This is a genomic window from Kribbella sp. NPDC023855 (genome assembly GCF_040639475.1).
GTDB lineage: Bacteria > Actinomycetota > Actinomycetes > Propionibacteriales > Kribbellaceae > Kribbella.
This window is the reverse complement of the sequence record NZ_JBFAAA010000010.1, coordinates 1-54,493: the sequence shown is the minus strand read 5'-3', so window position 1 is coordinate 54,493 and position 54,493 is coordinate 1. Positions and strand designations below refer to the sequence as shown.

63 protein-coding genes and 1 tRNA gene (1 of these 64 cut by a window edge) are annotated in these 54,493 nt (G+C 67.6%); 32 read left to right on the top strand and 32 right to left on the bottom strand.

What is annotated here, in order from left to right; translation table 11 throughout:
• Both msrA and AB0F51_RS29120 read left to right on the top strand, forming a co-directional pair.
• Positions 1-265, top strand: partial view of a peptide-methionine (S)-S-oxide reductase MsrA gene (gene msrA, locus AB0F51_RS29125; protein WP_360285026.1) — the end only. The gene continues 380 nt to the left of window position 1, outside the view; 265 of the gene's 645 nt are visible here — the last part of the coding sequence; its start codon lies beyond the left edge, outside the window; its stop codon occupies positions 263-265.
• A gap of 45 nt (positions 266-310) precedes the next feature.
• Entirely contained in the window at positions 311-1,207 is an 897-nt protein-coding gene (locus AB0F51_RS29120; RefSeq protein WP_360285024.1) for a restriction endonuclease, read from the top strand.
• A 285-nt stretch (positions 1,208-1,492) separates the two neighbouring features.
• On the opposite strand, the gene AB0F51_RS29115 is transcribed toward AB0F51_RS29120, so the two are convergent.
• The 3 genes from AB0F51_RS29115 to AB0F51_RS29105 form a co-directional block, all read right to left on the bottom strand.
• Positions 1,493-1,900 (bottom strand): hypothetical protein, encoded by a 408-nt coding sequence (locus AB0F51_RS29115; RefSeq protein ID WP_360285022.1) that lies wholly within the window; start codon positions 1,898-1,900, stop codon positions 1,493-1,495.
• A gap of 803 nt (positions 1,901-2,703) precedes the next feature.
• A complete protein-coding gene (locus AB0F51_RS29110) occupies positions 2,704-2,892 on the bottom strand; it encodes a hypothetical protein (protein ID WP_360285020.1) in 189 nt (62 codons plus the stop codon).
• A complete protein-coding gene (locus AB0F51_RS29105; RefSeq protein WP_360285019.1) occupies positions 2,868-3,320 on the bottom strand; it encodes a hypothetical protein in 453 nt (150 codons plus the stop codon). The genes AB0F51_RS29110 and AB0F51_RS29105 overlap by 25 nt, the downstream gene beginning before the upstream one ends.
• Before the next feature lie 870 nt (positions 3,321-4,190).
• Here AB0F51_RS29105 and AB0F51_RS29100 point away from each other — a divergent pair.
• Positions 4,191-4,550: a YciI family protein gene (locus AB0F51_RS29100; protein WP_360285018.1), complete on the top strand. Its 360-nt coding sequence runs from the start codon at positions 4,191-4,193 to the stop codon at positions 4,548-4,550.
• A 72-nt stretch (positions 4,551-4,622) separates the two neighbouring features.
• Here AB0F51_RS29100 and AB0F51_RS29095 read toward each other — a convergent pair whose 3' ends face one another.
• The 3 genes from AB0F51_RS29095 to AB0F51_RS29085 form a co-directional block, all read right to left on the bottom strand.
• The gene (locus AB0F51_RS29095; RefSeq protein WP_360285016.1) at positions 4,623-5,159 is read right to left on the bottom strand and encodes a DinB family protein; all 537 of its coding nucleotides are present in this window, start codon (positions 5,157-5,159) and stop codon (positions 4,623-4,625) included.
• A gap of 61 nt (positions 5,160-5,220) precedes the next feature.
• Positions 5,221-5,349 carry a hypothetical protein gene (locus AB0F51_RS29090; protein WP_360285014.1) on the bottom strand — a complete coding sequence of 43 codons (129 nt, stop codon included), beginning with the start codon at positions 5,347-5,349 and terminating at the stop codon, positions 5,221-5,223.
• Between the two features lie 65 nt (positions 5,350-5,414).
• Entirely contained in the window at positions 5,415-5,732 is a 318-nt protein-coding gene (locus AB0F51_RS29085; protein WP_360285013.1) for a helix-turn-helix transcriptional regulator, read from the bottom strand.
• Between the two features lie 66 nt (positions 5,733-5,798).
• On the opposite strand from AB0F51_RS29085, the gene AB0F51_RS29080 reads away from it, so the two are divergent.
• The 4 genes from AB0F51_RS29080 to AB0F51_RS29065 all read left to right on the top strand — a co-directional run bounded on the left by AB0F51_RS29080 (position 5,799) and on the right by AB0F51_RS29065 (position 9,193).
• A complete protein-coding gene (locus tag AB0F51_RS29080) occupies positions 5,799-6,797 on the top strand; it encodes a zinc-dependent alcohol dehydrogenase family protein (RefSeq protein WP_360285012.1) in 999 nt (332 codons plus the stop codon).
• A gap of 43 nt (positions 6,798-6,840) precedes the next feature.
• The gene (locus tag AB0F51_RS29075; RefSeq protein WP_360285011.1) at positions 6,841-7,695 is read left to right on the top strand and encodes a DinB family protein; all 855 of its coding nucleotides are present in this window, start codon (positions 6,841-6,843) and stop codon (positions 7,693-7,695) included.
• 244 nt (positions 7,696-7,939) lie between these two features.
• Positions 7,940-8,422, top strand: a complete 483-nt coding sequence (locus AB0F51_RS29070; RefSeq protein WP_360285010.1) for a DinB family protein — start codon at positions 7,940-7,942, stop codon at positions 8,420-8,422.
• Between the two features lie 51 nt (positions 8,423-8,473).
• The gene (locus AB0F51_RS29065) at positions 8,474-9,193 is read left to right on the top strand and encodes a nucleotidyltransferase domain-containing protein (RefSeq protein WP_360285008.1); all 720 of its coding nucleotides are present in this window, start codon (positions 8,474-8,476) and stop codon (positions 9,191-9,193) included.
• An 18-nt stretch (positions 9,194-9,211) separates the two neighbouring features.
• Here the strand turns inward: AB0F51_RS29065 and AB0F51_RS29060 are convergent, their stop codons facing one another.
• Positions 9,212-10,723: a phospholipase D-like domain-containing protein gene (locus tag AB0F51_RS29060; protein WP_360285007.1), complete on the bottom strand. Its 1,512-nt coding sequence runs from the start codon at positions 10,721-10,723 to the stop codon at positions 9,212-9,214.
• A 61-nt stretch (positions 10,724-10,784) separates the two neighbouring features.
• Between AB0F51_RS29060 and AB0F51_RS29055 the strand changes: the two genes are divergently transcribed.
• Entirely contained in the window at positions 10,785-11,540 is a 756-nt protein-coding gene (locus tag AB0F51_RS29055) for a hypothetical protein (RefSeq protein WP_360285005.1), read from the top strand.
• Here AB0F51_RS29055 and AB0F51_RS29050 read toward each other — a convergent pair.
• Entirely contained in the window at positions 11,537-12,925 is a 1,389-nt protein-coding gene (locus tag AB0F51_RS29050) for an FAD-binding oxidoreductase (RefSeq protein WP_360285003.1), read from the bottom strand. The two genes, AB0F51_RS29055 and AB0F51_RS29050, sit on opposite strands and share 4 nt — an antisense overlap.
• A gap of 125 nt (positions 12,926-13,050) precedes the next feature.
• Positions 13,051-13,794 carry an SDR family oxidoreductase gene (locus tag AB0F51_RS29045; protein WP_360285002.1) on the bottom strand — a complete coding sequence of 248 codons (744 nt, stop codon included), beginning with the start codon at positions 13,792-13,794 and terminating at the stop codon, positions 13,051-13,053.
• A 77-nt stretch (positions 13,795-13,871) separates the two neighbouring features.
• On the opposite strand from AB0F51_RS29045, the gene AB0F51_RS29040 reads away from it, so the two are divergent.
• The 3 genes from AB0F51_RS29040 to AB0F51_RS29030 all read left to right on the top strand — a co-directional run bounded on the left by AB0F51_RS29040 (position 13,872) and on the right by AB0F51_RS29030 (position 17,336).
• Positions 13,872-14,468 carry a TetR/AcrR family transcriptional regulator gene (locus AB0F51_RS29040; RefSeq protein WP_360285000.1) on the top strand — a complete coding sequence of 199 codons (597 nt, stop codon included), beginning with the start codon at positions 13,872-13,874 and terminating at the stop codon, positions 14,466-14,468.
• 92 nt (positions 14,469-14,560) lie between these two features.
• Entirely contained in the window at positions 14,561-15,829 is a 1,269-nt protein-coding gene (locus AB0F51_RS29035) for a lactate racemase domain-containing protein (RefSeq protein ID WP_360284998.1), read from the top strand.
• A gap of 34 nt (positions 15,830-15,863) precedes the next feature.
• Complete coding sequence (locus AB0F51_RS29030; RefSeq protein ID WP_360284997.1) at positions 15,864-17,336, top strand: NAD(P)/FAD-dependent oxidoreductase; 1,473 nt, start codon at positions 15,864-15,866, stop codon at positions 17,334-17,336.
• Positions 17,337-17,646: 310 nt separating this feature from the next.
• Here AB0F51_RS29030 and AB0F51_RS29025 read toward each other — a convergent pair whose 3' ends face one another.
• Positions 17,647-19,020, bottom strand: coding sequence for a cystathionine beta-synthase (locus AB0F51_RS29025; protein WP_360284996.1), 1,374 nt, complete (start codon positions 19,018-19,020; stop codon positions 17,647-17,649).
• 77 nt (positions 19,021-19,097) lie between these two features.
• Here AB0F51_RS29025 and AB0F51_RS29020 point away from each other — a divergent pair, with 77 nt between their 5' ends.
• Both AB0F51_RS29020 and AB0F51_RS29015 read left to right on the top strand, forming a co-directional pair.
• The gene (locus tag AB0F51_RS29020; RefSeq protein ID WP_360284995.1) at positions 19,098-20,126 is read left to right on the top strand and encodes an SGNH/GDSL hydrolase family protein; all 1,029 of its coding nucleotides are present in this window, start codon (positions 19,098-19,100) and stop codon (positions 20,124-20,126) included.
• 102 nt (positions 20,127-20,228) lie between these two features.
• The gene (locus AB0F51_RS29015; RefSeq protein WP_360284994.1) at positions 20,229-20,459 is read left to right on the top strand and encodes a DUF4287 domain-containing protein; all 231 of its coding nucleotides are present in this window, start codon (positions 20,229-20,231) and stop codon (positions 20,457-20,459) included.
• Positions 20,460-20,785: 326 nt separating this feature from the next.
• On the opposite strand, the gene AB0F51_RS29010 is transcribed toward AB0F51_RS29015, so the two are convergent.
• The gene (locus tag AB0F51_RS29010; protein WP_360284993.1) at positions 20,786-21,625 is read right to left on the bottom strand and encodes a Bax inhibitor-1/YccA family protein; all 840 of its coding nucleotides are present in this window, start codon (positions 21,623-21,625) and stop codon (positions 20,786-20,788) included.
• Positions 21,626-22,235: 610 nt separating this feature from the next.
• Here AB0F51_RS29010 and AB0F51_RS29005 point away from each other — a divergent pair.
• Positions 22,236-22,640 carry a hypothetical protein gene (locus tag AB0F51_RS29005; RefSeq protein WP_360284991.1) on the top strand — a complete coding sequence of 135 codons (405 nt, stop codon included), beginning with the start codon at positions 22,236-22,238 and terminating at the stop codon, positions 22,638-22,640.
• 65 nt (positions 22,641-22,705) lie between these two features.
• Entirely contained in the window at positions 22,706-23,158 is a 453-nt protein-coding gene (locus tag AB0F51_RS29000; protein ID WP_360284990.1) for a DUF4440 domain-containing protein, read from the top strand.
• Here the strand turns inward: AB0F51_RS29000 and AB0F51_RS28995 are convergent.
• From AB0F51_RS28995 to AB0F51_RS28985, 3 genes are read right to left on the bottom strand one after another with little or no spacing between them, the layout of a single operon-like run.
• Positions 23,155-23,448: an antibiotic biosynthesis monooxygenase gene (locus AB0F51_RS28995; RefSeq protein ID WP_360284988.1), complete on the bottom strand. Its 294-nt coding sequence runs from the start codon at positions 23,446-23,448 to the stop codon at positions 23,155-23,157. The two genes, AB0F51_RS29000 and AB0F51_RS28995, sit on opposite strands and share 4 nt — an antisense overlap.
• A 15-nt stretch (positions 23,449-23,463) precedes the next feature.
• Entirely contained in the window at positions 23,464-23,685 is a 222-nt protein-coding gene (locus AB0F51_RS28990) for a hypothetical protein (protein ID WP_360284987.1), read from the bottom strand.
• Position 23,686: 1 nt separating this feature from the next.
• Positions 23,687-24,019, bottom strand: coding sequence for a hypothetical protein (locus tag AB0F51_RS28985; protein WP_360284986.1), 333 nt, complete (start codon positions 24,017-24,019; stop codon positions 23,687-23,689).
• A gap of 77 nt (positions 24,020-24,096) precedes the next feature.
• Here AB0F51_RS28985 and AB0F51_RS28980 point away from each other — a divergent pair, with 77 nt between their 5' ends.
• The 4 genes from AB0F51_RS28980 to AB0F51_RS28965 all read left to right on the top strand — a co-directional run bounded on the left by AB0F51_RS28980 (position 24,097) and on the right by AB0F51_RS28965 (position 26,628).
• Positions 24,097-24,561 (top strand): DUF5946 family protein, encoded by a 465-nt coding sequence (locus tag AB0F51_RS28980; protein WP_360284984.1) that lies wholly within the window; start codon positions 24,097-24,099, stop codon positions 24,559-24,561.
• Between the two features lie 40 nt (positions 24,562-24,601).
• Positions 24,602-25,162: a GNAT family protein gene (locus AB0F51_RS28975; RefSeq protein ID WP_360284982.1), complete on the top strand. Its 561-nt coding sequence runs from the start codon at positions 24,602-24,604 to the stop codon at positions 25,160-25,162.
• 87 nt (positions 25,163-25,249) lie between these two features.
• Positions 25,250-25,768: a SigE family RNA polymerase sigma factor gene (locus tag AB0F51_RS28970; RefSeq protein ID WP_360284980.1), complete on the top strand. Its 519-nt coding sequence runs from the start codon at positions 25,250-25,252 to the stop codon at positions 25,766-25,768.
• A complete protein-coding gene (locus AB0F51_RS28965; protein WP_360284979.1) occupies positions 25,765-26,628 on the top strand; it encodes a hypothetical protein in 864 nt (287 codons plus the stop codon). Before AB0F51_RS28970 ends, AB0F51_RS28965 begins: the two co-directional genes overlap by 4 nt.
• A 9-nt stretch (positions 26,629-26,637) precedes the next feature.
• Here the strand turns inward: AB0F51_RS28965 and AB0F51_RS28960 are convergent.
• Positions 26,638-26,720 (bottom strand) — tRNA-Leu (locus tag AB0F51_RS28960).
• Positions 26,721-26,877: 157 nt separating this feature from the next.
• Between AB0F51_RS28960 and AB0F51_RS28955 the strand changes: the two genes are divergently transcribed.
• Complete coding sequence (locus AB0F51_RS28955; protein WP_360284977.1) at positions 26,878-27,435, top strand: hypothetical protein; 558 nt, start codon at positions 26,878-26,880, stop codon at positions 27,433-27,435.
• 9 nt (positions 27,436-27,444) lie between these two features.
• Here the strand turns inward: AB0F51_RS28955 and AB0F51_RS28950 are convergent, their stop codons facing one another.
• Together AB0F51_RS28950 and AB0F51_RS28945 are read right to left on the bottom strand one after the other, a co-directional pair.
• The gene (locus AB0F51_RS28950; RefSeq protein ID WP_360284975.1) at positions 27,445-27,951 is read right to left on the bottom strand and encodes a peptide deformylase; all 507 of its coding nucleotides are present in this window, start codon (positions 27,949-27,951) and stop codon (positions 27,445-27,447) included.
• A gap of 62 nt (positions 27,952-28,013) precedes the next feature.
• A complete protein-coding gene (locus AB0F51_RS28945; protein ID WP_360284974.1) occupies positions 28,014-28,520 on the bottom strand; it encodes an ACT domain-containing protein in 507 nt (168 codons plus the stop codon).
• A gap of 104 nt (positions 28,521-28,624) precedes the next feature.
• On the opposite strand from AB0F51_RS28945, the gene AB0F51_RS28940 reads away from it, so the two are divergent.
• A complete protein-coding gene (locus tag AB0F51_RS28940) occupies positions 28,625-29,749 on the top strand; it encodes a histidine kinase (protein WP_360284972.1) in 1,125 nt (374 codons plus the stop codon).
• Complete coding sequence (locus tag AB0F51_RS28935; protein WP_360284971.1) at positions 29,746-30,411, top strand: response regulator transcription factor; 666 nt, start codon at positions 29,746-29,748, stop codon at positions 30,409-30,411. The genes AB0F51_RS28940 and AB0F51_RS28935 overlap by 4 nt, the downstream gene beginning before the upstream one ends.
• 74 nt (positions 30,412-30,485) lie before the next feature.
• Here AB0F51_RS28935 and AB0F51_RS28930 read toward each other — a convergent pair whose 3' ends face one another.
• The 3 genes from AB0F51_RS28930 to AB0F51_RS28920 form a co-directional block, all read right to left on the bottom strand.
• The gene (locus AB0F51_RS28930) at positions 30,486-31,793 is read right to left on the bottom strand and encodes an NAD(P)/FAD-dependent oxidoreductase (protein ID WP_360284969.1); all 1,308 of its coding nucleotides are present in this window, start codon (positions 31,791-31,793) and stop codon (positions 30,486-30,488) included.
• Between the two features lie 175 nt (positions 31,794-31,968).
• Entirely contained in the window at positions 31,969-32,799 is an 831-nt protein-coding gene (locus tag AB0F51_RS28925) for a uracil-DNA glycosylase (protein WP_360284967.1), read from the bottom strand.
• A gap of 9 nt (positions 32,800-32,808) precedes the next feature.
• The gene (locus tag AB0F51_RS28920; protein WP_360284966.1) at positions 32,809-33,156 is read right to left on the bottom strand and encodes a helix-turn-helix domain-containing protein; all 348 of its coding nucleotides are present in this window, start codon (positions 33,154-33,156) and stop codon (positions 32,809-32,811) included.
• A 53-nt stretch (positions 33,157-33,209) separates the two neighbouring features.
• Here AB0F51_RS28920 and AB0F51_RS28915 point away from each other — a divergent pair, with 53 nt between their 5' ends.
• Both AB0F51_RS28915 and AB0F51_RS28910 read left to right on the top strand, forming a co-directional pair.
• Positions 33,210-33,665, top strand: coding sequence for a phospholipase (locus AB0F51_RS28915; RefSeq protein WP_360284964.1), 456 nt, complete (start codon positions 33,210-33,212; stop codon positions 33,663-33,665).
• A 42-nt stretch (positions 33,666-33,707) separates the two neighbouring features.
• Entirely contained in the window at positions 33,708-34,463 is a 756-nt protein-coding gene (locus AB0F51_RS28910; RefSeq protein WP_360284962.1) for a class I SAM-dependent methyltransferase, read from the top strand.
• Here AB0F51_RS28910 and AB0F51_RS28905 read toward each other — a convergent pair.
• The 7 genes from AB0F51_RS28905 to AB0F51_RS28875 form a co-directional block, all read right to left on the bottom strand.
• Entirely contained in the window at positions 34,440-35,372 is a 933-nt protein-coding gene (locus AB0F51_RS28905) for a Ppx/GppA phosphatase family protein (protein ID WP_360285355.1), read from the bottom strand. The two genes, AB0F51_RS28910 and AB0F51_RS28905, sit on opposite strands and share 24 nt — an antisense overlap.
• Before the next feature lie 166 nt (positions 35,373-35,538).
• Positions 35,539-36,036 carry a DUF501 domain-containing protein gene (locus AB0F51_RS28900; protein ID WP_360284961.1) on the bottom strand — a complete coding sequence of 166 codons (498 nt, stop codon included), beginning with the start codon at positions 36,034-36,036 and terminating at the stop codon, positions 35,539-35,541.
• The gene (locus AB0F51_RS28895) at positions 36,033-36,470 is read right to left on the bottom strand and encodes a septum formation initiator family protein (protein ID WP_360285353.1); all 438 of its coding nucleotides are present in this window, start codon (positions 36,468-36,470) and stop codon (positions 36,033-36,035) included. Before AB0F51_RS28895 ends, AB0F51_RS28900 begins: the two co-directional genes overlap by 4 nt.
• A gap of 192 nt (positions 36,471-36,662) precedes the next feature.
• The gene (gene eno, locus AB0F51_RS28890; protein ID WP_360284960.1) at positions 36,663-37,943 is read right to left on the bottom strand and encodes a phosphopyruvate hydratase; all 1,281 of its coding nucleotides are present in this window, start codon (positions 37,941-37,943) and stop codon (positions 36,663-36,665) included.
• Positions 37,944-37,980: 37 nt separating this feature from the next.
• A complete protein-coding gene (locus AB0F51_RS28885; protein WP_360284959.1) occupies positions 37,981-38,541 on the bottom strand; it encodes an RNA 2'-phosphotransferase in 561 nt (186 codons plus the stop codon).
• Complete coding sequence (locus AB0F51_RS28880; protein ID WP_360284957.1) at positions 38,538-39,035, bottom strand: LysR family transcriptional regulator substrate-binding protein; 498 nt, start codon at positions 39,033-39,035, stop codon at positions 38,538-38,540. Before AB0F51_RS28880 ends, AB0F51_RS28885 begins: the two co-directional genes overlap by 4 nt.
• A complete protein-coding gene (locus tag AB0F51_RS28875) occupies positions 39,035-39,406 on the bottom strand; it encodes a LysR family transcriptional regulator (protein ID WP_360284956.1) in 372 nt (123 codons plus the stop codon). Before AB0F51_RS28875 ends, AB0F51_RS28880 begins: the two co-directional genes overlap by 1 nt.
• A gap of 70 nt (positions 39,407-39,476) precedes the next feature.
• Here AB0F51_RS28875 and AB0F51_RS28870 point away from each other — a divergent pair, with 70 nt between their 5' ends.
• The gene (locus AB0F51_RS28870; protein ID WP_360284955.1) at positions 39,477-39,980 is read left to right on the top strand and encodes a hypothetical protein; all 504 of its coding nucleotides are present in this window, start codon (positions 39,477-39,479) and stop codon (positions 39,978-39,980) included.
• Here the strand turns inward: AB0F51_RS28870 and AB0F51_RS28865 are convergent.
• From AB0F51_RS28865 to AB0F51_RS28845, 5 genes are read right to left on the bottom strand one after another with little or no spacing between them, the layout of a single operon-like run.
• A complete protein-coding gene (locus AB0F51_RS28865) occupies positions 39,977-40,960 on the bottom strand; it encodes a MazG family protein (RefSeq protein ID WP_360284954.1) in 984 nt (327 codons plus the stop codon). The genes AB0F51_RS28870 and AB0F51_RS28865 overlap by 4 nt on opposite strands.
• A 3-nt stretch (positions 40,961-40,963) precedes the next feature.
• On the bottom strand, positions 40,964-41,629 hold the full coding sequence (locus tag AB0F51_RS28860) for a hypothetical protein (protein WP_360284953.1): 666 nt from the start codon (positions 41,627-41,629) through the stop codon (positions 40,964-40,966).
• 29 nt (positions 41,630-41,658) lie between these two features.
• Positions 41,659-45,285: a transcription-repair coupling factor gene (gene mfd, locus AB0F51_RS28855; RefSeq protein ID WP_360284952.1), complete on the bottom strand. Its 3,627-nt coding sequence runs from the start codon at positions 45,283-45,285 to the stop codon at positions 41,659-41,661.
• A gap of 13 nt (positions 45,286-45,298) precedes the next feature.
• Positions 45,299-45,874 (bottom strand): aminoacyl-tRNA hydrolase, encoded by a 576-nt coding sequence (pth, locus tag AB0F51_RS28850; protein ID WP_360284950.1) that lies wholly within the window; start codon positions 45,872-45,874, stop codon positions 45,299-45,301.
• Between the two features lie 45 nt (positions 45,875-45,919).
• Positions 45,920-46,564, bottom strand: coding sequence for a 50S ribosomal protein L25/general stress protein Ctc (locus AB0F51_RS28845; RefSeq protein WP_360284948.1), 645 nt, complete (start codon positions 46,562-46,564; stop codon positions 45,920-45,922).
• Positions 46,565-46,937: 373 nt separating this feature from the next.
• On the opposite strand from AB0F51_RS28845, the gene AB0F51_RS28840 reads away from it, so the two are divergent.
• The 7 genes from AB0F51_RS28840 to AB0F51_RS28810 are packed head-to-tail and all read left to right on the top strand — an operon-like array spanning position 46,938 to position 54,403.
• Positions 46,938-49,172 (top strand): choice-of-anchor M domain-containing protein, encoded by a 2,235-nt coding sequence (locus AB0F51_RS28840; protein ID WP_360284947.1) that lies wholly within the window; start codon positions 46,938-46,940, stop codon positions 49,170-49,172.
• Positions 49,169-50,716 carry an anchored repeat ABC transporter, substrate-binding protein gene (locus AB0F51_RS28835; RefSeq protein WP_360284946.1) on the top strand — a complete coding sequence of 516 codons (1,548 nt, stop codon included), beginning with the start codon at positions 49,169-49,171 and terminating at the stop codon, positions 50,714-50,716. Before AB0F51_RS28840 ends, AB0F51_RS28835 begins: the two co-directional genes overlap by 4 nt.
• Complete coding sequence (locus AB0F51_RS28830; protein WP_360285351.1) at positions 50,611-51,498, top strand: TIGR03773 family transporter-associated surface protein; 888 nt, start codon at positions 50,611-50,613, stop codon at positions 51,496-51,498. The genes AB0F51_RS28835 and AB0F51_RS28830 overlap by 106 nt, the downstream gene beginning before the upstream one ends.
• Positions 51,495-52,244: an anchored repeat-type ABC transporter ATP-binding subunit gene (locus AB0F51_RS28825; protein ID WP_360284945.1), complete on the top strand. Its 750-nt coding sequence runs from the start codon at positions 51,495-51,497 to the stop codon at positions 52,242-52,244. Before AB0F51_RS28830 ends, AB0F51_RS28825 begins: the two co-directional genes overlap by 4 nt.
• Positions 52,241-53,110 carry an anchored repeat-type ABC transporter permease subunit gene (locus AB0F51_RS28820; RefSeq protein WP_360284943.1) on the top strand — a complete coding sequence of 290 codons (870 nt, stop codon included), beginning with the start codon at positions 52,241-52,243 and terminating at the stop codon, positions 53,108-53,110. Before AB0F51_RS28825 ends, AB0F51_RS28820 begins: the two co-directional genes overlap by 4 nt.
• 10 nt (positions 53,111-53,120) lie before the next feature.
• On the top strand, positions 53,121-53,768 hold the full coding sequence (locus AB0F51_RS28815) for a choice-of-anchor M domain-containing protein (RefSeq protein ID WP_360284942.1): 648 nt from the start codon (positions 53,121-53,123) through the stop codon (positions 53,766-53,768).
• Entirely contained in the window at positions 53,765-54,403 is a 639-nt protein-coding gene (locus tag AB0F51_RS28810; RefSeq protein WP_360284941.1) for a choice-of-anchor M domain-containing protein, read from the top strand. Before AB0F51_RS28815 ends, AB0F51_RS28810 begins: the two co-directional genes overlap by 4 nt.
• The last annotated feature ends 90 nt before the right edge of the window (positions 54,404-54,493 follow it).

The following is a 54,493-nucleotide window of genomic DNA, read 5'->3' as shown; positions in this document are numbered from 1 at the left end:
CATGCGCCAGGGCAACGACCTCGGCTCCCAGTACCGCTCGGCGATCTACTACACCACCGAAGCCCAAAAGGCAGAGGCCGAACGAACCCGCGACCTCTACGCCCCAGTCATCAAGCCCCTGGGCTACGGCGACATCACCACCGAAATCGCCCCCGCCGACACCTTCTACTACGCCGAGGGCTACCACCAGCAGTACCTCCACAAAAACCCCAACGGCTACCGCTGCCACAGCAGCACCGGCGTACCTTTCCCGGCAGACGCCTGATCGGGCCGCACGACGGAGGAGGGAGTGCATGCGCTCCCTCCTCCGTTGACGTACTTCATCAATCCGCAGCCGACCCATACGACCAGAGTAAGTCGTCTAGAAGTGGAGAATCTCCGTCCAATGACGCCGGAGTGGAAGGTCTACCAGGAGCAGGTTGCAAAGTTGTTTGCAGACTTGGGCTTCACGACGACAGTCGACGAAAGGTTGACCGGAGCTCGGGGAAGCCACGAGATTGACGTCGTAGCGAGGACGACCGCGGCCGGCATCGAGCAAGTTTGGGTTATCGAATGCAAACGATGGCACCGAGCAATACCCAAGGAGCGGGTCCTCACACTCCAAACGATCGTCGCCGATGTCGGGGCCGATAGAGGACTGATGTTTTGCGAGAAGGGGTTCCAGGCTGGCGCAATCCGAGCCGCCCGCAATACCAACATCACACTGACCAGCATCGAAGACTTCAGCCGAAACAATGCAGAAGAGATGCAACTCCTGCAGATCCGTGGACTTGAGGAACGTTTAGAGCTTCTGGCGCAGAAATACACAAACCTCTGGGACCTTAAGTCTAGCGAACAGGAGATGGTGTTCAGTCGGTATGCTGGACCATCGGATATTCTTGGGCGAAACGGTCCGATCTCGCTACAAGCTCGCCTGTCCCAGATGAGCGAGGCGATGGAAAGAGCGCGTCACAACCGATGGCCTGCGTGGTATCACCCACTGGACGACGACGGCACATCAGTGATACGCGTGCTGAACCGAGACGCCTTGCTCATGATTGTCGAACCTACGGTCGTCACCTGCGAACGCATTTACGAGCAAATGACCAACACGGAAATTCCTATGGTCGATTGGCGCGAACTGCAACCACCAGAACTGATCGAGCTACTGAACGCAATACGTGGGACAACTAAGGCAGATTCGCGAAAGCCAGCGAGTCGTAGCTAGGCTCAGCGATCACTCGACGCCATTACGGCCGCACCACTGGACTACGCGAGCTGAGCAATCGAACCTTCGACGCCAGACCAGTTCCAATAGATCTGGGCCGAACGGGAGCGCAGCAGCCCGCCGCCCCTCGGCAGCATCAATTCCCGCACCGACTCGGCCCATCGACTGTTCGGCCAGCAGCGTCGCGGGCCCGGCGCAGTGAGAGGTCACGGCCCCTCGGATCATGCCGAGTCTTTGCCTGGCTCATCCTTCGATCGACGGCTTCTGTATTTGGCCTGGATCGGTTCAGAAGGGTCGGAACCTGGGAAACATCTGCACAAGCCGGCGCTCAGAAGTTCGGATTGCGCTGAATATCGGGTTCTCAAGTCGAATCACGGTGATCGAAGACACATCCTGCCACGCCATAATGAAACCCTCGTTCACGATTTGGGCATCGGTAATAGCCCGCGTCTCACCGGTCTGGTTCAACCGAATGGTGAGCTCCGTGATCTGCTTAGTATTGATACGCACCAGACGAACATGAATCGGTGCATACCATCCCGGATATGGGTTCTGAGGCTGAAGCAGGTCGCCCTCAAGGCCCCATACATCACCATTCGACTCGTTCACGATGGCGACTCGCCCCGTGGCGTTCCAGTAGTCCTGCACGGACGGTCCTGGATCGGGTTTGCCGAAGACAGCGTGGGCGTTCACGTACGCCCCTTGGCGTGCTAGGTCATAAAACGTCGCCACTGCTGGCCACAAATCCGCCATAGCGTTCACTTCCCCCCAGGCTCAGGTCAGACGCCTGCGCTCTGCGAACGAGGTTACGCCTGAATGGCTCGGCGAGGGAGCCCGAGGGCCACCGTATTTACATAAGGTTCCCAACGGCTACAGGTGCCACAGCAACACCGGTGCGCAGTTCCCGACAGACAAGCTCTAAGCGAGAACAAGCGCCCGGCCAGGACCCCGGTCGGGCGCTTACCAGTCGGGCGTGAACTCAGACCTGCCGAGTGGTGCGGCTGTCGAAGAGCGCAAGCCGCCGCCGTCTTCGCGACTACAGCACCCACCAGTCTGGCTATGGTCCCAACGGACGACGTGAGTCTGCGGATGCTCATCTTCTGCACAGACATCCCCGAAGACCGAGCCCTGATCCCCGCTGCCGTAGCCTCGACCGCAACCTCGTAGCACTAAAGGAGACCACTAAAGTTCTCATCCGCAGGTCAGCTGAATCTCATCTTCAGCTTGTTGTGATCACCGACCTGGACGCCATTGCTTCGGTCAACAATAACCGAGTACTTGTACTTGCCGACCGCCCTTCCCTGTTGGACCGCATCGATCGGCGCGTCCTGACAGACATACGAACTTGCTTTTCTGCGAGTTGTGGCTGCCGATCTGTAGGCCCTTACAGTCCTCGATGACGATTGCCCCGTCGAGAGCCAACAAGGTCGGCGCGAGATCGTCCGATTCGACCCGGTCTGTCGCTCGGAAATCGATGAGGCGTGTTTCAGCGGAAGTTATCGGCCGACGGTGAAAATGCGCTCAGCGTGCTGGCGTGCGGCCTGGAAGGAATCGGGATCGGCAGCGATGACCGCGGCCATCGCCTCCTTGACCGCGGGTCTCTTCAGCAACTCGGCGAGGTCCACCTGGGGCTGGTCGATCCGGTAAAAGTAGGTGCTGATCAGCCGGTTGTGATCGCCGACCATGACGCCCCAGCGGCGGATGACGGCGAGATAGGCCGCATCATGACTGCGCCGTCCTGATATCTCGAGATCAGCGGGCGTCGCTCGGGCCGCTCGCCGAGTGCGAATGGCTGCGGCGTGAAATCTGCGAACCAAGCTGCGCTTCGGTCCCTGTCGCCCGGCTCTCCGTCAGCGTGCCAAAGCAAGGGGCCGCCATCGGCCTGGTCGGCGATCGAGGTGATCCGGCCGTCTTCGTCGACCAGGAAGAACAAATCCGCGACTTCTTGTCCGCCGGACGCTGACGATTCTTCGTCAGCGTAGTCGTCCTGGCGGTCGTCGTGTGGACGCATCGGCACCGGTCCCCCGGCGACTCGGATCAGTTGGTGTTCGCCCCAGTCGCCCAACAAGTCACCAAAGCTGTTTCTTACCCGCCGTCGCCCATGGATAACCATCTGAAAGCTGCTGCATCGCGATCGGCGAGTCGGGCCCAGCTCGCTCGACGCGCTCGGCTTCTATAACCAGGTCAGTGCTGCTACCACCAGCAAATACCTCCACAAAACCCCAACGGCTACCGCTGCCACCGCAACACCGGCGTACCTTTCCCCAGCTAGGTCCGTCGCTCCACCCGTACTCGCAACCCGGGCCGGAGCGTTGCACCCACCCGAACCCATCGGCAGCCCGCCGCGATGCGGATCCAACCCGCATCGCGGTGGGGAGCCGGCGTCTCGCACCCACCCGTACTCATATCCCGGGCCGGAGCGTCGCACCCACCCGAACCCATCGGCAGCCCGCCGCGATGCGGATCCAACCCCAGCATCGCGTGCGGGCCGGCGTCTCGCACCCACCCGTACTCGCATCTCGTGTTGATGCATCGCACCCACCCGAACCCATTGGCGGGCCCACGCAATGCGGATCCAACCCCGCATCGCGGTCCGGGCCGGTGTCTCGCACCCACCCGTACTCGCAAACCGGGCCGGAATTCGCCTGCCTGGATTGAGCGACGGACACCGGCCTACCTCTGCGTGCGCTGGGTCGTCGCCCCATCGGAAGTCAGATCCCGCTGCACGCAACACATCACCTCAGGCGGCGGGGGTTTGTGTGCCGAGCGACAGGAGGTAGTGCTCGATTGCGGGCTGCCGGCCTGGTTCGTGAGCGTGTGGAGCCGTGGTCGTGCGGACTACCTCCTGTCATTCGGGACACCTAGGCGCGCACCAAGCCGTTGAGTCGTCTGCACGCCTCATGGTGCGGAAACTTGTGGGCGTGTCGGAATCTGGGTGGGGTGTTCGTTGCAGGGGTGAGTGGCGGCCGGAGGAAGGGTTGAGATGCCGAAGTATTTGATCTCGTTTGAGAAGGGGGCGATGGATCACATCCCCGCGGAGGACTTCCCTGAGGTGGGCAGGGTTAGTCATGCGGTGGTGCAGGAGGCCAAGGATGCTGGGGTGTTTGTCTTCACTGGCGGGTTGCTCTACGAAAACGATGATGTGGAGCATGCCGTGGTCGGCACGGACGGGCTCGTGACGGACGGGCCGTATCCGGAGAGCAAGGAGGTCATCGGTGGGGTGATGATCGTTGACGTGCCCACTCGGGAGGATGCGTTGGAGTGGGCCGCCAAGATTGCGGCTGCCTGCCGGTGTGCGCAGGACGTCCGCAAGTTCATGCACGACCCCGACGAGACCGACTGAAATCGCGCAACGCGCAGTACCGGCCCCAACGACAGAACCCGGCCAGGGGATGCCGGCCGGGTTCAGGGGCGGTCAGCCCATGGATTTTTGGCGGTCTATGGATTCTCGGATGATGTCGGCGTGGCCGGCGTGTTGGGCGGTTTCGGCGGTGATGTGGAGGAAGACGCGGCGTACTGACCAGAAGACGCCCGGGGGTTGCCAGGGGGCGGCCGGGAGTTCGTAGGTGGTGTCGAGGTCGAGGGTGCGGACGAGGTCGTCGGTGGCGGCCGCGACCTTCTCGTACTCCGCCAGTACGCCGGCCAGCGTCTCGCCCTCGGTGAGGCGGAACTGGTTCTCCCACTCGGCGATCCGCTCCGGGGTGAACTCGATCTCCTCGGGCACCTCCTGGCCGCCGCCCGCCTGGGCGAACTCGGCCCAGTTCCGCTCGACCGCGGTGACGTGCTTGATCAGCCCACCGATCGTCAACGCGCTGACGGTACTGCGCGTGTTCGCCTGCTCGTCGGAGAGCCCTTCCGCGGTGTACCGCAGGAAGTAGCGGTGCTTCCCGAGGAAGTCCAGGATGTCGGCCCGCTCACCAGTCACGTTCTGCTGCTCAGTCGCTGTCGTCATGCTCCGACCCTAGAAGCAGTAGCGGACAACTACTGACCTCTACTGAATCCGATTGCAGGTACTACGGGCCGGCCCAGACGAGTCGCTCGGCAAAGGCGCCTCGGGCGACTGCCTTGTCGCGGCGGACCCGATCCAACCCGGGTTGATCAGTCCCCAGCTCGGCGGCCAACGCGTAGACGACCTCGAGCACATCGGCGAGCTCCCCGATCGCCTCATCAGGCCCAGCCGTCAGAAACTCATCGAATCCCGCGGCAGTTAGTGGGTTGCTGGTTGGGGGGTGGTGATGGCGGTGAGGAGGCCGGGGAAGGCTTGGTCGAGGTCTTCTCGGCGGAGGGTGTTGAGGCGGGAGGTGCCTACGTAGTACTGGCGGATCAGGCCCGCCTCGCGGAGGACCTTGAAGTGGTGGGTCGCCGTGGACTTGTGCACGGACAGGTCGAAGTCGCCGCACTTGATGTCGTGGCCGGCGGCATCGAGTTGCTGGACGATGCTGCGGCGGACCGGGTCGACGAGTGCCTCCAGGACCTGCTGGAGGTCGAACTCGGACAGCTCGGGGTGGTGCGACGTACGGCCCATGCATCCCATAGTACGACGGCCATCATAGTTTGACAGCCGTCATATTTCTGGGGTTCAGTGGAGCGCATGGCGATCACCGTGCGGTTTCAGGAAACAGGCGGGCCCGACGTACTACGACTCGACGACGTCGAGCCCGGCCAGCCAGGTCCGGGCGAGGTCCTCCTCAGGGTCGACGCCATCGGGCTCAACCGGGCCGACATCCTCTTCCGCAGCGGGCAGTACATCGAGCCGGTCAAGCAGTTCCCGGCCGGCCTGGGCAGCGAGTCGGCCGGCGTGATCGAGGCACTCGGCCCCGGCGTCACCGGTTTTGCGGTCGGGCAACCAGTCAGCGTCATCCCGAACTTCTCGCAGAACGACTACCCCCAGTACTCCGAAGGCGCGCTCGCGCCGGTGACCGCGTTGCTCCCCCGCCCCGAATCGGTCGATGCCGTGTCGGGTGCGGCGGTCTGGATGCCTTACCTCACGGCGTACGGCGCGATGGTCGAGGTCGGCCACGTGCGGGCGGGCGATGTGGTCGTGATCAACGCGGCGTCGAGCAGCGTCGGCCTGGCGGCGATCCACACCGCGAACCGACTGGGCGCGACACCCGTCGCCGTCACTCGGACCAGCGCCAAGAGCCAGCGGATGATCGACGAGGGTGCTGCCGAGGTGATCGTTTCGGACGAAGAAGACGTGGCGGGCCGCATCCTGGCGCTCACGAGCGGGCGCGGCGCGGAGTACGTGTTGGATGCGGTGGCCGGGCCGGGCGTGGTGGACCTGGCGCGCGCCGTCGCTGCCGACGGGACGCTCTTCCTGTGGGGTGCGGCGAGCGGGCAGCCGACGCCGTACCCGGGATTCGAGCTCGGGATGCCGGCGCTCAATCTGCGCACCTACACGGTCCACGAGATCAGCCGTGAGCCTGAGCGGCTCCGGCGGGCGGTCGCGTTTGTCAGCGCGGGGCTGCGATCGGGCGAGTTCCGGCCCGTCGTCGATCGGACCTTCCCGCTGGCGGACATCGCCGAGGCCCACCGGCACCTCGAGGCCAACACGCATGTGGGCAAGATCGTGGTCACCGTTTCGCACTGATTCCGCAAGCGAAATGTCCGGGTGCTGTTCTACCGTGCTGGGTATGACGGACAACCCGGGTGTGTTCGAAGAGGTCACGCTGCGGGAGGCCAGGTTCCGCTCGGCCGAGCTGCCAGGAGCACAGTTCGAGCGAGTGGACCTGAGCGGCGCAGTACTGCGGAACGTCGACCTGAGCGATGCGGTACTGCACAGCGTCGATCTGGGCCGGGCCCTGCTCCGCGCGGTCAACCTGCACGGCGCCGAACTGCGCGGCGTGGAACTGACGGATGTGCGGATCACCGGCGAGGTCCAGAACGTCACCATCAACGGGGTCGACGTCGCGCCCTTGGTTGAGGCGGAACTCGACCGTCGTGATCCCGACCGGGTCAAGATGCGCCCGGCCGACCCGGCCGGCTTCCGGGAAGCCTGGGATCTGCTGGAGCGGCGCTGGGACGAGACGGTCGAGCGGGCCAGAGCGCTGCCGCCGGAGCTCCTGCACGAGAGCGTGAACGGCGAGTGGTCCTTCATCGAGACGCTGCGGCACCTCGCCTTCGCCACCGACTCCTGGGTACGCCGCGCGATCCTGGGCGACCCGTCCCCGTGGCATCCACTCGACCTGCCGTGGGACGAGATGCCGGACATGCCCGGCGTACCGCGAGACCGCGCCGCCCGCCCGTCCCTGGACGAGGCGCTTGCCCTGCGCAAGGACCGGATGGCGACCGTACGCCGGTACGTCGACCACCTCACCGACGACCAACTGGCCGGCAACACCACTCCCGTCACCGGAGCATCAGGCTGGCCCCACCCCATCAGCTACCCAATCCACGACTGCCTCTCAATAGTCCTCAACGAGGAATACCAACACCGCCAGTACGCCGAACGCGACCTCACCGCCCTTGAGAAACTCCACACGCCCTAGCCGGGTCGACGGGATCGGCGGGCTCCGGGTCGGCAGACACCGTGGCGGTGGGCTCGGCGAGTTTCGGGGCGGGCTCCGGGCGGCGGGGTCGGCGCGCTTCGGGTTGGCCGTCTGAGGTGGGCGCATTGCGGTGACAGGTGGGTACCGGGGGCTCACCGGACGGGCTTGGGGGCGGTTGGGTGCGAGTGGGTTGTCGGTGGGGTGGAGGAGAATGCGGGGTATGGGGATGGATGCCGTGGATCGGATGTTGGTTTCGTTTCTGGATGCGCAGCGCGAGCGGGTGTTCGAGGTGGTGGCGGGGCTCGACGACAAGCAGCTTGCGACCGCGGTGCTGCCGTCCGGCTGGACAATGCTTGGGATGATCGAGCACCTCGCGGGCGCTGAGCGGCACTGGTTTCAGGAGGTCGCGCTCGGGTCTGCCGGGCCGCTCCCGTGGCCGAAAGACCCGGACGAGAAGGAGGACGACGCGTTCACCAGCCCGCGTTCGGCCGAGACCGTCTTCGCGTTCTACCGCGACCAGATCGCCCGCGCGGACGCAGTACTGGAAACTCTGCCGCTGTCCACCGTCCCCGTCGGTGACCACGGCCAGGGTGACACCGCGCAGATCACCGACCTGCGGTTCATCGTCCTGCACATGATCGAGGAGACCGCCCGCCATCTCGGCCACCTGGACGCCGCCCGCGAACTCATCGACGGCCGCACCGAGCTAGGCCAAGACCCGCTCTGAGCACCCTGAAGTCATTGGAGATCCACCACCCCACTCAGCGAGACTGAGCGGATGCTCGACGAAGCCGTAGACCTCGCCCGCCAATTGGTCAAGGAGCGCTACCCGCAGGCACGCGCCGCCTGGCTGGGCGGGAGCGTCGTCCGCGGCACCGCCACCAAAACCTCCGACCTCGACATCACCGTGCTCCTCCCCGGCCCACCAGCACCCCTGCGCGAATCACTCCAGTACGGCGCGTGGCCGGTCGAACTCTTCGTCCACACCGAAGCCTCGCTGACCAGGTACTGCGAGAAGGACCGCCAACGCCGCCAGCCCTCGCTGATGCGGCTGATCGGCGAGACCATCATCCTGCTGGACACCGACGGCTCTGGCGCGCAATGGCAGGAGAGCGGCAAGGCCCAGCTCCAAGCCGGCCCACCACCCCTGACTGACACCGAGCTCCAGCTGCTGAGGTACAAGATCACCGACCTCGTCGAAGACCTGATCGGTGCCGACAGCAACGACGTGAGAACCGCGGTCGCCTCGATCCTCTGGCAGGAAGCAGCCACCCTCCTACTCACCGGCTCCCGCCACTGGACCGGCACAGGCAAAGGCCTCCTGCGCGAGCTCACGGCGTACGACGCAGAGCGCGCCACCGACTACGCAACCGCCCTCCCCGCCGCGATGCGCGCAGCCGCAAACGGCAACCCGGAAGCACTGACAGCAACGGTCGACGCCATCCTCGACCCCCACGGCGGCCGCCTCTTCGCCGGCTTCCACCTCTCAGGCAACTAACCGGAGTCGGCGGGGATCTCAGAAGTCGTTGCGGCGACGGAGCTTTCGGGGCCGGCCGTCTGGGTCGTGGACGTGGTTGTACAGCGGCCGCGCCCACAGCTTCGTCCACCGTCCGAGCGGCGCGGGATCATGGGCCCGAATCTGGCCCGGTGGACGCGGCCCGGTCCGCCCAGAGGCGTGCCAGGCATCCAGCGCGGCCGCGACCGACTTCCATTGCTCGAACCCCTCGACCGGGTCGAGCACCGGCTCGCCACCCAGGTGCTCCGACCAAAGCTCCGAGCGCACCGATCGCGCGAGCCCTTCGCCGACCACCGCACAGGTCAGTTCGCTGTCGTTCGTCCAGGACCGCCGGTTGAAGTTGTCCGACCCACAGGTGAACCACTCGTCATCGACCACGCACACCTTCGCGTGCACGTAGATCGGCGTACTCTCGGCGTTCTCCAAGTCGTAGACCCCGACCCGGTCCGGCGCCGCCGAGCGCAAAGTCTCCAGTGCCTCCAGCCGCCCGTACCACTCGGGCGGTCCGCTGATCCGTCCGCCGGCATCCGGATACCGCGGGACCACCGCGATCACCCGCAACTCCGGCGACCGCTCCAGCGCCTCACGAATGCCGTCGGCAACCACCGCCGACCACAGGTACTGATCCTCGCAATAGATCAGCCGCTGCGCCCGCCCGAACGCCTTCCGATAAGCGCGCGCCACGCTGTACTCCCCCTTCGGCGCAAAGCGAAAAGGCGGATGCTTGTGTCCGTACGTCCGCAGCAGCTGTACTGCGTGCTCTCCCGCCTCCGGAGGATCCGGAAACCTCTCCGGCAGCTTGGACGGGTGGCGCGGCATCCTCTCCTTCCGCTGCACGACCATCCGGTACGGCGTCCGCCGGTCGAGGGGATGCGGATCGTCCCAGCGCTCGACGAAGGTGAGCAGGACGTCCCCGACCACCGGCCCGCGCAGTTCCAGCATCGCGTCGTGCCACGGCGTCCGCGGACCGTACTTCGGGTCCATCGGCGCCTGCTGCGGATCGCCCAGGTGCCGCCGGTCGTCCCGCCGCTGGTGACACAGATCGATCCCGCCCACGAACGCGACGTCCGACGCCGCGTCCCCCTTGTGCCGGATGACGAACAGCTTCTGGTGGTGTGAGGCCAGCCGGCGGACCCGCTGATCGAGCAGTACCTCAGCACCGGCCTCGTTGAGCTCGGTCCCGAGCCGCTGGTTCTCCTGCGCGCTGAACTGCAGATGGTCCGAGTGCGACCGCCAGAGCAACCCGCGGACCTCGACCCCTTTGCGCACCAGCTCGCAGAGCAGATCGCCGATCGCCGGCCCGTCCTCGGTCAGCCGCTCGTCGGCGTCTCCGCGCCAATCGGTGAAGTAGACGCGATCGCCGCGCGAGAGCCCGCGCAGTTCGTCGTACAGGCGCTGGAAGTAGACGGCTCCGTGGACCAGCAGGCGGACCGAGTTGCCGGTCGACCAGGCGCGGTCGAGTTCGGTCGCCGGATTGCCTCGCTCGGCGGCGGTCAGGAACCAGTCATTCACCGGCACCCGGTACCCGCCCGGACCGATCCCGAACTGATGAGAGGGTTGAGGCGTGGATCTGGTGAGGCGTAGGGCCGGCAGCGTGTTCCTGCTCGGATTGCTGTCGATGCTGGGGTGGAGTCTGGCGGTGTCGGCCTCGATGCCGAGCTGGTTCGATCCGGACCGCGATTGCATGGAGGCGTTCCCGCTGGCCGAGGGCGATGGGCTGCGGATTTCCACGCAGTGGCTGCCTCCGGACGCGGTGTGCGACTACGGCACTGAGGTGCACCAGTTCATCTCACCCACCCGCTCAACGGTCCTGACGATCATCTTCGTCCTCACCGCCGCCTTCACCGCCTTCGGCCTGTACTGCGTACTCCGGCGGCTGGCCGAGCCGCCAGGCATCCTGCGTTCGGCGGAAGCCGTCAACCTCCGCACCCGCCGGCTCTGGCATCTCGGGATCGGCGGCGGGCTCACCTTCCTGGCCCTCGGCCTGTACGCCGGCGCCAACGTGTTCGCCGCGATCCTCGGCGGACCGCCGGGCGCGGTGGTCATGGCCGCCACAATGGTCGCCGGCCTGGCTGCTCTCGCGACGAAGGTTGACCGCGGCAACGGTCCGCTGCCCGGCACCGCCCGCGACTCACGCCGCCGCGGCACCGTCGCCGGCCTCGTCACGTACGCCGTGGTCTTCGTGGTGAGCGTTGCCTCCGGCAAGTTCCCGTTCTACCAGCTCTGGATCGCGCCGCTCGGAGTCGCCGCGTACCTGATCGTGGTCGGACTCCAGTGGTCGCGCCTGAGCCGGACCACCGCCACTGCAACCGCTGACCTGGTGTCCTAGGCCGGCAAGATGTTGTGGTTCAGGTGGAAGACGTTGCCGGGATCGTACTCGGCCTTCACCCGCGCCAGCCGGTCGTAGTTCTCCTGGCCGAACCCGGCGACCACCCGGCCATGCCCTTCGTTGCCGATGAAGTTCAGGTAGACCGCACCGGTCGACCATGGCTTCAGGTCCGCGCACACGTTCCGCGTCCACTCGATCGCGCGCTCGTCGTCGGCCGCATCCGTCCAGAGCCCGAACGGATGCACCACCCAGGCGGCCTTCCGATGCGGCAACGGCCACTTGTCCGCATCCCGCGCCACTGCCCCGCCCCAAGGAATCAGCGCCTGCTGTGACGGCGACGGGTGCGGCCGATCCGCGTCACGGTCGCAGAACGCCTTGATCGCCTCGTCCGGCAGCTCGGCCAGGTGTTCGGCCGACCAGTAGTTCCGCAGGCCCGGCGGGTCGTCCAGCGCCGACTGAATCTCGACGTACGGCAGTTCGGCAACCATCACGCCTTCCGGTCCCAGCTCGAACATCGGCGCGAACAACGCCCGCGCCTCGTCCTCCGGCCCGGCATGGACAGCAGCCGCCGCGATCAGCCGCTCACCCTGCAGATGCAACGGCACGAAGGGCTCCGGCGGTCCGGTCAGGAAGAGCACGCCACCGGCGAGTTCCTCCGGCGCACCGGCCTCGAACAGGTCGCGATACCGGCGGATCACCTCAGGCCCCGCGTCGGCCGGCCACAACAGCATCATCAGGGTCGTGGACGTCAGCGGCCGCAGCTTGAAGGTCAGCGCCGTCGCGACCCCGAAGTTGCCACCCCCGCCGTGCAACGCCCAGAACAGCTCGGTGTTCTTGGTCTCGTCGGCGATCACAAGCTGCCCGTCCGCGGTGACCAGCTCCACCGAGACCAGGCTGTCGCAGGAGAGGCCGAACATGCGTTCCAGCCACCCCGATCCGCCCCCGAGCGTCAGCCCGGCGACCCCGGTGGTCGAGACCCGCCCGCCGGTCGTCGCCAGCCAGTACTGCTGACAGGCTCCGTCGACGTCTGCCCAGGTGGCGCCACCGGCCACCCGGGCGAGCTTGGCTTCCGGATCGATCTGGACCGACCGCATCTTGCGCAGGTCGATGACCAAACCGCCTTCCGTCACCGATGTCCCGGCAACGCTGTGACCGCCGCCGCGTACCGCGATCTCGAGCTCCGAGGAAACGGCGTACCGGACGGCCGCCGCGACATCGGCCGCCGACTCGCACTGCGCGATCACGCCGGGCCGCTTGTCGATCATGGCATTGAACACCGACCGGGCTTCGTCGTACGGCGGATCGCCCGGCCGTAGTACGACTCCCCCGAACCCATCCGGCCGCCCCCGGTGAGCTCCTCCTGCACGCGCAACCGTGTCGGACATGGGAACTCCCCCTCGCTCAACTGTTCCCCAGTGACACGCCGATCGTGCTCCCCACTGGCGAACGGGTCAACGGCTCATCGCTTTACGGGCCGCTAATCCCTCGCCTACCAACGGTTTCCGGTTGACTACAGCTGGGAGCCGCCGGTCGCGTCGACGTACTGGCCGCTCACCCAGCGAGCGTCGTCAGAGGCAACAAACGCGACCACGTCGGCGACGTCGGCCGGCTGACCGACCCGGTTGAAGGTCGAGTACGCCGCTGCCGCCGTGGCCGCGGCCGGATCGGCCAGCCACCCGTTCATCTCGGTCTCGATGATGCCTGGGGCAACAGTGTTGACAGTGATCCCGCGCGGCCCGAGCTCCTTGGCCAGGGCAAGCGTCAGGGTGTTCAGCGCGCCCTTGGTCATCGAGTACGCCGTGTCGGCGGGGAACGCGATCCTGGTCACGCCGGACCCGATGTTGATGATCCGGCCACCGTCGCGCAACCGCGACAGGCCCTGCTGGATCAGGAAGAACGGCGCCTTGGCGTTCACCGCGAACAACTCGTCGAACCACTCGGGCGTGACGTCCGCGAGCGGCTGATGCTTCCCGATTCCCGCGTTGTTCACCAGGATGTCGAGCCCGTCAGCCTGCTCATCGAACGCGGCCCATAGGTTCCGCGCCGCATCCTCAGCCGCCAGATCCGCCCGTACCGCGAACGCTTCGCCGCCGGCCGCCTCGATGTCGGCGATCGTCTGTTTCGCCGCGACCTCATTGCTCCCGTAGTGGACAGCCACGCGGGCGCCGTCAGCAGCCAGCCGGAGCGAGATCGCCCGGCCGATCCCCCGGCTGCCGCCGGTCACCAGCGCCGTCTTTCCCTGCAGCTTCGTCATCGTCGAATCCTTTCTCTAGCGATCACTACAGAAAGAACGGTAACATGATTTGTAGCGAGCGCTATAGAATGTTTCGCATGACAGCGCAACGCGGCCGGCCGCGCTCCTTCGACCGCCAGGCGGCGCTCGAGCAGGCGGCCCTGACCTTCTGGGAGCACGGGTACGAGGCGACCTCGATCAGTGACCTGACCGCGGCACTGGGGATCGGCGCGCCCAGCCTGTACGCGGCGTTCGGCGACAAGCGACAGCTCTTCCAGGAGGCGGTCGCGAGTTACCAGCAGACCCATGGCTCGTTCACCGCGAAGGCGCTGGCGGAGGAACCGACCGCCCGGGCGGCGATCACGCGCATGCTGCTCGAAGCGGCCGCGGAGTACACGTCACCGGATCACCCCCGCGGCTGCCTGGTGATCAGCGCCGCCCAGAACTGCTCAGCAGCCTCCGCCGACGTCGAAGAGTCCCTCCGCGCCATCCGCAATGCCAATGTGGCGGCCCTGGAGTCCCGCATCCAGTCCGACATCGACGCAGGCATCCTGCCGTCAACCGCCGACGCCCGCACCCTCGCCCTTTTCACCGCCGCCACGATCCAGGGCATGTCCCACCAGTCCCGCGACGGCGCAACCCAGGCAGACCTGACCGCCATCGCCACCGCAGCCCTCAAAGCCTGGCCCACCTGACACCCCGCCGCCCGCAGACCCGGCCCGCCTGACCACCCCGCCTTCCCTCCCTGCGTCGAGGTCGGGCAATCGCTTTCCGCTAGGCTTCGAGAATGGACGTGATGGATCTGCGGACGGCCGCCGTGCTCGGCGGCGCCGGCGAGGTGCTCTCGGGCGGTGAGGTCACCGCATTCATCGGCGAGCAACTGGCCGGCGCCGGGCTCGACGGGCGGAGCGTCTGCGTCATCGTTCCCGACGCCACCCGCAGCTGCCCTCTCCCCCTCCTGCTCGGTGCCGTCCACAGCGCGCTGGCCGGCAAGGTCTCCCGAATGACCGTGCTCGTTGCCCTAGGCACCCATGCCGAGATGTCGCCGGCCGAACTGACCGCCCATCTCGGCGGCGCCTACGACGACCTCACCGTCCTCAACCACGAATGGTGGAAGGAAGAGACCTTCGTCGACCTCGGCACCATCAGCGCGTCCAGGGTCGCCGAGATCTCCGGCGGGCTTCTCCACGAGGCCGTCCCGGTCCGCCTCAATCGTGCGGTCGTCGAGCACGACGTCGCCCTCGTCGTCGGACCGGTCTTCCCGCACGAGGTGGTCGGCTTCTCCGGCGGCAACAAGTACTTCTTCCCAGGCGTCGCCGGCCAGGAGGTGATCGACCTGTCCCACTGGCTGGGCGCGCTGATCACCAGCGCCGGCATCATCGGTACGCCGGGCGTCACCCCCGTCCGCGCGCTGATCGACGAGGCCGCCGCACTCATCCCGGCCGAGAAGCTCGCCCTCAGCGTCGTCGCCCAGTCCGGCACGGACGCCTTGCACGCCGTGGCTTTCGGCGACACCGCCTCGTCCTGGCAAGCAGCGGCTGTCGTCTCCGCGCAGACCCACGTCCACTACCTCGACAAGCCGGTACGCCGAGTCGTGTCGCTGATGCCAACGCGGTACCAAGACATCTGGACAGCGGCCAAAGGCTTCTACAAGGTCGAGCCGATCGTCGCCGACGGCGGTGAGGTCATCCTCTACGCGCCGCACATCACCCAACTGGCCGCGATGCACCCGGAGATCGAGCAGATCGGGTACCACTGCCGCGACTACTTCCTCGGCCAGTGGGACAGGTTCCGTTCGATGCACTGGGGTGTGCTCGCCCACTCGACCCACCTCCGCGGCGCCGGGACCTGGGACCCGGTCGAGGGCGAGCGATGCCGCGTCGACGTCACGCTGGCGACGGGCATCCCGGAAGACGCCGTCCGCGGCGCCCAACTCGGGTACCTGGATCCGGCGGGGTTCGACCTGGCGCAGTACGAGAGTGATCCGGACACCCTCGTCATCCCGAACGCCGGGGAGATCCTGCATCGGCTGAAACTCGATCCGGAAGAGCACTGACACCGGACCTGACTGGCCGGTAACCTTCGCTGCTATGGGTGCTGAGGAAGAGGCTGGGTACGAGGTCGCGATCGTCGGGTCCGGGTTCGCGGGCCTGTGCATGGGGATCAAACTCCGCCAGGCCGGCTGCGAGAACTTCGTCATCCTGGAGAAGGCCGACCGGCTCGGCGGCACCTGGCGGGACAACACCTATCCGGGCTGCGCCTGCGACATCCCGTCGTACCTGTACTCCTTCTCGTTCGAGCAGAACCCGCGCTGGACCAGGATGTTCGCGCCCTGGGACGAGATCCTCGCCTACCTGGAACACTGCGCCACGAAGTACGGGATCGCCGACAAGATCCGGTACGGCGCCGACGTCACCGAGGCGGCCTTCGACGAGGCGACCGGGCAGTGGACGGTCACGCTCAACGACTCCGAGACGCTCGAGACGCAGGCGCTGGTGGCGGGCGTGGGCAACCTGCACAAGCCGAAGTACCCCGACATCGCCGGGCTCGATTCCTTTGCCGGCAAGGCATTTCACTCGTCGCAATGGGACCACGAGCGCGACCTGACCGGACGCCGGGTGGCGGTGATCGGGACGGGTGCCTCGGCGATCCAGTTCGTCCCGCCGGTGGCCGAGCAGGCCGCTCAGGTGGACGTGTACCAGCGGACGGCGCCATGGATCACACCGAAGCCGGACCGCGCGATCGGCCCGCGTGAACGCGCACTGCACGCGCGGTTCCCGGCCGGGCAGCGGGCGATCCGCGACATCATCTTCTGGGGGCTGGAGGCGCGCGGGCTCGGGTTCGCCGCCAACCCGAAGCTGATGAAAGGCCTTGAGCTGCAGGCCAAACGCCACCTCCGCAAGCAGGTCACCGACCCGATACTCCGGGCCAAGCTGACGCCGGACTACCAGATCGGTTGCAAGCGGATCCTCATTTCGAACAACTACTATCCGGCCTTGATGCGCGACAACGTCGACCTCGTCACGACCGGGATCAGCCGCGTCACGCCGACCGGTGTGGTCACCGACGACGGGGTCGAGCGGGAGTGCGACACGATCGTGCTCGGCACCGGGTTCGAGGTGTCCGGCAACCTGACCCGGATCGGCATCCTCGGGCGCGAGGGGATCGACCTGGCCGATACCTGGAAGCAGAACGGCATCGGCGCGCACCTGGGCATCACGGTGGCCGGCTACCCGAACCTGTTCCTGCTGGTCGGCCCGAACACCGCCCTCGGGCACTCCTCGATGGTGTTCATGATCGAGGCGCAGGTGCGCTACGTGATGCAGGCACTCGATCTGCTCCGGCGACGAGGCGCGTCGTCGGTCGAAGTACGGGAAGAAGTGCAGGAGCGGTTCGTCACCGAGGTCCAGAGCGAACTCGACGACACCGTCTGGCAGGCGGGCTGCAACAGCTGGTACCTCGACCCCCAGGGCCGCAACTCCACCATCTGGCCCAACTTCACCATCTCCTACTGGAACCAAACCCGCCACCTCAACCCCGCCGACTACGTCCTCACCCACTAGCCGGTGCTCAGGGTCACCCCGGAGTACTGAAGTCGGAGCCACTCAGGGTCGGACTACGACTATGGGTGGAGAAGAAGACTGGCCCTTGGACCGACGTTTTGCCACCCCGGGCGACGGATCCTTGGAATATGAACCTCCTACAGATCCTCAGCACACTCGTCATCGTCGGCGGTGTCGTGATCACCGCCCTGATCGCCATCATCCCGACCGTCGTGGACCGCTGACCCAGACCCACACTCAGCAGCCCTTTAATTGCTCACGGCAAAAACGTGCCCACCGCTGTGGATCGGTGAGCACGGCCTCTGAACAATCAGCCGACGGACAGGTGGCCGAGTAGGTCTTGCCGGGTGAGGACGCCTACCGGCTTGCCGTCGTCGAGGACCATCAGGGCGTCGCGGCCTTCCAGCATTTCGACCGCCTTCGTGACCGACTCGCCCGCGCCGAGTGACGGCAGGGCCGGGTCCATGTGCAGCTCGACGATGTCGGCGAGCCGCGCCTTGCCGGAGTACAGGGCGTCCATCAGCGTCCGCTCCGACACCGATCCGGCCACCTCGGCCGCCATCACCGGCGGTTCCGCGCGCACAACGGGCATCTGCGATACGCCGTACTCGCGCAGGATCTCGACCGCCTCGGCGATCGTCTCGTGCGGGTGCGTGTGCACCAGCGGCGGCAGGCTGCCGTCCTTGCGCGCGAGCACCTCGCCCAGCGTCGCGCCCTGCCGCTCGTGCGCCAGGAACCCGTACTGCGCCAGCCACTCGTCGTTGAACACCTTGGTCAGGTAGCCGCGCCCGCCGTCCGGGAGCAGTACGACGATCACGGCCTCCGGGTCGTCCAGCTCGTGCGCCAGCCGGATCGCCGCCGCAGCCGCCATCCCGGCGGAACCGCCGACCAGCATCGCCTCTTCGCGGGCCAGCCGTCGCGTCACCGCGAACGAGTCCGCGTCGGAGACCTCGATGATCCGGTCGGCGATCGTCCGGTCGTAGGTTTCCGGCCAGAAGTCCTCTCCGACGCCCTCGACCAGGTACGGCCGGCCGCTGCCGCCGGAGTACACCGATCCGACCGGGTCCGCGCCGATGATCTGGACGCGACCGCCGGAGACCTCCTTGAGGTACTTACCGGTGCCGCTGATCGTGCCGCCGGTCCCGACCCCCGCGACGAAGTGGGTGATCTTGCCCTCGGTCTGCTCCCAGAGCTCGGGGCCGGTCGACTCGTAGTGCGAGATCGGGTTGTTCACGTTCGCGTACTGGTTCGGCTTCCAGGCGCCCTCGATCTCGCGGACCAGCCGGTCGGAGACGTTGTAGTACGAGTTCGGGTGCTCCGGCGCGACCGCGGTCGGGCAGACCACGACCTCCGCGCCGTACGCCTTGAGCACGTTGCGCTTGTCCTCGCTGACCTTGTCCGGGCAGACGAAGACACACTTGTACCCCTTGGCCTGGGCAACCATCGCCAGCCCGACGCCGGTGTTGCCGGAGGTCGGCTCGACGATCGTGCCACCCGGCTTGAGCTCGCCGGAGGCCTCGGCCGCCTCGACCATCCGGACGGCGATCCGGTCCTTCACGGACCCGCCCGGGTTGAAGTACTCGACCTTCGCGAGCACCAGCGGCTTGGCGCCGTCAGTGGTCTTCGAAAGCCGCACGAGCGGCGTGTTGCCGACCAGGTCCAGGAGTGAGTTCACGTAGCGCACGTATCTCACTGTATGGGACGGGCGCGTCTGAGCCGAATTTCGCTTGCTTCGGGTTCACAGCATGTAATCCTTGGGGTATGACAAAAGCCCGGGCCGCGAAGAAACTGGCCCAGGCCGCAGCCTTCGGTGGCGGGGGACTCGGACTCATCGGGGCGACGCTGTACGGCGTACTGACCGCGGAAGCGCGGTACGCGAAGCGCGTCATCGGTCCGATGAAGGCTCACCCGACCAAGGGCGATGGCCTGTACGGCCGCTACCCAGGTCATCCGATCACGCTCGCGATGATCGGCGACTCCAGCGCCGCCGGATACGGAACCTCCTCACCCGACGAGACCCCCGGCGTCCTGCTCGCCTGCGGTCTCGCCGAGCTGGCGAAGCGCCCGGTCCGGCTGGTCGACGTCTCCCGCACCGGCGCCAAGTCGGTCGACCTGGCCGGTCAGGTCGACAACGCGCTGTTGGCCGGCCCGCACGTGGCCGCGATCCTGATCGGCGTCAACGACGTGAAGGCCCAGGTGCCGCCGTCCACCTCGGTCCGGCTCCTCGACGCCGCCGTACGACGGCTCCGCGCCGCGAACTGCGAGGTCGTGGTCGGCACCTGCCCGGACCTCGGCGTCGTCCGGCCGATCATGCCGCCGCTGCGGCAGGTGGCCCGCTCGTGGAGCCAGCGCCTGGCCGCGGCCCAGACGATCAGCGTGGTCGAGGCCGGCGGCCGGACGGTGTCGATGGGCTCCCTGCTCAGCGAGGCCTTCCGGACCAACCCGTCGATGTGGGGCGAGGACAACTTCCACCCCTCCGTCACCGGGTACGCCGCAGCCGCGGCCGCGCTGCTGCCCTCAGTGGCCGCCGCGATGGGGATCGGCCCGGAATCGTTCGTCCACCCGGAACCGTTTCGGGGCGAGGCGGTGCTGCCGATCGCGGAGGCCGCAGTACAGGCCGCACGCACTGCCGGTACCGAGGTCGCGGCCGCTCAGGTCGCCGGCCACGAGCGCGGTCCGCGGGGCCGTTGGGCGCAGCTGCGGCATCGCCGCCGGCACCCGAATCCCGAGGTCGAGCGCGTCGAGGAGCCGACGGATTCCACGCCGGACGCCGTACCTGTTGGCAAATAGCGCGTCCGCTGAGCGTTGACTTTCATCAAGAGGGTCTTGTCTGTGGCGTTTTCCTGAGGCACAGTCGATAGCAACGCGATACCCCGATGACGGGAGGCGAAGATGGGCTTGAACCACTCCGAGGAGACGCACCAACGCCTGGTGGAGAAGGTGCCCCGGTGCACCGGACGTGAGATGGATGAGTGGTTCAAACTGATGAACGACGGACCGTCGTTCCTGCGCTTCGACGACAGGGTGAGATGGCTTTCCAGCGAGTACGCCCTCGCTCACGGGCACGCCACAGCCATCGTCCACGAATACGACCTGGTCAAGGCGCAAAGGCGAATGGGCTGACGAGCCGAACAGGAGACTGACTTCTCGCGAAGACCTGCCCTTTCAGGTGGAGGGGCAGGTCTTCGCCGTTCCTGCAGTGTTTGTACGACGAACGCCCATGCCCCCGCCGCCGCTCGCTCCTCCGTCGCTCCCAGCTCTGGGCGCTCCCACCCACCCTTCTGCAACTACCGCTCCTCCGTCGCGCGGGTGCCCGGGCGCGCCTCGTCTCCTACCGAAGGATGCGCGGGGAACTCGACGAGCTTTTCGGGAACGACGAAGGCCCGGCTCCTCCACCTGAAGGGGCCGGGCCTTTGTCAGTTGGCTAGCTTGCTGTTGCTAGGTGCTGGTCAGTCGCCGCCGCGCAGGATTGCGAGGATGCGGAGCAGGTTCCAGTACAGCCAGACCAGGGTGACGGTCAGGCCGAAGGCGGCGCGCCAGGCCTCGTTCTGCGGGGCTCCGGCGCGGACACCCTGCTCGATCATGTCGAAGTCGAGGATCAGGTTGAAGACCGCCAGTCCGGCACCCAGCGCGGCGAACAGCAGACCCATCGGGCCGAAGCCGCCGATACCGGAGTTGTAGCCGAGCAGGCTGGCGATGAAGTTGATCAGGATCACGCCGGCGAAGCCCATCGTGGCGATGATGACCATCTTGGTGAACTTCGGCGTCACCTTGATCGCGAAGTACTTGTACGTCGCCAGCGTGATCGCCGCCGTCACCATCGTGGCCAGGATCGCCTGGACGACCAGGTCGAAGCCACCGAACCGTTCGGCGATGAACTTGCTGCCGATTCCGAGGAACACGCCCTCGGCGGCGGCGTACACCATCACCAGTGCCGGGTTGATCTTGCGCGAGAACGACAGCACCATCGCGATCGCGAACGCCAGCAACGCACCGGCCAGGAACACCGGCGTGACCAGGCGGTCCGGGACCATCTGCCACGCGACCGCCGCGGCCACGATCACGACACCCAGCGTGATGCTGGTCTTGACGATGACGTCGTCCAACGTCATGGGGCGGCTGCCGGCCGGCGCGCCCTGGTACTGCTGGGGCGGAATACCGGGCCCGCCGTACTGGCCGGGCTGACCGTAAGGACCCGGCTGACCGTACGGAGCGGCCCCGGGATAAGCCTGGCCTTGGCCAGGCGCAAATGCACTCGACCGGTTCAGGACCGGGTTACTGCTCTGCATGTCATCCTCCTGATGACCCACTGTCGACCCGCTGTGGGTCGCAAAGCGATACTACGGGCCCACCCTTAACAACGCCTGAGGAACAAACCCTGTTCCCCGGCTAAAACCTCACTCCAGCAAAACCGGTTGCAAAACCCAACCGCTCAGCGGCCCCGCTTCCCGGTCACGGACCACGCTGAGGTAACGCCGACGCGGCCCGGGCCGATACGTTCAGTGAGGGTCGGCAGTACGGGGGCGATCCCAGCTATGTGCGGGGATGGGGATGTTCGAGGTGTATCGGTTACTCGTTGGACGCAGTACTCGACTGGCGCCCGTCCTCCTCCTGGCTGCGGCGACAGGATGTGTGGTCAACAATCCGGCAGTTCAGCCGCCACCCGCGTCTGCACCTACGCCGTCCGCAACCTCCCAGGGCACGACCGCCGGACCAACGCCAGTTCCACCCGTCGGCAGTCAGCCAACCAAGACGGCAAAGAAGCCTCCGCTGTCCGGTCCCGGGATCTACACGTTCAATTTTCAAGGCGCGCGTGGGACTGTCCAGGTGCCCACACCTCGAACCGATACACGCCTGGAACCGTACGGCGACTATCGACGGCTGGCCGGAGCTCCCGTCGTGACCTACTTGATCGCGACGGTCGACAACCAATCGGACGACACGATCAACATGTACAAGGTCGTTGTCGTCACCAACGACGGTCGCCAGATTGAAGCAACCTCCGTGAGCGACTACGTCGACAGGTGGCGTGAAGCCTTTGCGGGTGAAGGTGGCGACAGCGCGAAGTACCTCCGCGGGATCGAACTGTCCAACAAGAGCCAGTTCTACTTGCTGCCTGGCGCGAAGGGCACCGCGATCCTCGCGACAGGTGACCCCATACCCAGCGTCAGCGGGTCTTCGTCTACCCGGCGGGGATGTTCAGCCGTGTGGAAGCGCATCGAACCCGTTAGCTTGATGTTTCCAGTGATGTCCGCCGTCAGCGGCTCCGACAATGTCGGGGTGGGCCCTAGCCTGAGCAAGTGAGTTCTGATCTGGTGCGGCCTGTGGAGCGGGGTTCGGCCGGCGAATAGGACCTCTACGATCGGCGCATGACCGCTACGGACTACAGCGATACCAGTGCCGACCGCGCCGAGCTTGAAGGGATGGTGGAGGCGTTCTTCGGCGCTTTCACCTCCGGGGCGGGTTGCGGCGAGCGGCTCGGCGTACTGCGGGAGTTGTTTCTCCCGGAAGCCGTGATCGTGCGGACCTGTGGCGGCGAGCCGGCGGTCTATGGGGTTGAGGAGTTCATCGCTCCGCGTCAGGTGTTGCTGGAAGGCGGCACGCTGGTCGGGTTCCGCGAATGGGCGGTGGCCGGGCGGACCGAGATCTTCGGCGACATTGCGCACTGGTGGGGCAGCTACGCCAAGGAGGGTGTGCAGAACGGCGTTGCCTTCACGGGTCGCGGAATGAAGACGATGCAGTTCATCCGCAGTACCGACGGCTGGCGCATCTCCGCAGCAGCCTGGGACGACGAACGCCCCGGCCTGACGATCGACGCCTAGTCGAACGGCCCTCTGCTGTTGGACACGTCGTGCTTGAGCACCTGAACATCCACCATCTCGATCCGCTCCGCCGGCGCCGGCGCGATCGCCCGGAAAGCGTCCAGGGAGTCGTGCGAATCCCAATACTCAAAGATATTCACGCGTCCCGGCTCCACGGAATCCGGCGACACCGACAACTCCAGACAGCCGGGATATTCCCGCCCCCGCTCGACAATCTCCCGATGCGCCGCCACAAACCGGTCCCGCACCGCCGGATCGACGTACACCTTGCCTGCCACAATCACGTTCACGCTTGACTCCTTCCGTCACCCCGTACGACGAACCGCCCGGCGTCTCACGGACAGGCTCGAGCGAAACGACGAGCTTCTCACCAGCCTTCGCAGTACGGGTGGCCACTCGAGGCTGGTCAACGTGGTGTCGTGCAGATACACCGGTACGCCGTCGGCGGTCCGGAACTCGTAGAGGCCCGTCCCGCCGCTCGCGACATCGTGCCGGGGATCGTCCGTGACGCCGAGGATCTCGGTCATCTCAGTCGGTCTTGAGGTTCTTGCGACGGGCCAGCCAATCGCGCAGCGCGTAGACGCCGGTGACGATCAGAACGGTCCAGATGTAGGCGTTGGTGAGCATGCGCTCCCAGAACGAACGATCCCCCGCCGAATCCGCGTCGACGATCCGCCAGATGAGCCAGCCGACCCCGTTGCCCACGCCGAAAAGGCCCACCTGGACGAGCCAGAGCCGCCAGCCCCACCCTTCCTCCGAGTAGAAGGAGTTGATATCGAACAGCTGACGGAAAATCCCCACCCGGCCTGTCTGCGCATCGACAGTCGGCTCCTCAGACTGCTGCGGCTGTATCCCCTCCATCCCGCCAGTTTGACAGCCCAGAGGTCCGCTCGTCCCGCGATCCGGTCTGTACGCCTCGTCGCTTACAGTCCCCTGTCATGCAAACCTGCGAATGCGGCGCCGCAGAGGGCTCGCTCGGTCTGTGCATCGACTACTACCATGCGATTCTGGCCGAGGAGCAAGGCGATCCCGAGATGTATCGGCTGCACGCACCGGTTGTCTGTACGTATTTCCTGCAACACCCCGATCGCGCAGCCGGCAAGTACTTGGACGGCCAGTTCCGGCAACTGCAACTACTTCTGGATCGCGGCCTTGACGCACTGTTGAAGGTTGCCTCGCACCAAGTCGCGCGTAACCGAGCGGGTTCCGGCTACAACCCGGCACCGCTCGCGCCCTATCGGCCGTTGCCGCTCAGTGGTCGTCCAACCGGGTTCCGCTCTGGCTTCCCGGACCTCCCCTGTCCAGGCGGCAGCTTCGTGACCAACGGCCACGCGGCGTACGAAGGACTGATCCTGGCGCTGGCCGGCGACACGGTCGCAGCCTGGCTCGAAGTCAGCGACTGATCAACCGGGTCAGATCGCCCCATCTCTATAGGGTGCACAGGTGAATCTCGCGCGTCCGCTGACGACCGAAGTACTGCTCAGGCCGCTCGAACTCAGCGACGCCACCGCGTTCTGTGCAGCGCAGTGGCGCAGCCGCGAGCAACTCGCACCGTGGGAACCGCGCCGCCCACGGGAGTGGTACGAACCGGACTTCCAGACAGCACGCTTCGAGGAGCTTCTCTGCCGGGAGAACACCGTCCCCTGGGTCCTCGTAGCCGGCGACCGCCTGATCGGAACCGCAACCTTGTCGAACATCGTCGGCGGAGCCCTACGCAGCGGCGACCTCGGCTACTGGATCGAGGTCTCGGAAGTAGGCCGCGGCCTAGCCTCGGCGGCCGTCGCAACCGTCTGCGAGATCGCCGACGCCGACCTCCTACTGCACCGAATCGCAGCCAGCACCAACGCCGAGAACACCGCATCCCAACGCGTCCTCACCAAGAACAACTTCGAGCAGTACGGCCTGGCCCGCAACTACCTTCACATCAACAACGCCTGGCGAGACAGCAAGCTCTACCACCGAATCCTCAACAACCGCGCCCCCGGCGAACCACCAGCCCAGTGATCAGGCTCATTGATGCCCCCGGGCATGCAACCCGGTGGGAGAGGCAGTCGTCCTTACGATCGTCAATCCACACGACGAAGGACATAGATGACGAGCCGAAAGCAGCGTGACCAGGAGTTTTCAGACTTCGTCCTGGCTCGGCGGTCGCGGTTGATGGGGGCCGCCTACCTGCTCTGCGGTGATCGGCATGCCGCCGAGGATCTGGTGCAGACGGCGCTCGCCAAGTTGTACGTGGCTTGGCCGAAAATCCACACGAGTGGAGCCGAGGACGCCTACGTCCGCAAGATCTTGGTGCGCACGAACATCGACGCGAGCCGGCGGATGTGGCGGCGTGAGCTGAGCTCGGACGTCGTACCCGACCAGGTGGTGGCCGGGCCTGATCTGGACGGACGGGACGAACTGATCAGCGCGCTGGCGGGGTTGGGCCCGCGACAGCGCCGGATCGTGGTGCTGCGGTTCTGTCTCGACCTCAGCATCGAAGAGGTCGCGGCGGACCTGAAGGTCAGCACCGGCACGGTGAAGAGCCAGACCGCGCGGGCCCTCGATCACCTACGGCGCCGCCTGACCGACCTCCGACTCGACGAACTGACCAAGGAGCGAGCATGAACGAGCAGGACCTGCGGGACCGGATGACCGACACCATCAGCGCTGATCTCGACCAGTTCGTCGATCCCGAGCCGGACCTGGCGCGAGGCCGCAGGCGGCTTCGGCGGCAGCGGGCATTGAGCGGAATCGCTGCAGCCGCGGCTGTCGCGGCGGTGGCAGCCGCGGGCGTCCAGTATCTGCCCACCTCCGCCGGCCAGGATGCAGCGCCGCCTGCGGCTCAGGAACAGACAGACCCAGCCGCCGTTCGAGCGAAGAGTGCCGCACACCTGACCGCCGTACTGCGTAAGCACGTCGACACCAAGGGCGCATACACCGTCGGCAGACCACAGCATGTGATCGTCGGTACGGCGGACTCCAGCAAGCCTGGCGGAATCGGTGAACTGACCGTCACGCAGAACTGGAGGCAGGGAGGCGGTGTCGGCCTGCTGTGGGTATCGGTGGCTCACAAGGAGGACGCGCTGGACCTGACGAAGTGGTGCGGCCCTGGGTTCACCAAGGACCTGATGAGGTTCAGCTGCTATGAGGTGCTCGCGCCCAACGGTCGCTCGATCGTCGGAGGCGAGGCGCAGCCGGTGAAGTCCTCGAAGGGGAAGGCCTATCCGCTCGCGGGATCGCAGGAACCGCTCGACAACCCCACCCACCGTGAACGGATGATTCGCCTGCTCTGGCACGGCACCGACGGCGGGATATTCGTGCGTCACGAACGACCGGACGGACAAGTGGTCATCGTCGCCCTGCTGCGAGTGAAGTCGCTCCACCGGGTGGCAGACGGACTCCCCAAGGGAGTCGCACTACCGGACGTAACACAGGAGGAGCTGGCCGCCGCAGCAACAGACTCGGCAATGTCCCTGCCGAAGTAGGGACCTCTGTGCCCGGGACGGGATTCGAACCCGTATGCCTGTTAAGGCCGCGAGGTTTAAGCTCGCTGCGTCTGCCGTTCCGCCACCCGGGCGTGGGACCAGAGGAGCACCTTACAAGTAGATGCTGGCCACGGACACAGGGTAAGCAGGTCGAGTGCCGCGGGTATGTCCGGACAGGCGATTGAGGTGGGCCGGCCTCGTACGACGATCGTGCGGGCGGGCGGAGGCGGACCCCTATAGTCCTGTCGCATGACTTCGCCGGCGCGCTCGTACGGTTTGACCGGCAGGCGACCGGTCGCGGTCGAGATCGCGTTCTGGATCGCGGTCGTGGTGCCGCTGCTGGCGACAGTGCTCAACGTGGCCGCCTTCGTGGTCGTGAAGAGAGCTGTGGACGACGTGTTCGGCACGACGGGCGGGGACGCTCAGGCGTCGATGGTCGAACTCCGTGACAAGGTGAACGGGCCCCTGCTCGGCTTGTTCATCTTCTCTACGGTCCGAGACCTGCTCCTGAGCGGCCTCTGGATCCTGCTCGGCCTCAAGATGCGCAGCGGCCGGCACTGGGCGCGGATCACGCTGACGGTGTTCGCCTCCCTGTGGGCCCTGTCCAGCCTCGTCGCGCTGACCCGGGGCGACACCCACGGCTTCACGACCGCGGACGTACCCCCATTCTTCGAGTTCCCGAGTTCGTACTTCGTACTGGACTACGCGCGAAGCTCCCTGGATCTGCTCGCGATGGCGGCATTCATCTCGCTGGTCTTCCTGAGGCGGTCCAACCGGTATTTCACGGCCCTGCGCCCACCTGCCTGAGGCGGGTGCCTACAGGTAGACCTTTCGGGGGTAGATGGCGTGGGCGCCTGCCACGCGGTCCAGGAAGAGGGCGCCGGCGCAGTGGTCGATTTCGTGCTGGATGGCGCGGGCTTCGAAGGCATCAGTGGTCAGGGTGACCTCGTCCGTCGTGCCGGGCAACGCCCCCGTCACCGTCAACCGGGTCGCGCGCTTCACGTCCCCGGTGAGGTCCGGCACGGACATGCAACCCTCGCGGGCCTTCTCCTGGCGCGTCGCCTCCACGATGACGGCGTTGCACAACACGAAGACGCCGTGGCAGGTGCGGGTCTTCGGGTGGCCGGTCACGTCTAAAGCGAACATCTGGGCCGCCACCCCCACCTGAGGCGCCGCCAGCCCCACGCACCCCGGCGACACCCGCATCGTCGCCACCAGATCCGCCGCCAGTGCGACCATCACCGGGTCCAGCGGGTCCACCGCAGCGCCCTCGGTGGCAAGCACAGGATGAGGCGCTCGGACCACCTCCAGGACGTCGCCCACCAGGCCCAGCTGCGCTGGACTCCAGCTGGCGAGGGTTTGGTTGGGGTGCGCGGCCGGTGAGCTCACAGATCGTCGCTCTCGGCCGGGCGCAGGGTGACGCCGACACCGAGTTCGTCGGCGGTGATCTCCAGAGCGCGCTGCAGCATGCCCAGCTCGGCCGTCGCCGGGATCTCCACCTCGGCCGTCAGCACGTACAGGGAGCCGCTCAGCCGGGTCGTCTGGTCGGTGATCGTGCCGCCGACGCTGGCGATCATCCGGGTCACCGCGGAGACGATGCCGGGCCGGTCGGCGCCGTGCACGCTCAGCAGGTACGGCGCGCCGATGGGCGCGTGGGCGTGTTCGGGACCGATCTCGCGGACGGTGATGACCAGTTCTCCGCGTAGCGGCTCGAGCGCCTCGCGGACCTCGGCCAGCGGGCCGGTGCAGACGATCATCATCGCGAAATGGCCGCGGAGCAGCGTCATCGTGGAGTCTTCGAGGTTGACGCCGGTCTGCGCCAGCGCCTCGGTGACGTCGGCGATGATGCCCGGGCGATCCGGGCCGATGACGGTGACTGCGAGCTGACTCATGGGCGAAAACCTACCCGGACCAAAGTCTCGACCCGCCACGACTTCGGTATCCGGACAGCGCCAACCGGCCCCGGAGGCGCCGAAGTCTGGTTATCTTCGACCTCATGGTCGGTTCCGAAGGGCCTCGACGCAGCGCCCGGGACTGGGCGGTCGACAGCCTCAGCTTCCTCGTCGGCGTCTTCGGCGGCTTCGTCCTGTACGACGACGGCAAGTCCGACCCGATCGCGAGCTGGTTGCTCGCGCTCGACTTCTGGGCCGGGATGGCGCTGTGCCTGACGCTCTGGTTCCGGCGCCGGTGGCCGGTGCAACTGGCGCTGGTCGGGGCGCTCCTGGGGACGTTCTCGGACACCGCCGGGATCGCCACCCTGCTGCTGATCCTCACGGTGGCCATCTACCGGCCGTTCCGGACCACCCTGGCAATTTTCTTCGTCAACGCGATCAGCCTGGCTATCTACATCGAGGTCCGGGAGAAGACCGACTCACCGCAGACGGTAGCCATCTGGGTGTTCCTCATCTACGCGACTCTCGCGGGCTGGGGGCTGTACCTCCGCTCCCGCCGGCAACTCCTGCAGACCCTCCGCGACCGCGCCGACCGGGCCGAGGCGGTGGCCCGCTTGCAGGCGCAGCAGGCCCAGATGAGGGCCCGTGAGGAGATCGCCCGCGAGATGCACGACGTACTCGGGCACCGGCTCTCCCTGCTCAGCGTCCACGCGGGTGCCCTGGCCTACCGCCCGGACGCGACATCGCAGGAGGTCGCCGGCGCCGCGGAGACCATCCGGGCCAGCGCACACCAAGCCCTCCAGGACCTCCGCGAGGTGATCGGCGTACTCCGCGCGCCGGTCGGTGAACTCCCCCAGCCGACGTTCGCGGATCTGCCCGTTCTGGTCGAGGATTCCCGCCAGGCCGGCGTACCGGTCGAGCTGACTTTCGATGCCCCAGGCAACCCTCCCGACCATGTCGGGCGGACGGCGTACCGGATCGTCCAGGAAGGTCTGACCAATGCACTCAAGCACGCTCCGGGCCAGGCGGTGCGGATCCAGGTGATCGGTGCACCAGGCAACGGACTGACCGTCGAAGTGACGAATCCCGCGCCCAGCAAGCGATTCGGCGACGGTCAGGGTCTGCTCGGCCTGACCGAGCGCGCGCAGCTGGTCGACGGCCGGCTCGAACACGGCCGGACCCCCGACGGCGAGTTCCGCCTCGCCGCCTGGTTACCGTGGCCGGCATGACCATTCGGGTGTTGATCGTGGACGACGATCCGTTGCTGCGGGCCGGGCTGCAGCTGATGCTCGGTGGTGCGCCCGACATCCGGGTGGTCGGCGAGGCGGGCGACGGCAGCGGCGTACAGAGCCTGATCGACAGGCTGTCCCCCGATGTCGTGCTGATGGACATCCGGATGCCCGGGATGGACGGCCTGACCGCCACCGAGGCGGTACGCCGGCGGCCCAAAGCGCCCGAGGTCGTCATCCTGACCACCTTCGACGCCGACGAGCACGTACTCCGCGCGCTCCGCGCGGGCGCCGCGGGCTTCATCCTCAAGGACACCCCACCGGCGGAGATCGTCGAGTCGGTACGCCGCGTCGCCAGCGGCCAGCCGGTGTTGTCGCCGGTCGTCACCAAACGGCTGATCAACCGGGTCGCCGCCTCCGGCCAGGACCAGCGCAAACTCAAGGCCGTCAACCGCCTCAAGGACCTGAACGACCGCGAACGCGACATTGCCGTGGCCGTCGGCGAGGGCAAGTCGAACGCCGAGATCAGCGCGACGCTCTACCTCAGCATCCCGACGGTGAAGACACACGTCTCCCGCATCCTGACCAAGCTGGACCTGAACAACCGCGTCCAGATCGCCCTGCTCGTCCACGACGCCGGCCTCCTCGACGAGAGCCGCTGATGGGAGACGACACGCGCTGATGGGAGCAGCCCCCGACTGAGGGGCCGCTCCCATCGACTACCGAGCAGAGAGCTCTAGCTGCCGGTGGCCCTGCGGAACTCGTCGTTCGGGGTCTGCAGGCTGCCCAGGCTGGTGACCTCGCGGCGGAAGAACAGCGCGAGGGTCCAGTCCAGGATGACCCGGGCCTTGCGGTTGAAGGTGGGGACACGGGACACGTGGTACGTCCGGTGCAGGAACCAGGCCGGCCAGCCCTTGACCTTCACGCCGTACAGCTGCGCGACGCCCTTGTGCAGGCCGAGGCTCGCCACCGAGCCGACGTACTTGTGCTTGTAGTCCTGCGGCTGCTGACCGTCGACCACGCGGAGGATGTTCGCCGCGAGGCGGCCGGCCTGCCGTACTGCGTGCTGCGCGTTCGGTGCGCAGTACACGCCGGGCTCCGCCGTCAGGTCCGGTACGGCGGCGTTGTCGCCGGCGGACCAGGCGTCGTCGACACCCTCGATCCGCAGGTTGGCCAGGCACTTGACCCGGCCTCGCTCGTCCAGCGGGAAGCCGGTCGCGGCGAGCGCCGGGTTGGCCTTCACACCGGCTGTCCAGACGATCGTGTCGGAGTCGAACTCCTCCCCGTCGCTGAGCACGACGTGGCCCTTCTCGCAGGACTCCAGCCGGGTCTCCAGCTTGATGTCCATGTTGCGCTTGCGCAGCTGCTCGACGGTGTACTGGCCGAGCTCCGGGCCGACCTCGGGCAGGATCCGGTTGGTCGCCTCGACGAGCACCCAGCGCATGTCCTCGGGCTTGATGTTGTCGTAGTACCGGGTGGCGTAGCGGGCCATGTCCTCGAGCTCGGCGAACGCCTCGATGCCTGCGTATCCGCCACCGACGAAGACGAAGGTGAGCGCGGACTTGCGCAGCGCCGGGTCGGGCTGCGAGGACGCGACGTCGAGCCGGTCCAGCACCTTGTTGCGCAGCGCGATCGCTTCCTCGACGTTCTTGAACCCGGTGGCCTCCTCGGCCAGCCCCGGGATCGGCAGCGTCCGGGCGATCGAGCCGATCGCGATCACGACCTGGTCGTAGGCGAGCTCGTAGTCCGGGCCCTCCTCGGGCATCACCTTGGCGACCTTGCGGTCGTGGTCGATCCCGGTCACCCGGCCGGTGACCACCCGGCAGCCCTTGAGGGTCTTGCGCAGCGGCACCACGACGTGCCGCGGCTCCACCGAACCGGCCGCCGCTTCGGGCAGGAACGGCTGGTAGGTCATCACCGAGCGGGGGTCGACCACGGTGACCCGGATCTTGCCCCGGCGGGCGGCCTTACGCAGGCCGTAGGCGGTGTACATCCCGACGTAACCGCCTCCGACGACGAGGATGTGCGGTACCTGGGCTGCCATTGCTTCACTCTCCCTGAGTGGTGCTCCAACTTCATGTCCGCTTCAGCATAACGCGCTCGTGAAAACTTTCACAAACCCTCTGCCGAGTGATCTCAACCACCGGAAGTCCCTCGTTCGGGGGACCAACGTCCCCTATCCTGCGTCCTGCCCCGTACCCAGTCCTAGCGATAACCCATTACAGAGCGGCGATGGTTTTGGCTCGGGTCAGGACGGCGTCGAGCATGGCTTCGGTGAGTTTGCCGGTGAAGGTGTTCTGCTGGCTGGGGTGGAAGCAGCCCAGGACGGTGACTTCGCCGTACGGGCCCGGTACGGCGTACTCGACCGCGTGGCCGAAGGTGGGGCGAGGTCGCGGGACCTGGCCGCCGACCGCCTGCAGCGCGTTGAGCAGGACGTCGAAGCCGAATTTGCCGAGGCAGACGATCGCCCGGGTGGACGGCAGGACCAGCTTCAGCTCGGCGTGGAACCAAGGTGCGCAGGTGTCGCGCTCCAGCGGTGTCGGCTTGTTGGCGGGTGGGGCGCAGCGGACCGCGGCCATCATCCGGGCGCCGAGGAGGTGGAGGCCGTCGCCGGCGTGCTCGCTGGTCGGCTGAGACGCCAGGCCGACCCGATAGAGCGACGCGAACAGCCAGTCGCCCGAGCGGTCGCCGGTGAAGACGCGACCGGTCCGGTTGCCGCCGTTCGCGGCCGGCGCGAGGCCTGCGATCAGCACGCGAGGCTCGGCCGCACCCCACCCTGCGATCGGTCGACCCCAGTAAGGCTGGTCGGCAAAGGACTTTCGCTTGCTCAAGGCAACGTCTTCACGCCACTCGACCAACCGCGGACAGGCGCGGCAAACGGACACTCGCGCGTCGATCTCCGCGAGGTCGTCGGCCTGCGCGAGCTCGACGACTTCCCCCGCATCGTGAGCCACCGGCGTACTGCGCGCCGCCGGATCCTCCGGCCAGCCCGTGCCCGGCGGCACCGGACTTTCGTACAGCTCCCCGGTCAGCGGATGCGGCAATCGCATGCCCGCAGTCTACGGCCGGCTGTCGTACCGCAAGCGGGCTTCATCGACCTCGCCGAGGTGGCGGTCCGACCACGCGTTCAAGGCCTGGAAGACGGGCGACAAAGTGCGGCCGAGCTCAGTCGTCTCGTACTCGACCCGCGGCGGCATCTCGGAGTAGTAGGTCCGCTCGATCAGTCCGTCCCGCTCGAGCTGACGCAGCCGCTGCGTCAGCACCTTCGGACTGACCGCCGGCAACTGCTGCTGAAGCTCCGTGAACCGCATTCGTCCTTCATAGGTCAGCACCCACAGCACATGCGCCGTCCAGCGCCCGAAGACCAGGTCGACAACCGGCGCGATCGGGCAGGGATCCTCGGTCATCACGTTACTTTCTGCTTGGTAACTGCTTTCTCAACGATAGTAACGTGAATTCCATGAATCTGACTTCGCGCTCCGGACCGCCACCCAGGACAGGACCGGCGATACCGCACCAGCAGCTGGACCAGATCTCGCCCGTCGAGCTGCAGGAAGAACTCTGGTCCCGGATGACGACTCTGGCCGGCACCACGACCGGGCCGAGCGGCATCTCCTTCCCCGACACCCGCGCGCTGCATCTACGCCAGGATCTCGCCCGGCCGAGCAGCGAGGCGTTCCTGATCGGCACCGAGTTCGCCCACCTGCACGGACCGGCTGACGGCAGCCTGCACGCCTGCCTCCCGTACGACGTTGCCGCCGAGGTGATCGGGCACGGGTGGGGCGAGCTCCACCCGATGGCGCGGGACGGCCTCAGACCGCCGACTCTGGTCATGCTGTTCGGCCCCCGCGACGCCACCGAACTGGAGACCATCTGGCAACTCGTCCAGCTCAGCCACACCTTCGCGACCCAGTAATTGACTGGTCACCTCCTGGCCCAGGCGGGAAGGATGTCGTGGATGGACGCTGAGGTGGCAGCCAATCGGGTGGCGTGGGAGACCGCGTCGCGGAAGCACGTGGACGAGTACGACGAGCTTCTGGCGGAGGCCGGGCAGCTGGAGTCGTTGCGGCCGTGGGAGTTGGAGTTGCTCGGGCCGTCGCTCGCTGAGGCGCCGATGGTGGTGCATCTGCAGAGTGGGCACGGGCTCGACGACGTCGACCTGCTCGCTAAGGGCGCGCGGAAGGTGGTCGGGGTCGACTACAGCTCGACGGCGGCCACGGCGGCCCAGCGGAGGGCCCGTGAGCTGGGGGTCGGAGTCCAGTACGTCGTGGCGGAGGTGCCGACCGTGCCGCTTCGGGACGGGTGCGCGGACCTGGTCTACACGGGCAAAGGCGCGCTCATCTGGATGCGGGATATCCAGGCCTGGGCCACGGAGGTCGCGAGGCTCCTCAAGCCGGCCGGCCGGCTCTACGTGTACGAGGCGCACCCGGCCGTTCCGTTGTGGTCCTGGGACGAGGACAGCCCAAGGATCCGGGCTGACCGCAGCTACTTCGCGAAGTCGCACGTCAACGACAGCTTCCCGGCGAACGGCGCTCAGGAGTGGCAGTGGTCGCTGGGCGACATCGTCACCGCGTGCGTCCGAGCAGGCCTCGAGATCGAAGCGCTGGAAGAGTACGCCGAACCGTTCTGGCGGCCGTCCGACGGACACCGGGCAGCCGCCTGGGAGGGCCGACTACCCAACAGCTTCTCGCTACTCGCCCGCCGCAAGGGCTAGCGCTACCCCGTCGAGGATGTCGTGCTCCGAGACCAGTACTTCGTCGTACGCCAGCCCGTCGGCGACCCGGTCATGCAACCGCTGCAGAATCAGCGCGCCGGCTCCGATCACGTCCACCCGCCCAGGATGAATAGCCGGTACTACGGAACGCTCGGCGCGAGTCGACCCCATCAACCACGAAGTCGTGTCCAGCAAGAGTGGCGCCGGTATCCGGGCATGGTGAATGACACCGGGGTCGTACTCGGTCAGTTGAAGCGCGACCGCGGCCACCGTCGTCACCGTCCCGGCCACCCCGATCAAACACCGCACCTCCGACAACGGCACCGTGGTCGCCTCGAGTAACGCGTCCACGTCCTTCGTCGCGGCCCGCATCTCCTCGATCGACGCCGGATCCGAGTGCAGATGCCGCTCGGTCATCCGCACCGACCCCATGTCGAGCGACTCGGCAGCCAGTACTCCGCCGGCGTCGCCGAGCACCAGCTCGGTCGACCCGCCGCCGATGTCGGCGACCAGATACGGACCGGGCACCTCGAGCGCGGCCAGCCCGCTCGTCGCACCGCGGAAGCTCAGCGACGCCTCCTCGGCACCCGAGATGATGTCCGGCTCGACCCCGAGCCGCTCGGACACACCCGCGAAGAACTCGTCCCGGTTGCTCACGTCTCGCGCGGCCGACGTCGCAACGAACCTCAACCGCTCCACACCGGCCGCCCGCACGATCCCGGCGTACTCCGCACAGGCCTCGAAGGTGCGTGCCAGCGCTTCGGGAGCGAACGCCCCGGTCGAGTCGACACCCTGCCCCAACCGGACGATCCGCATCTGCCGATCGACCTCGGTCAGCACCCCATCGGCATAGTCCGCAATCAGCAGCCGGATCGAGTTGGTCCCACAATCGACCGCAGCCACCCGCACCGACGCGACAGACTCAACCCCACCCCCGAGCGCATACCCCTCAGCGCCCACGCCAGACACAGCGATGTCAGGCGTGCCACCGTCCTCGCCGCGGACCTCAGCGTCTGGGTGGCCGGACGCTGCGATGTCTGGCTTGCCAGCGTCGTGAGGGTGGGCGTCGGGGGTGTTAGACACAGGGTCCTCGCCGACCCCAGTCGGGCAGCATCGCCAAGGCCTCGTCGCCCAGCGGGTTCACGCCGGGACCTGCGGCCAGCGAGTGACCGACCAGGACATGCAGGCACTTCACCCGCGTCGGCATCCCGCCGGCGCTGATGCCCTCAACCTCCGGTACGTCGCCCAGCGCCTTGCGCCGGCGCAGATAGTCCTCGTGCGCGGCGCGATAGCGGGCAGCGAGGTCCTCGTCCTCGCCCAGCCGCTCCGTCATCTCCTTCATCACGCCCTCCGCCTCGAGCCGGCCGATCGCCGAGGCGAGTCGCGGGCAGGTGACGTAGTACGTGGTGGGGAACGGGGTGCCGTCGGGCAGCCGGGGTTCGGTTTCGGCGACGTCGGGCAGGCCGCAGCTGCAGCGGTGCGCGATCGAGCGGATCCCGCGGGCCGGGCGGCCGAGCTGCTCGCTGACGGCCGTGGCGTCCTTGGACGCCCCGGTCTCGGGGGTGACGCTCACCTGCTGCCCTTCGGTGGTGCGGTCAGAACTGGTTTGGGGGTCGGCTTCGGAGTGGCCGGTTTCACCGGCTCCGGCGGCTTGCCCGCGCCTTCGACGCTCCCCCACAGCTTGGTGTACCAGGTCGGCTTCTCCGGGTCGTCGGCCTGCGGATCGGCCGGTCCGGCCGGCTCGGGCGGGGCGCCGATCGGCTTGCCGTCCGCGCCGATCACCCGGTAGCCGATCTCGCCCGGCATCACCCAGCCGAGCCGTTGCCGCGCCTGCGCCTTGACGTAGGCGTCGTCGTTCCAGCGCTGGACCTCGTCGCCCAGCTGGTCGACCCGCTTCTCCCGGTCGCGGATCTCCTGCTGCAGCGCGCTGATCTGCTGGTGCTGGTCGAACCAGACCCGCAGGCTCTGCGCGTACGAGACGATCAGCGCACCGAGCACGAGCAGCACGACGGCTGCCCGGCCGGTGAGGTTGCGAGAGCCCCGGGTCCGGGGTGGCCGGGCCGGGGCACTCGTCGTCCGGCGTTTCGGCTGGTTGCCGTCCCGGCGGGCAGGTGGGCGTGACGGAGTACGACTCGTCGGTCGCGAGCCTGGGCGCGCACCTGGATCCCGGCGGGAGGACATCTCAGCAGCTTACGTCGGTCAGCCCTTGAAACGAGGGAAGGCCGAGCGGCCGGCGTACCGGGCCGCGTCGTCGAGCTCCTCCTCGATCCGGAGCAGCTGGTTGTACTTCGCGGTGCGGTCGGACCGGGCCGGTGCGCCGGACTTGATCTGGCCGCAGTTGGTCGCCACCGCGAGGTCGGCGATCGTGGTGTCCTCGGTCTCGCCGGAGCGGTGGCTCATCATGCAGGTGAAGCCGCTGCGGTGGGCCAGGTCCACGGCGTCCAGCGTCTCGGTCAGCGAGCCGATCTGGTTCACCTTGACCAGCAGCGAGTTCGCCGCCTTCTCGGTGATACCGCGCTGCAGCCGCTCGACGTTGGTGACGAACAGGTCGTCGCCGACGATCTGGATCTTGTCGCCGAGCTGGGAGCTGAGGCTGATCCAGCCGGCCCAGTCCTCCTCGTTCAGCGGGTCCTCGATCGACACGATCGGGTACGACGCGACCAGATCGGTGTAGTACGCGATCATCTCGTCGGCCGACTTCTTGCCACCCTCGAAGGCGTACACGCCGTCGGTGTGGAACTCGCTCGCGGCCACGTCCATGGCCAGCGCGATGTCCTTGCCCGGCTGCAGGCCGGCCCGCTCGATCGCGACCAGGATCAGGTCCAGCGCGTCGCGGTTGCTCGGCAGGTTCGGCGCGAAGCCGCCCTCGTCGCCGAGGCCGGTGGACAGGCCCTTCTCCTTCAGCACGGCCTTCAGCGCGTGGTAGACGCCGGCGCCCTGCATGACGGCCTCGGAGTAGGTCGCCGCACCGATCGGGGCGATCATGAACTCCTGCACGTCGACGTTGCTGTCCGCGTGCGAACCGCCGTTGAGGATGTTCATCATCGGCACCGGGAGCACGTGCGCGTTCGGGCCGCCGACGTAGCGGTACAGGTCCAGACCGGCGCTCTCGGCAGCGGCCTTGGCGACCGCCAGGCTGACGCCGAGGATGGCGTTCGCGCCCAGCTTGGACTTGTTCGGCGTACCGTCCAGGTCGAGCATGGCCTGGTCGATCAGCCGCTGCTCGTGGACGTCGTAGCCGACGATCTCCTTGTCGATGTCCTCCAGAATGGCCGTGACGGCCTTCTGGACACCCTTGCCGCCGTACCGGGACTTGTCCCCGTCACGCAGCTCGACGGCCTCGAACTGGCCGGTGGAAGCGCCCGACGGCACTGCCGCCCGGGCTACGGTGTCGTCGTCGAGGAGAACCTCGACCTCGACAGTGGGGTTACCGCGCGAGTCAAGAATCTCGCGGGCGCCGACGGCCTCGATGGTGGCCACATCTACTCCCTTGTTCACACCTGATGTCACCCCGAGCCTAGCGGCCAGACCAGCCACCCCAGTGGACCGCGTCCGCCTTCAGGACTTGGGAGATCGCCACGGCAGGCACCGAGCGGACCAGGAGAACGCCGTTGGGGGCTTCGAAAACGGGCTGTCCGAGTCGCGCCGGGTCGATGCCGAGGAGCACCTCGACCCTGGATCGCCTGCCTACAGGGCTGTTCTGGGTTGGTGCGAGGTGTACGTGGGTGCGGCGGCCGGGGTGCAGGCCGGCGGCCAGGATGAAGTCGAGGGCTGCCAGGTTGGTGCCGTGCCACAGGAGTTCGGTGGGGGTTACCTGTTGCCAGCTGTTCTCCAAAGCTTCACGGGTGACTGGCATTCCTTCGACGGAATGGCCTTGGCAGGCTCGGATCCGGTCGCCGTCCACCTGCAGGCGCGCCTTGTCGTTGTGCTCGACGGCGGCCGCGAGCGCAGTACGGTCCATTTGCAGGAGTTCGCAGACGTCTTCGATCAGGGCCCAGCCGTCGGCGGTCATCGCGAGGCCGCGCACGCCCGCGGTGTGTCTGAGCAGCCGGGACAGCTGCCGGCTCGCCTGGCTCACGAGACGTAGCGTGTCAGCAAGGTCCGCAGCGTGTCGAGACGGTCGTCGGCCGGGCGGTTGCGACGGGTGACCAGGTAGTAACGGATCTGCGGGAGGTCCTTGATCGGGATCGTGCGCACCGCGGCCGGAGTACGGACGAAGCCGTTGACCACCGCGGGCGCGATGCCCATCCGGACGAAGTGGACCAGGAGAACCCAACCTTCGGCCTCCACCGCGACGGACCAGTCGACGCCAGCGTCCAGCAGGCTGCGCTCGAGCTGCTGTCGATGCGGACGGGTCTTCGGCGGTACGACGAGCGCCTCGCCCTGGAGATCCTTCAACCGCACCGTACGCCGGTCCGCCAGCCGGTGATCAGGGCGAACCGCGAGCACCTGCGGGTACTGCGTCAGCAACTCGCAGTCGAGATCCTCCGGCGGAATCGTGAGGGCGGTGACGCCGACATCAGCCGTGCCGTCCCGTACTGCGGCGAGCGTGGCGTCCGAGTCGGTCGTCATCAGGCGCAGCCCGAGCTTGCGGCCGAGGTACCGCCGGAGGACATCGCCGATGACGTAGGGTACGCCCCGGAGCCGGCCGCGAGGACGAGCGGCCTGGGCGGCAGGACGTCGAGCGAGTCGAGGAACGCGGCGGCGCGCGACCTGGTGTCGTTGGCGAAAGCAGCAAGCTGGTCGCCGGTTGCGGTGAGCAACAGGTTGCGGCCCTGCTTCTCGTACAGCTGCTTGCCCAGCGTCTGCTCGAGCTTGCGGATCCTGGCATGCAACGCGGGCTGGCTGACGTGCAGCTCGCCGGCCGCGTGGGTGAAGTTGCGGTGCTTGGCGAAGACCGCGAACGCCTCCAGGTCCTCGGCGACCAGGCGATCCAGAATCATCACTTCAAACTATAGCTCTCAGGTCGCTTAATAGTTCTGTCGACATAGTCCGCGGCGGCACGATCGTGACATGAACAGATTGGGAATCGACATCGGCCGGGTGATCATCGACAGCCCGCCGGGCCAGGACACTGCCTTCTTCGGTGCCGACGAGGCCGCCGTACTACGCACTCCCGGCGTACCGGGCGCTTTCGAGGCGATCACCCGCTTGGTGGAACTCTTCGACGGCCAGGCCTGGCTCGTCTCCAAGTGCGGCCCACGAATCCAGCAACGCTCACTGAACTGGCTACGCCATCACGACTTCTTCCAGCGGACCGGCATCCCCGAAGCCAACGTCCGCTTCTGCCTCCGCCGCCCCGACAAGGCAATCCACTGCGCGGAGCTAGCCATCACCCACTTCATCGACGACAAACCCGACGTCCACCAAGCCCTGACCGGCCTGGTCCCCCACCGCTACCTCTTCGGCCCCCAACGCCCAATACCAACCACCCTGACCCACACCCCCGACTGGCCCTCCGCAGAAGCAGCCATCACCGCCGACCTCAGACTTCCGACGACGGGTCGCGCGGGCTAGCTGGATTCGGTGGTGCGGATTTGGGTGGCGAGGTGGTGGGTGGTGGTGCGGAGGGCTTGTTCGGGGTCTACGCCTAGGGCGCGGGCCTGGCGGACCAGGTCCAGGAGGGCGGTGCCGATGCGGGTGGCGTCGTCGGTTGCTTCTACCGCTGGGAGGTCGGCGGGGAGGACCTTGGCGGCTCGTCCCAGGACCTTGTCGGCCAGGGCCAGGGCTGGGAGGGCGAGCGGGATGCCTTCCAGGACTGAGGTGCGTTGCTTTTCGGTGGCCTTGATGGATTCCCAGTTGGCCTCGACCGCGGCCGCGTCGGCCACGGTGACGTCGGCGAAGACGTGCGGGTGGCGGCGGATCAGCTTCTCGACCAGGTCGCCGGCCACGTCGTCGATGGAGAAGCCGTCGTCGTCGGGGTCGATCTCCTCCGCGATACGGGAGTGGAAGATGGCCTGGAAGAGCAGATCGCCGAGCTCCTCGCGCAGGTGTACGTAGTCGCCCGAGTCGATCGCCTCGAGCGTCTCGTAGGTCTCCTCCAGCAGGTACTTCGCCAGGCTCTCGTGCGTCTGCTCCTGGTCCCACGGGCAGACCCGCCGGAGCCGGTCCATCACCCGGACCAGGTCGATCAGGCGAGCCCCCGGTACGTCGTACGAGCCGTGCACGATCTCGACCTCGTACTCCGGTCGCGGATCGCGGCTGAGCTCGTCGGCGATCACCCGCAACAACGCGGGCTCGCCGTCCTCACCGACCAGCCAGGCGACGTCCGAACCCTCCGACGCCGCACTCGTCAGCCAGGCCCACTGCTCGTCGACGGAGCCGACGATCTGCTGCAGGACCAGTCCGGACCCGATCAGCGCCTGGACGTCGGGCCGCTCCGGCCCGGCCGAGGCGCCGATCTGGTCGGCGTCGGTGAAGACCTGCCAGCCGGCCCGGGTCAGCAACCCGGGCGCGACCCGTGGACTGGTGAGGACGACCTTGATCGAGCCCGGCAAGGATCAGCCCTGCGGCTCGGCCGGCGGCTGCTCGGGCTGCTGTTGCTGCTGCTGCGGGTCAGGCTTCTGCGCCGCCTTGGACTGCTCGGACAGGTTCGACAGCGAGCCCGAACCCTCCTTGAGTTGCGTGCCGTCCCAGCTGCCGTAGCGCGGGGCGATGTCGACCTTGATGCTCTTCGCCGCCTCCTCGACCATCCGGGCACCCGCGGCGCTCTGCTGCTGCGCGTTGGGGTCGGTGACCACGCCGCTGCCGCCGGCGAGCTTGATCTGGCCGACCACCGCCCGTGCCGCCGCCCGGAGGAAGTCGGTGGTGACCGGGTTCGCCGCGAACTTCGGGTAGAGCGACTGGTCCACGACGACCTTCATGGCCGGCGCGATCTCGGCGTCGCTGACCTTGATCGAGCGCTGGTCCAGCACCTGGGCGGCCAGTTCGTTGCTGATCAGGATCTTCAGCACGGCCGCCGGGGCGATCTGCTGCTCGTTGCCGAGCGCGCTCTGGATCGCGGTGGTGCTCTTGTCCAGGTCGCCGACGCTGATCTCCTTGTCGCCGATCCTCGCCGCCGCGCCCGGGTAGGTGCCCGCCGCGCAACCGCCGAGCAGCAGGACCGAGGCCAGCGCCAGGCCACCTACCCGCAGCTTGGCCGCCCGAAGCCGTCGCGAAGTGCTCACCGAATCTCCTCGCATCTTCCAGTTCTTGGTCATACCGACGCGCCGACCGGTTCGGCGATCACGTCGTCGATCAGTCTGGTGCACCACTGCAGCAGCTCCTGGTCACGAAGCGGCTGACCGGCGACCGGCCGGGTGGCAGGTCTCGGCACCAGGATCGTACGCAGTTGCGGCTTGACCAGACTCTTCGGGTACAGCCTGTTGAGCCGCAGTACCTTCGAATCGGGCAGCTCGACCGGTCCGAACCTGATCAGATTGCCTTGCAGAGTGACGTCGTGCAGCCCGGCCCGGCGGGCGTGGTTGCGGAACTTCGCCACCTCGATCAGGTTCAGCACCGGCTGCGGGATGTCGCCGTACCGGTCGTGCAGTTCCTCGACCAGCTCCGCGATGCCGTCCTCGTCCCGTACTGCTGCCAGCCGCTGGTACATCTCCAGCCGCAGGCGCTGCGACGGCACGTAGTCGTGCGGCAGGTGCGCGTCGATCGGCAGCTCGATCTTGACCTCGGGCTCGTCGGCCTGGGTGTCGCCCCGGTACTCCGCGACCGCCTCGCCGACCAGCCGGACGTACAGATCGAACCCGACATCCGCGATGTGCCCGGACTGCTCGCCGCCGAGCAGGTTGCCGGCGCCGCGGATCTCGAGGTCCTTCATCGCGACCTGCATACCGGCGCCCAGGTCGGCGTGCTGCGCGATGGTGGCCAGCCGGTCGTGCGCCGTCTCGGTCAGCGGCTTCTCCGGCGGGAAGAAGAAGTACGCGTAGGCCCGCTCCCGGCCGCGGCCGACCCGGCCCCGCAGCTGGTGCAGCTGGGACAGGCCGAGCAGGTCGGCACGCTCGACGATCAGCGTGTTCGCGTTCGAGATGTCGATCCCGGACTCGACGATCGTCGTACAGACGATGACGTCGGACTCCTTCTCCCAGAAGCCCTGGATGACCTGCTCGAGCTGGTGCTCCGGCATCTGCCCGTGGGCGACGCTGACCCGGGCTTCCGGCACCAGCTGGCGGATCCGGGCGGCCGCCTTCTCGATCGTGTTCACCCGGTTGTGGACGAAGAAGACCTGACCCTCGCGAAGCAGCTCGCGCCGGATCGCGGCGGTCACCTGACCTTCTTCGTAGGCACCGACGAAGGTCAGTACCGGGTGCCGCTCCTCCGGCGGAGTCGCGATCGTGGACATCTCGCGGATGCCGGTGATCGACATCTCCAGCGTGCGCGGGATCGGCGTCGCGGACATCGTCAGCACGTCGACCGCGGTCCGGAGCTGCTTGAGCTGCTCCTTGTGCTCGACCCCGAAGCGCTGCTCCTCGTCCACCACGACCAGGCCGAGATCCTTGAACTGGACCTCCCCGCCGAGCAGGCGGTGCGTCCCGATCACCACGTCCACCGAGCCGTCGGCCAGCCCGTCGAGAGTCGCCTTGGACTCCTTGTCGGTCTGGAACCGCGACAACGGCGCGACGTTCACCGGAAACGCGGCGTACCGCTCGGCGAAGGTCGCGTAGTGCTGCTGGACCAGCAGCGTGGTCGGAACCAGTACTGCGACCTGCTTGCCGTCCTGCACCGCCTTGAACGCGGCACGGACCGCGATCTCCGTCTTGCCGTAGCCGACGTCACCGCAGACGATCCGGTCCATCGGGGTGACGCGTTCCATGTCGGCCTTGACGTCGTCGATGGTGGCCAGCTGGTCGGGCGTCTCCACGAACGGGAACGCGTCCTCCAGCTCACGCTGCCACGGGGTGTCCTTGGCGAAGGCGTGTCCCTTGGTCGCTTGGCGCGCGGCGTACAGCTTGATCAGCTCGCCGGCGATCTGGCGGACCGCCTTGCGGGCGCGGCCCTTGCGCTTGGCCCAGTCGCCGCCGCCCATCTTGTCCAGCGTGGGCTGCTCGCCGCCGACGTACCGGGTGACCTGGTCGAGCTGGTCGGTCGGCACGTACAGCCGGTCGCCCGGCTGGCCGCGTTTGCTCGGCGCGAACTCGATGACGATGTACTCGCGGGTGGCCTTCTGCGCACCCGTGCCGACGGTGCGTTGCAGCATCTCGGCGTACCGGCCGACACCGTGCTGTTCGTGCACGACATAGTCGCCGGGCGCGAGCTCCAGCGGGTCGACCGTCTTCTTGCGCCGGCTCGGCATCCGTTGCTGGGAACGCCGTTCGGCCGCCGAACGCTGACCGGCAAGGTCGTTCTCGGTCAGTACCGCGAACTTGATGCCTTCGGCAATGAAGCCGCGTTCGAGCTGGCCCTGCGAGATCTGCACAACACCCGTCGGCGGGATCTCGTCGATGCTGTCGACGATTCGCGCGGGCAGTTCGGCCTCGGAGAACACCTCAGCCAGGCGTTGCGCCGGACCGTGTCCCTCGGTGACGCAGACGACGCGCCAGCCATCACGCAGCCAGCCGCGCACATCCTCGACGGCAGCAGCCGTCTCGCCGCGGTACGGGTCGACCTCGTTGACCGCGATCGCGCGGCTGCGGACCGCGCCGGCATCGGTGTCGATGTCGACAGAGATGCGCTCGCCCATCGAGTCGCGCAGGTCGGTCGGCGCGTCGGTCGGGGCCGCCGCGAACGGCGACATGCTCCACCAGGCAAGGCCCTTGCTCAATGCGTGCGCCCGGACGTCGGCCAGCGAGATGTACGCCGCCGCGCCCAGGTCGATCGGCGCCTGGCCACCACCGGCAGCGGCCGCCCAGGACGCCTCCAGGAACTCCTGGCTGGTGGCGACCAGATCGTGCGCACGGGCCCGGACCCGCTCGGGGTCGCTGACGACGACGTGGGTGCCGGCCGGCATCAGGTCGACCAGCAACTCCATGTGGTCGACCAGGACGGGCGCGAGCGACTCCATCCCCTCGACCGCATGCCCCTCGGCAAGCTTCTCGAACAGCTCGGACAGCTCCGGGTGTTCCTTGGCCAGTACTGCGGCCCGCGAGCGCACCTCGTCGGTGAGCAGCAGTTCGCGGCAGGGCGGGGCCCACAGGCCGTGCTGGGCGATCTCGAGCGACCGCTGGTCGGCGACCGCGAAGTACCGGATCTCCTCCACGTCGTCACCGAAGAAGTCCACCCGCAGCGGGTGTTCCTCGGTCGGCGGGAAGACGTCGATGATGCCGCCGCGGACCGCGAACTCGCCGCGTCGCTCGACCAGATCGACCCGGTGGTACGCCGCCGCGGAGAGCCGCTCGGTGACGTCCTCGAGCTCGACGGAGTCGCCGACGTGCAACTGGACCGGCCGGAGATCGGCCAGCCCGGCGACCTGCGGCTGCAGCACGGACCGGACCGGCGCGACCAGGATCTTGATCGGCCCGGTCGTCTCGTCCGACGGGTCGGGGTGCGCGAGCCTGCGCAGTACTGCGAGCCGGCGGCCGACCGTGTCGGACCGGGGCGACAGGCGCTCGTGCGGGAGGGTCTCCCAGGCCGGGTAGTAGGCGACCGTGCCGGGCTCGACCAGGCACTGCAGCGCCTCGGTGAGCTCCTCGGCCTCGCGGAAGGTCGCGGTCACGGCGAGGACGGGACGGTCCGCGCCACGGGCAGCGGCGAGGGCAGCCATCAGGACCGGGCGGACCGGCCCGGGAGCGCTCAGGTCGAGGGTCGTGACGCCGTCCGTGCGGGCGTCACGCACCGCCTCGGCCACCACCGGATCGGTGATCAGGGTGTCGACCAGACCGGCCAGTTTCACGAGTTGTCCATCACTACGAGTTATACCGTCCTTGGGTCACTTCTAGGCCATCCGTCAGCAGGGACTCGACGGCGTCGGCGGTCCGGTCGACCGCGAACGGGAGATCCTTGCGTTCGGCTGAGGAGAACTCGTTCAGCACGAAGTCGGCGGGGTTCTGCCGGCCGGGCGGACGACCCACCCCGAACCGGACCCGATAGTAGTCGCCGGTACCGACAGACTTCCGGATCGACTTGAGTCCGTTGTGGCCGTTGTCGCCGCCGCCGAACTTGGCCCGGAGGACGCCGAAGTCGATGTCCAGCTCGTCGTGCAGCACGACCAGGTTGGCCGGCTCCACCTTGAAGAACTTCAGCAGCCCGGAGACCGGGCCGCCCGACTCGTTCATGTACGACCGGGGCTTGGCCAGGATCGTCCGGATACCGCTGATCCTGGTCTCGACCACTTCGGCCTTGGCCTGCTTGTGCTGCTTGAAGGTGCCGCCGGCCCGGGAAGCCAGCTCGTCGGCCACCATCTGGCCGACGTTGTGCCGGGTCTTGGCATAGGAAGGGCCGGGATTCCCCAGCCCGACGACCAACCACACGTCGTCCGCCACGGATCCCGGCCCTCCTGTCGAAACTCTGTGCCTTGCGGCCCGCTACTAGGAGCCGGCGGCGACCGTCTCGTTCGAGGCGGCCTCCGGCTCGTCGCGCTCGATGCCGGCCTCGGCCTCGGCTTCGGCCATCTCGGCCTCGGCCTGCGCGGCGGTCTGGGCCGCGGTGACGTTCACGATCAGGGTGTCCGGCTCGACGGCCAGCGTCGTACCGGCCGGCAGCTGCAGGTCGGACGCGTGGATCTGCGCGCCGGCCTCGAGGCCCTCGACGGAGACGGTGACGCCGTCCGGAATGTGGGTCGCCTCGGCCTCGACCAGGACGGTGGCGTTCTCCAGCACGACCAGGGTCTCGGAGACGGCCTCGCCCTCGATGTGCACGGCGATGTCGACCTGGACCTTCTCGCCACGCTTCACGATCACCAGGTCGACGTGCTCGATGGTGTTCTTGATCGGGTCACGCTGGACCTGCTTGGGCAGCGCGAGCAGGCTGTCGGAGCCCTCGACCTCGATCAGCAGCAGCGCGTTGGCGGTCTTCAGCGCCAGCATCGTGTCGTGACCGGGCAGGGTGATGTGCACCGGGTCCGTGCCGTGACCGTAGAGAACGGCGGGCACCTTGTGGTCCCGGCGGATACGGCGGGCAGCACCCTTGCCGAACTCCGTGCGCGACTCGGCTTGGATCTTGACCTCGGCCACGAGATGAACTCCTCAAGTGCGTTGCGGTGATGTGTTGTCAGGTGGTCCTGCAGAGCTGCTGGCCTCAGCGGGCACGTCTTGACTCCGGAAGGCGTCAGGCAACGAACCACCGCGTCGATCACGGAGCCGCGCCCGACAGTTCACGGGTGAGCGTGACTGCGTCCGGGGGGCGTCCCTCGCCGAGGCAACCAAAACAGTCTACCCACGTGTTCGCCCAGACGAGAAATCCGCTGCGGGGGTGATTTTCGCGGTCCGGGCCGGCGGCGACTTTCGGGCGGGGTGGAGCGGAGTTTCGATCGGGCTTACTGAAAATGGTTGTCAAGTCAGATACAGTCCTGCTGCTCGCTGCCAACCGAACCCTGGGGGGACCCCGGTGACCGCCGCTCACCAACGCTTCAGCCCTGCCCTGCCTACTTCCAGCCCGCCCGACAGCACCCGGCGCCGTTCCGTTCTGCGGAGCTCGGCCGCCGCTGGGTTCGCGTTGGCGTTGGCACTGGCCGTGGCGTTCCTGCCGTTGCGCTCGTACGCCGAAGCGCCGCCCGAGGTGCTGCAGGCGGTCCACACCGACGTCCTGCACACGACGTACGACGGCACGGCGCTGCGACTCAACACGCGGATCGGACTGGGTGACTACCGCGAGGCGGACCCGGCCGGGCTGATCTTCAACCTGGAGGACAAGGCGTCGGCCCGGGTGGAACTCCCCGACCTGCCGGCCTTCGCGTTCCTCGGCAAGCCGGGCGACTCGGTGTGGATCGCACCGGAGGCGCAGGACCCCGAGCTGATCTGGCCGGGCTGGGACACCGAGACGATCGCCCCCGGCGTACTGGCCGATGACGCGGTCGACCTGACGCTGGTGTCGGCCACCGGACCTGGCAACGTCGAAGTCTTCTTCAACTACAGCGAGTTCACTGGCGTGGCGCAGAGAGTGTTCAGCTCGGCCGACCCCACGCTCCGCGTCTACCGCCAGCAGGTCGGCAGCCACGTCCACGCCAACTGGTCGTTCTCCCAGCTGGGCACCTACACCCTCACCTTCCAGGCAACCGCCACCACCACAACCGGCACCCCACTCAGTTCAGGTCCGATCAACTACACCTTCGTAGTAGGCCCCTACACCCCACCAACCACCACCCCGCCCACCAGCACTCCTCCGGCGACCCCGCCCACCAGCACTCCCCCAACCACCCCACCCGTGACCCCGCCGACAGGCACCACCCCACCGACAACGCCCCCACCCACCACACCCCCAACGACGCCGCCGCCGCCGACCACCCCGACTCCCCCACCCACCAGCCCGACCACCCCGCCGGGGCCGACGCCGACCACCCCGCCGACGCCAACCACAACCCCGTCACCAACGCCCACGCCAACCCACCCGCCGACCTCGCCCACCGCTCCTTCTGGCGGGCAATCGGATGACAACTCAAGCGATACCCCGCCAAATACCAACCCGACCAGCACGCCCTCGGGCAACCTCCCACCCTGCATCACCACCCCACCGCCGGCCCCCACCACGACCGCCCCCAGCGGCACCACCTCCACCAGCACCCCGAACCAACCCGGCGGCACCACGTCTTCTCCCGGCGGCACCACCTCCCCCGGCACAACCCCCAGCACCACCACCCCGCCCAACCCACCAGGCACCGACCCAACCCGAGTAACCCTCTCCAACGGCCACGCCGACTACGCAGTACGCCTAGAAGCCGGCAAGCTGACCTCCCGGGTCAAGGACGGCACCAAGCCCGGCACCCCGGTCTGGCGCGATCCCTCCAAGGTGACCATTCGCCTGACCGCCGCAGCCGCCACCCGAGCACCGGGCGGAGCGTTCGCGTTCCTGGGTCCGGAAGGGTCGCCGCTCTGGCAGATCCCGCAGACGCAGAAGGCCGGCGTCATCTGGCTCGGCTGGAACACCGAGGAGCTCACCCCCGGCCAGCTCACGGCCGGCGTGGAATGGCGTCTCGACCGAGTAACCGGACCAGGCAACTTCGCCGTCTTCGAGTTCGACTCGTTCGGCCGCCCGAAGATCATCTTCAACAGCGGTGACGGCCTGCCCGACACCTACCGGATCCCGCTGGGCACGCACGCCCACGGCAACTGGTCCTTCACCAAACCAGGCACCTACCAGGCGACCTTCACCCACACCGCAACCCTCACCACCGGAGCCACCTCCACCACCACCTCAACCCTCACCTTCGTAGTAACCACCACCTCCAACGCCCCCGGCGGCGCCGCCTACCCCGCCGTAGCGAGTGGAGCGACCTCAACCGGCGGCGCCGGAGCGGGGCGTGGCGCCGCGTACGCAGCGGTCGACGCAAGTGCACGCAGTGCTGGCTCGGCGGTCCGGGCACCTGCCGCTGTCGCCTTCGGCGGTGGAGGTGCGCAGAGCGCACGCATGCCTGCCGCGGATGCTGGTGCGCAGGGCGCACGCATGGTCTCCACAGCTGCTGGTGCGGAGGGTGTGGTCGCCGGTGGTGGGCCTCGGCCTGGGGTGGATTGTCGGTTGGCTTCTACTGGGGGTGAGATCGGGGCCGGGTGGGTTGCCGGTGGGACTGCGTTGGTACTGATCGGTGTTGTCGTGCTGGTTGCGACCCGCCGCCGGAGTGACGCGTGAGGCGCGGCAGGCGGGTGACCGCCGCGGCGCTGGCGTTCGTAGTACTGGCTGCCAGTGGGTGTTCCGGAGTTGCTGCCGGTAGCGGCGGGAAGCTCAACGTCGTCGCGACCACCGAGATCCTGGCCGATCTCGCCCAGCGCGTGGGTGGCGACCGAGTGGAGGCGTCGTCGCTGGTACCGGCCGGCGGTGACCCGCATTCCTACGAGCCAACGCCAGCGGATGCCAAGCGGGTCGCCAAGGCCGACGTCACCTTCACCAACCATCTCCTGCTGGAACCGCAGTCGCTGATCAAGACGATCGACGCGAACGCCCCCAAGGACTCCCCCAACGTCTCGCTCGCCGAGGCGGCCGAGTCGTACGGCGCCCACGTGATCCCACTCGTCGAGGACATCGGCCTGGACGTGCTCTGGCTCGGCCTGCGTGTCCGCGGCACCGGCAAAGCGCGCGGCGCCACCCGTACGTCGTCCGTCCAGCTCACCGCCACCAAGGTCGTCGGCCCCGGCAAACTCGTCGCCTACCTGACCGAGTCGCTCGGCCAGCCCGACGTGTACTTCGACTCCGACGGCGCGGCGGAGAGCATGACGCTGCCACCCGCCGCGCACACCCACCTCAACTGGGCCTTCACCAAACCCGGCGTCTACCACCTCACCCTCGAGGGCAAGCTCGACGTCGGCGACGGCAAACCCCCGCAACCGCTGGGCAGCGGCACCTTCACCTTCGCCGTCGGAGTCGAACCACACCAGGTCCGGCCGGCCGACGGCGGCCCGGCGACCGTCCTGGACGACGGCCACACCGACCTCACCGTCGATCTCGACTCCGGCCAGGTCTACGCGTACTCCGATGCGAAGCAGCCAGGCGAAGCTCAAACCGTCGTACCAGCGGCGCGAGTCGTCATCGACGTCCCGGGCAAGGCGCTCGAGACCGTGCCGGACGATCCGCGATTCGCCTTCCTCGGCAAGGCGGGAGCGCAGATCCACCAACTCCCGCAGGCGGTGCTCGGCAAGCACGTGCACGGCGAGATCGACCCGCACCTGTGGGAAGACGTCGCGAACGTGAAGGCGTACGTGCAATTGATGCGGGACACGTTGGTCAAAGTCGATCCGGAGGGCGCTGACACCTACCGAAGCAACAGCGACGCGTATCTGCGGGAGCTCGACGACCTCGACTCCTACGTCCGGACCCAGTTGGCGAAGATCCCGGCGGCCCGGCGGCAGTTGATCACCACGCACGACGCGTTCGGGTACCTGGCGTCGGCGTACGGGATGAAGGTGGCCGGGTTCGTCGTACCGAATCCGGCGCAGGAGCCGAGTGTCGACCAGGTCCGCAAGCTGTCCGAGACCATCCGCAACCTCAAGGTGCCCGCCGTCTTCATCGAGCCGAACCTGGCGCAGCGCGCGTCCGTGCTGACCCAGGTTGCCCACGACAACGGTGTCCGCGTCTGCTCGATCTACGGCGACTCGTTCGACGAGAAGGCCAAGACCTACCTCGCGATGATGCGGCACAACGCCGACGAACTGCTGCTCTGCCTGGGGGATCCGAAATGAGGCTACTGCTCGCGCTTTTGTTGCCAGTGGCAATTGTTCCGCCGCCGCCGACCGAACAGGTGGTGATCGCCACCGGCCACGTCGACATCGGGCCGCGGTTCGTGGACGGCAAGTGGACGATCCAGTTGCGCGACGACACCGGTGACCCGACGGTCTGGCGGCCTCTGGAGAACGTCGTCGTCCAGGCGAGTGACAAGGCGGAACTGGCGGTGCCGGCCGATCCGTCGTACGAGTTCCTCGGCAAGCCGGGGGCGAAGGTGTGGGTGATCCCGCAGGTGCAGCAGGACGGCGTGGTCTGGCCCGGCTGGAACACGCAGGACACCGAGGTGGCGAAGCGGGTCGATCGCGAGGTGACCTGGTCGCTGGAAGGCGTCGACGGGCCGGGCACCTTCACGCTGTTCCTGAACTCGGACTTCGGCAAGCCGTCCCCGGTCTTCGACAGCCGCAAGCCGTTCCCGCAGCAGACCGGCGTCGACGTCAACACCCACGTGCACGGCAACTGGACCTTCTCGGCGCCCGGCACCTATCTGCTCGACATCGCGATGACCGCCAAACTCACCGACGGCACCACCGTCACCGACCGCCGCCCTTTACGCCTGTACGCCGGCCCCGGCAACCCCCGAGAAGCCTTCAAACCCACAACCCAAGCCGCGGGCGAGGCGGCACCGACCGCTGAGCAGAAGTCCGATGAAGGAGTCCCTTGGCCATGGATCGGCGGCTCCGCCGCGCTCCTCGCTCTTCTTGCAGTGACCTTCATCGTGATCCGCCGGAGGCGAGCATGAAAACCGTACTGCGGGTTGCTGGGGTTGGGGTGGAGCTTGGTGGGCGGCGGGTGTTGCGTGGCGTGGATTTGGTTGTTGAGCACGGTGAGCAGGTTGGGTTGATCGGGCCTAATGGGGCCGGCAAGACGACTTTGTTGCGGGCTTTGCTTGGGCTTTTGCCGGTGAAGGACGGCAGCATCGTCGTCGACGGGCAGTCGCCGCGGGAGGCTCGCGGGCGGATCGGCTATGTGCCGCAGCGGCACGAGTTCGTCTGGGACTACCCGGTCGACGTCCGGACCGCCGTGATGACTGGCCGGACGCATCGGATCGGCTGGCTGCGAAGGCCCGGCAAAGACGACCACGCAGCTGTCGCCGAAGCGCTGGAGCGGGTCGACCTGACCGACCTGCAGCGCCGGCCGATCGGCGAGTTGTCCGGCGGGCAGCGCCAACGCGTCCTGGTCGCGCGCGCCCTCGCACTCCGCCCGAACCTTCTCCTGCTGGACGAGCCGTTCACGGGCCTCGACGTACCGACGCAGGAGATTCTCACCCGGCTGTTCCGCACGCTCACCAGTGAAGGCACCGCGATTCTGATGACCACGCACGACCTGCCGGCCGCCGCCGATACCTGTGGCCGGCTCTGCCTGCTGAACGAGACCGTGATCGCCGACGGATCACCCGAGGAACTGCGAGATCCCGCCATCTGGCTGCGGGCCTTCGGCGTCGCGCGGTCCGAGCAGCTGCTGCACACGCTCGGGGTGACCCGATGATCGAGTTCTTCGTCGAGCCGTGGCAGCACGTCTTCATGCAACGCGCGTTCCTCGTCGTACTGATGTCCGGCGTGGTCTGCGGAGTGATCGGCAGCCACGTGGCGCTGCGCGGGATGGCGTTCATCGGCGACGCGGTGGCGCACGCGGTCTTCCCCGGTATCGCGATCGCCTTCGTCCTGCAGACCAGCCTGGTGGCCGGCGGCATCGTTGCCGGGCTCATCACCGCCTTCTCGATCGCGGTGGTCTCGCAGAATCGCCGGCTCAAGGAGGACACCGTGATCGGCGTGTTCTTCGCGGCGGCGTTCGGCCTCGGCATCGTGGTGATGAGCACCGCCCCCGGGTACGGCGGATCGCTGGAGTCGTTCCTGTTCGGCTCGGTCCTCGGGATCAGTGACGGTGACGTCGTCACGGTCGCGGTCGCGGGTGCCGTCCTGCTGCTGGTCAGTGCGGCGTTCCACAAGGAGTTCGTCACCGTCGGGCTCGACCGGGAGACCGCGCGCTCGGTCGGACTGCCGATCTTCTGGCTGGACATGGCCCTGTACGCGATGGTGACGATCGCGATCGTCATCTCGATCCAGGCCGTCGGCAACATCCTGGTGCTGGCGCTGCTGATCACCCCGGCCGCCTGCGCCCGGCTGCTCACCGACCGGATCGTCGCGATGATGCTGATCGCTCCGCTGATCGGCGCGTTCTCCGGCCTGACCGGCCTGTACCTGTCCTACGCGTTCAACCTCGCCGCCGGCGGGTTGATCGTGCTGACGGCGACCGCCGTCTTCCTGGCCTGCTGGGTGTTCGCGCCCCGGCACGGTCTCCTCCGCCACCGTCGCCGCTCCGCTGCGACGGCTGTTGTCCCCGCCCGAGTGTGAAAGGAAAGTCATGCGCAAACTCCACCGCGTGGCGCTGCCTGCCGTAGCAGTGTTCGCGCTCTCCGGCCTGGCCCTGCCGGCCGACGCCGCCACTTCCAGGGTCGTGCTCGACCAGGGTCACGTCGACGTGATCGGGATCGCCTTCGAGGACGGCGCCTTCAACGTGCACGTGCACGACGACGAGCACGACATCGAGTACACGCCGACGCAGGTCCAGCTGGTCGCCAAGCCCGGCTCCGAGGTCGCCGTACCCGCCGACCCGCAGTACAGCTTCCTCGGTACGCCGGGCGCCCGCGCCTGGGTGCTGCCCCAGGTGCAGGACCCCGAGCTGCTCTGGCCCGGGATCGGCTCCGAGGAGGTCGCGGCCGGCGTCTTCACCAACGACTCGCTGAAGGTCGACGTCGTCGGGGTCAGCGGCCCGGGTGATCTGAGCATCTTCACCACCGACGCCTTCGGCGCTCCGACCGTCCTGGTCGACAGCGGCAACGGTTTGCCCGACCGGATCAACACCTCGGCCGGCGGTCACCTGCACGCCAACTGGGCGTTCGAGGCGGCCGGCACCTACCAGGTGAAGGTGCGGGTCAGCGGAACGCTGGCAGCGACCGGCCAGCGGGTCAGCTCGGCCATCGCCACCTACTGCTTCAAGGTCGGCCAGTGAAGGCCCGGGTGCTGGCCGGCGCTGCCACCGCCGCAGTGCTCACCATGCTCCAGGTCCTGCCGGCCCACGCTCTCACCACCATCTCCCAGGGTCACGTCGACGCCGTGGACGTCGACTGGACCGGCTCCGCACTCACCCTCGACCTCCGCGACGCCACGGTCAACCCGGCGGTCGACCGGGCCCCGGCGGACGTAGTACTGAATGCTGTGTCGGCCAGCAAGACCACGGTGCCGTCGGGATCGGCGTACGCGTTCCTCGGTACGGCGGGCTCGCCGGTCTGGATCCTGCCGCAGACCCAGGCGAGCAACATCGTCTGGCCTGGCATCAACACCGAGGGCGTACCCAGCGGAGCGCTGCAGGGCAACAACCTCAGCGTCAAGCTGGTCTCCGTCACCGGGCCGGCGCACGTCAGCCTCTTCACCACCAACTCGTTCGGTACTCCGACGGTCTGGTACGACAGCGGCAACGGACTGCCGGACACCCGGACGTTCGCCATCAACACCCACGCCCACGCCAACTGGGCCTTCGAAGCGGCCGGCACCTACACCGTCACGTTCGAAGCCACCGGTACTACGGCCGCCGGCGCCGCGGTGACCACCGGACAGAAGACCTACACCTTCACCGTCCAGCCGTAACCAGTCCCGTCCTCTCCCGTCGTGGGGGGGGGGGGGGGGCCCCACACCAGCCCGCGGCGGGGGACCCAAACGCAGAAAAAATAGATTTAA

What these genes read in the sequence shown, in the direction of transcription:
- AB0F51_RS29110 (WP_360285020.1), bottom strand. Translation starts at nt 2,892, where the DNA reads ATGGTCGGCGATCACAACCGGCTGATCAGCACCTACTTTTACCGGATC.
- AB0F51_RS29105 (WP_360285019.1), bottom strand. Translation starts at nt 3,320, where the DNA reads ATGGTTATCCATGGGCGACGGCGGGTAAGAAACAGCTTTGGTGACTTG.
- AB0F51_RS29100 (WP_360285018.1), top strand. Translation starts at nt 4,191, where the DNA reads ATGCCGAAGTATTTGATCTCGTTTGAGAAGGGGGCGATGGATCACATC.
- AB0F51_RS29095 (WP_360285016.1), bottom strand. Translation starts at nt 5,159, where the DNA reads ATGACGACAGCGACTGAGCAGCAGAACGTGACTGGTGAGCGGGCCGAC.
- AB0F51_RS29085 (WP_360285013.1), bottom strand. Translation starts at nt 5,732, where the DNA reads ATGGGCCGTACGTCGCACCACCCCGAGCTGTCCGAGTTCGACCTCCAG.
- AB0F51_RS29080 (WP_360285012.1), top strand. Translation starts at nt 5,799, where the DNA reads ATGGCGATCACCGTGCGGTTTCAGGAAACAGGCGGGCCCGACGTACTA.
- AB0F51_RS29075 (WP_360285011.1), top strand. Translation starts at nt 6,841, where the DNA reads ATGACGGACAACCCGGGTGTGTTCGAAGAGGTCACGCTGCGGGAGGCC.
- AB0F51_RS29070 (WP_360285010.1), top strand. Translation starts at nt 7,940, where the DNA reads ATGTTGGTTTCGTTTCTGGATGCGCAGCGCGAGCGGGTGTTCGAGGTG.
- AB0F51_RS29065 (WP_360285008.1), top strand. Translation starts at nt 8,474, where the DNA reads ATGCTCGACGAAGCCGTAGACCTCGCCCGCCAATTGGTCAAGGAGCGC.
- AB0F51_RS29050 (WP_360285003.1), bottom strand. Translation starts at nt 12,925, where the DNA reads ATGTCCGACACGGTTGCGCGTGCAGGAGGAGCTCACCGGGGGCGGCCG.
- AB0F51_RS29045 (WP_360285002.1), bottom strand. Translation starts at nt 13,794, where the DNA reads ATGACGAAGCTGCAGGGAAAGACGGCGCTGGTGACCGGCGGCAGCCGG.
- AB0F51_RS29040 (WP_360285000.1), top strand. Translation starts at nt 13,872, where the DNA reads ATGACAGCGCAACGCGGCCGGCCGCGCTCCTTCGACCGCCAGGCGGCG.
- AB0F51_RS29035 (WP_360284998.1), top strand. Translation starts at nt 14,561, where the DNA reads ATGGACGTGATGGATCTGCGGACGGCCGCCGTGCTCGGCGGCGCCGGC.
- AB0F51_RS29030 (WP_360284997.1), top strand. Translation starts at nt 15,864, where the DNA reads ATGGGTGCTGAGGAAGAGGCTGGGTACGAGGTCGCGATCGTCGGGTCC.
- AB0F51_RS29020 (WP_360284995.1), top strand. Translation starts at nt 19,098, where the DNA reads ATGACAAAAGCCCGGGCCGCGAAGAAACTGGCCCAGGCCGCAGCCTTC.
- AB0F51_RS29015 (WP_360284994.1), top strand. Translation starts at nt 20,229, where the DNA reads ATGGGCTTGAACCACTCCGAGGAGACGCACCAACGCCTGGTGGAGAAG.
- AB0F51_RS29010 (WP_360284993.1), bottom strand. Translation starts at nt 21,625, where the DNA reads ATGCAGAGCAGTAACCCGGTCCTGAACCGGTCGAGTGCATTTGCGCCT.
- AB0F51_RS29000 (WP_360284990.1), top strand. Translation starts at nt 22,706, where the DNA reads ATGACCGCTACGGACTACAGCGATACCAGTGCCGACCGCGCCGAGCTT.
- AB0F51_RS28990 (WP_360284987.1), bottom strand. Translation starts at nt 23,685, where the DNA reads ATGACCGAGATCCTCGGCGTCACGGACGATCCCCGGCACGATGTCGCG.
- AB0F51_RS28985 (WP_360284986.1), bottom strand. Translation starts at nt 24,019, where the DNA reads ATGGAGGGGATACAGCCGCAGCAGTCTGAGGAGCCGACTGTCGATGCG.
- AB0F51_RS28980 (WP_360284984.1), top strand. Translation starts at nt 24,097, where the DNA reads ATGCAAACCTGCGAATGCGGCGCCGCAGAGGGCTCGCTCGGTCTGTGC.
- AB0F51_RS28970 (WP_360284980.1), top strand. Translation starts at nt 25,250, where the DNA reads ATGACGAGCCGAAAGCAGCGTGACCAGGAGTTTTCAGACTTCGTCCTG.
- AB0F51_RS28965 (WP_360284979.1), top strand. Translation starts at nt 25,765, where the DNA reads ATGAACGAGCAGGACCTGCGGGACCGGATGACCGACACCATCAGCGCT.
- AB0F51_RS28955 (WP_360284977.1), top strand. Translation starts at nt 26,878, where the DNA reads ATGACTTCGCCGGCGCGCTCGTACGGTTTGACCGGCAGGCGACCGGTC.
- AB0F51_RS28945 (WP_360284974.1), bottom strand. Translation starts at nt 28,520, where the DNA reads ATGAGTCAGCTCGCAGTCACCGTCATCGGCCCGGATCGCCCGGGCATC.
- AB0F51_RS28940 (WP_360284972.1), top strand. Translation starts at nt 28,625, where the DNA reads ATGGTCGGTTCCGAAGGGCCTCGACGCAGCGCCCGGGACTGGGCGGTC.
- AB0F51_RS28935 (WP_360284971.1), top strand. Translation starts at nt 29,746, where the DNA reads ATGACCATTCGGGTGTTGATCGTGGACGACGATCCGTTGCTGCGGGCC.
- AB0F51_RS28930 (WP_360284969.1), bottom strand. Translation starts at nt 31,793, where the DNA reads ATGGCAGCCCAGGTACCGCACATCCTCGTCGTCGGAGGCGGTTACGTC.
- AB0F51_RS28925 (WP_360284967.1), bottom strand. Translation starts at nt 32,799, where the DNA reads ATGCGATTGCCGCATCCGCTGACCGGGGAGCTGTACGAAAGTCCGGTG.
- AB0F51_RS28920 (WP_360284966.1), bottom strand. Translation starts at nt 33,156, where the DNA reads ATGACCGAGGATCCCTGCCCGATCGCGCCGGTTGTCGACCTGGTCTTC.
- AB0F51_RS28915 (WP_360284964.1), top strand. Translation starts at nt 33,210, where the DNA reads ATGAATCTGACTTCGCGCTCCGGACCGCCACCCAGGACAGGACCGGCG.
- AB0F51_RS28910 (WP_360284962.1), top strand. Translation starts at nt 33,708, where the DNA reads ATGGACGCTGAGGTGGCAGCCAATCGGGTGGCGTGGGAGACCGCGTCG.
- AB0F51_RS28880 (WP_360284957.1), bottom strand. Translation starts at nt 39,035, where the DNA reads ATGACGACCGACTCGGACGCCACGCTCGCCGCAGTACGGGACGGCACG.
- AB0F51_RS28875 (WP_360284956.1), bottom strand. Translation starts at nt 39,406, where the DNA reads ATGATTCTGGATCGCCTGGTCGCCGAGGACCTGGAGGCGTTCGCGGTC.
- AB0F51_RS28870 (WP_360284955.1), top strand. Translation starts at nt 39,477, where the DNA reads ATGAACAGATTGGGAATCGACATCGGCCGGGTGATCATCGACAGCCCG.
- AB0F51_RS28825 (WP_360284945.1), top strand. Translation starts at nt 51,495, where the DNA reads ATGAAAACCGTACTGCGGGTTGCTGGGGTTGGGGTGGAGCTTGGTGGG.
- AB0F51_RS28820 (WP_360284943.1), top strand. Translation starts at nt 52,241, where the DNA reads ATGATCGAGTTCTTCGTCGAGCCGTGGCAGCACGTCTTCATGCAACGC.
- AB0F51_RS28815 (WP_360284942.1), top strand. Translation starts at nt 53,121, where the DNA reads ATGCGCAAACTCCACCGCGTGGCGCTGCCTGCCGTAGCAGTGTTCGCG.